The sequence below is a fragment of the Microbacterium trichothecenolyticum genome (assembly GCF_000956465.1).
In the GTDB taxonomy this organism is placed as follows: domain Bacteria; phylum Actinomycetota; class Actinomycetes; order Actinomycetales; family Microbacteriaceae; genus Microbacterium; species Microbacterium trichothecenolyticum.
In genome coordinates this window covers 1-57,671 of record NZ_JYJA01000025.1, presented here as the reverse complement: position 1 = coordinate 57,671, position 57,671 = coordinate 1, and the positions used below count along the sequence as shown (strand labels likewise).

The 57,671-nt window shown below is 71.6% G+C and carries 45 protein-coding genes and 1 pseudogene (1 of these 46 running past the window's edge); 33 read left to right on the top strand and 13 right to left on the bottom strand.

Annotated elements, in window-relative coordinates:
* From RS82_RS03700 to RS82_RS03650, 11 genes are all read left to right on the top strand, one after another.
* Positions 1–998, top strand: partial view of a dihydrodipicolinate synthase family protein gene (locus RS82_RS03700; protein ID WP_045296997.1) — the 3' portion only. It extends 220 nt beyond the left edge of the window; 998 of the gene's 1,218 nt are visible here — the last part of the coding sequence; the start codon falls outside the window, past its left edge; its stop codon occupies positions 996–998.
* An 88-nt stretch (positions 999–1,086) separates the two neighbouring features.
* A complete protein-coding gene (locus RS82_RS03695; RefSeq protein ID WP_045296995.1) occupies positions 1,087–1,968 on the top strand; it encodes a sugar phosphate isomerase/epimerase family protein in 882 nt (293 codons plus the stop codon).
* Between the two features lie 222 nt (positions 1,969–2,190).
* A complete protein-coding gene (locus RS82_RS03690) occupies positions 2,191–3,225 on the top strand; it encodes a LacI family DNA-binding transcriptional regulator (protein ID WP_045296994.1) in 1,035 nt (344 codons plus the stop codon).
* A 93-nt stretch (positions 3,226–3,318) separates the two neighbouring features.
* Positions 3,319–4,332, top strand: coding sequence for a LacI family DNA-binding transcriptional regulator (locus tag RS82_RS03685; protein WP_045296993.1), 1,014 nt, complete (start codon positions 3,319–3,321; stop codon positions 4,330–4,332).
* Positions 4,333–4,395: 63 nt separating this feature from the next.
* Entirely contained in the window at positions 4,396–6,135 is a 1,740-nt protein-coding gene (locus RS82_RS20585; RefSeq protein ID WP_052676676.1) for a CHAT domain-containing protein, read from the top strand.
* A gap of 11 nt (positions 6,136–6,146) precedes the next feature.
* On the top strand, positions 6,147–6,494 hold the full coding sequence (locus RS82_RS03675; RefSeq protein ID WP_045296992.1) for a CU044_2847 family protein: 348 nt from the start codon (positions 6,147–6,149) through the stop codon (positions 6,492–6,494).
* An 89-nt stretch (positions 6,495–6,583) separates the two neighbouring features.
* On the top strand, positions 6,584–7,939 hold the full coding sequence (locus RS82_RS03670) for a Gfo/Idh/MocA family protein (protein ID WP_045296991.1): 1,356 nt from the start codon (positions 6,584–6,586) through the stop codon (positions 7,937–7,939).
* A complete protein-coding gene (locus RS82_RS03665) occupies positions 7,936–8,928 on the top strand; it encodes an NAD-dependent epimerase/dehydratase family protein (protein ID WP_045296989.1) in 993 nt (330 codons plus the stop codon). The genes RS82_RS03670 and RS82_RS03665 overlap by 4 nt, the downstream gene beginning before the upstream one ends.
* Positions 8,925–9,824, top strand: coding sequence for a 5-dehydro-4-deoxyglucarate dehydratase (locus RS82_RS03660; protein WP_045296987.1), 900 nt, complete (start codon positions 8,925–8,927; stop codon positions 9,822–9,824). Before RS82_RS03665 ends, RS82_RS03660 begins: the two co-directional genes overlap by 4 nt.
* Positions 9,821–10,942 carry a mandelate racemase/muconate lactonizing enzyme family protein gene (locus tag RS82_RS03655; RefSeq protein ID WP_084695439.1) on the top strand — a complete coding sequence of 374 codons (1,122 nt, stop codon included), beginning with the start codon at positions 9,821–9,823 and terminating at the stop codon, positions 10,940–10,942. Before RS82_RS03660 ends, RS82_RS03655 begins: the two co-directional genes overlap by 4 nt.
* A 41-nt stretch (positions 10,943–10,983) precedes the next feature.
* The gene (locus RS82_RS03650) at positions 10,984–12,432 is read left to right on the top strand and encodes an aldehyde dehydrogenase (NADP(+)) (RefSeq protein WP_045296985.1); all 1,449 of its coding nucleotides are present in this window, start codon (positions 10,984–10,986) and stop codon (positions 12,430–12,432) included.
* A 153-nt stretch (positions 12,433–12,585) separates the two neighbouring features.
* On the opposite strand, the gene RS82_RS03645 is transcribed toward RS82_RS03650, so the two are convergent.
* A complete protein-coding gene (locus tag RS82_RS03645; protein ID WP_045296983.1) occupies positions 12,586–13,713 on the bottom strand; it encodes a glycerate kinase in 1,128 nt (375 codons plus the stop codon).
* Positions 13,714–13,801: 88 nt separating this feature from the next.
* On the opposite strand from RS82_RS03645, the gene RS82_RS03640 reads away from it, so the two are divergent.
* Both RS82_RS03640 and galE read left to right on the top strand, forming a co-directional pair.
* Positions 13,802–14,494, top strand: a complete 693-nt coding sequence (locus RS82_RS03640; RefSeq protein WP_045296982.1) for a ThuA domain-containing protein — start codon at positions 13,802–13,804, stop codon at positions 14,492–14,494.
* Between the two features lie 202 nt (positions 14,495–14,696).
* Positions 14,697–15,683: a UDP-glucose 4-epimerase GalE gene (gene galE / locus RS82_RS03635; protein ID WP_045296980.1), complete on the top strand. Its 987-nt coding sequence runs from the start codon at positions 14,697–14,699 to the stop codon at positions 15,681–15,683.
* Between the two features lie 134 nt (positions 15,684–15,817).
* Here the strand turns inward: galE and RS82_RS03630 are convergent, their stop codons facing one another.
* Complete coding sequence (locus tag RS82_RS03630) at positions 15,818–16,795, bottom strand: LacI family DNA-binding transcriptional regulator (RefSeq protein ID WP_157005351.1); 978 nt, start codon at positions 16,793–16,795, stop codon at positions 15,818–15,820.
* A gap of 119 nt (positions 16,796–16,914) precedes the next feature.
* Here RS82_RS03630 and galT point away from each other — a divergent pair, with 119 nt between their 5' ends.
* From galT to RS82_RS20975, 3 genes and pseudogenes are all read left to right on the top strand, one after another.
* Positions 16,915–18,111 (top strand): galactose-1-phosphate uridylyltransferase, encoded by a 1,197-nt coding sequence (gene galT / locus RS82_RS03625; protein ID WP_045297041.1) that lies wholly within the window; start codon positions 16,915–16,917, stop codon positions 18,109–18,111.
* Positions 18,108–19,304 carry a galactokinase gene (galK, locus tag RS82_RS03620; RefSeq protein WP_045296976.1) on the top strand — a complete coding sequence of 399 codons (1,197 nt, stop codon included), beginning with the start codon at positions 18,108–18,110 and terminating at the stop codon, positions 19,302–19,304. Before galT ends, galK begins: the two co-directional genes overlap by 4 nt.
* A 206-nt stretch (positions 19,305–19,510) precedes the next feature.
* Positions 19,511–20,344: pseudogene (locus tag RS82_RS20975) on the top strand (alpha/beta fold hydrolase); the annotation flags it as partial.
* A 27-nt stretch (positions 20,345–20,371) separates the two neighbouring features.
* Here RS82_RS20975 and RS82_RS03615 read toward each other — a convergent pair.
* Positions 20,372–22,654, bottom strand: coding sequence for a glycoside hydrolase family 3 C-terminal domain-containing protein (locus RS82_RS03615; protein WP_045296974.1), 2,283 nt, complete (start codon positions 22,652–22,654; stop codon positions 20,372–20,374).
* 111 nt (positions 22,655–22,765) lie between these two features.
* Between RS82_RS03615 and RS82_RS21495 the strand changes: the two genes are divergently transcribed.
* Positions 22,766–23,404, top strand: a complete 639-nt coding sequence (locus tag RS82_RS21495; RefSeq protein WP_045296972.1) for a TetR/AcrR family transcriptional regulator — start codon at positions 22,766–22,768, stop codon at positions 23,402–23,404.
* Positions 23,401–24,891 carry a carboxylesterase/lipase family protein gene (locus RS82_RS03605; RefSeq protein ID WP_045296970.1) on the top strand — a complete coding sequence of 497 codons (1,491 nt, stop codon included), beginning with the start codon at positions 23,401–23,403 and terminating at the stop codon, positions 24,889–24,891. The genes RS82_RS21495 and RS82_RS03605 overlap by 4 nt, the downstream gene beginning before the upstream one ends.
* Positions 24,892–25,031: 140 nt before the next feature.
* On the opposite strand, the gene RS82_RS03600 is transcribed toward RS82_RS03605, so the two are convergent.
* The 4 genes from RS82_RS03600 to RS82_RS03585 are packed head-to-tail and all read right to left on the bottom strand — an operon-like array spanning position 25,032 to position 29,042.
* Positions 25,032–26,018: an LLM class F420-dependent oxidoreductase gene (locus RS82_RS03600; RefSeq protein WP_045296968.1), complete on the bottom strand. Its 987-nt coding sequence runs from the start codon at positions 26,016–26,018 to the stop codon at positions 25,032–25,034.
* 9 nt (positions 26,019–26,027) lie between these two features.
* Entirely contained in the window at positions 26,028–27,086 is a 1,059-nt protein-coding gene (locus RS82_RS03595; protein WP_425411874.1) for a DNA-methyltransferase, read from the bottom strand.
* Complete coding sequence (gene lplAB / locus RS82_RS03590) at positions 27,083–28,132, bottom strand: lipoate-protein ligase LplAB (protein WP_045296966.1); 1,050 nt, start codon at positions 28,130–28,132, stop codon at positions 27,083–27,085. Before lplAB ends, RS82_RS03595 begins: the two co-directional genes overlap by 4 nt.
* 58 nt (positions 28,133–28,190) lie before the next feature.
* Positions 28,191–29,042: an alpha/beta fold hydrolase gene (locus tag RS82_RS03585; protein WP_045296965.1), complete on the bottom strand. Its 852-nt coding sequence runs from the start codon at positions 29,040–29,042 to the stop codon at positions 28,191–28,193.
* Between the two features lie 111 nt (positions 29,043–29,153).
* Between RS82_RS03585 and RS82_RS03580 the strand changes: the two genes are divergently transcribed.
* Both RS82_RS03580 and RS82_RS03575 read left to right on the top strand, forming a co-directional pair.
* A complete protein-coding gene (locus tag RS82_RS03580) occupies positions 29,154–29,627 on the top strand; it encodes a MarR family winged helix-turn-helix transcriptional regulator (protein ID WP_045296964.1) in 474 nt (157 codons plus the stop codon).
* Positions 29,624–30,985, top strand: a complete 1,362-nt coding sequence (locus tag RS82_RS03575) for an MFS transporter (protein WP_045296963.1) — start codon at positions 29,624–29,626, stop codon at positions 30,983–30,985. The genes RS82_RS03580 and RS82_RS03575 overlap by 4 nt, the downstream gene beginning before the upstream one ends.
* Before the next feature lie 91 nt (positions 30,986–31,076).
* Here RS82_RS03575 and RS82_RS03570 read toward each other — a convergent pair whose 3' ends face one another.
* Positions 31,077–33,500 (bottom strand): glycoside hydrolase family 2 TIM barrel-domain containing protein, encoded by a 2,424-nt coding sequence (locus RS82_RS03570; RefSeq protein ID WP_045296962.1) that lies wholly within the window; start codon positions 33,498–33,500, stop codon positions 31,077–31,079.
* Positions 33,497–34,234 carry a TetR/AcrR family transcriptional regulator gene (locus tag RS82_RS03565; RefSeq protein WP_045297038.1) on the bottom strand — a complete coding sequence of 246 codons (738 nt, stop codon included), beginning with the start codon at positions 34,232–34,234 and terminating at the stop codon, positions 33,497–33,499. The genes RS82_RS03570 and RS82_RS03565 overlap by 4 nt, the downstream gene beginning before the upstream one ends.
* A 196-nt stretch (positions 34,235–34,430) precedes the next feature.
* Here RS82_RS03565 and RS82_RS03560 point away from each other — a divergent pair, with 196 nt between their 5' ends.
* The 7 genes from RS82_RS03560 to RS82_RS03530 all read left to right on the top strand — a co-directional run bounded on the left by RS82_RS03560 (position 34,431) and on the right by RS82_RS03530 (position 45,046).
* Entirely contained in the window at positions 34,431–35,963 is a 1,533-nt protein-coding gene (locus RS82_RS03560; protein ID WP_045296961.1) for an ABC transporter substrate-binding protein, read from the top strand.
* A gap of 64 nt (positions 35,964–36,027) precedes the next feature.
* Complete coding sequence (locus RS82_RS03555; RefSeq protein WP_045296960.1) at positions 36,028–36,969, top strand: ABC transporter permease; 942 nt, start codon at positions 36,028–36,030, stop codon at positions 36,967–36,969.
* Positions 36,966–38,828 (top strand): dipeptide/oligopeptide/nickel ABC transporter permease/ATP-binding protein, encoded by a 1,863-nt coding sequence (locus RS82_RS03550; RefSeq protein WP_045296959.1) that lies wholly within the window; start codon positions 36,966–36,968, stop codon positions 38,826–38,828. The genes RS82_RS03555 and RS82_RS03550 overlap by 4 nt, the downstream gene beginning before the upstream one ends.
* Positions 38,825–39,673 (top strand): ATP-binding cassette domain-containing protein, encoded by an 849-nt coding sequence (locus RS82_RS03545; protein WP_045296958.1) that lies wholly within the window; start codon positions 38,825–38,827, stop codon positions 39,671–39,673. Before RS82_RS03550 ends, RS82_RS03545 begins: the two co-directional genes overlap by 4 nt.
* 140 nt (positions 39,674–39,813) lie before the next feature.
* Positions 39,814–42,246, top strand: a complete 2,433-nt coding sequence (locus RS82_RS03540) for a beta-glucosidase (RefSeq protein ID WP_045296957.1) — start codon at positions 39,814–39,816, stop codon at positions 42,244–42,246.
* A gap of 133 nt (positions 42,247–42,379) precedes the next feature.
* Positions 42,380–43,510 carry an EstA family serine hydrolase gene (locus RS82_RS03535; protein ID WP_045296956.1) on the top strand — a complete coding sequence of 377 codons (1,131 nt, stop codon included), beginning with the start codon at positions 42,380–42,382 and terminating at the stop codon, positions 43,508–43,510.
* Between the two features lie 18 nt (positions 43,511–43,528).
* A complete protein-coding gene (locus RS82_RS03530) occupies positions 43,529–45,046 on the top strand; it encodes a glycoside hydrolase family 43 protein (protein ID WP_045296955.1) in 1,518 nt (505 codons plus the stop codon).
* Between the two features lie 50 nt (positions 45,047–45,096).
* Here RS82_RS03530 and RS82_RS03525 read toward each other — a convergent pair whose 3' ends face one another.
* The 4 genes from RS82_RS03525 to RS82_RS03510 all read right to left on the bottom strand — a co-directional run bounded on the left by RS82_RS03525 (position 45,097) and on the right by RS82_RS03510 (position 49,761).
* On the bottom strand, positions 45,097–46,593 hold the full coding sequence (locus RS82_RS03525; protein ID WP_245619502.1) for a DUF1593 domain-containing protein: 1,497 nt from the start codon (positions 46,591–46,593) through the stop codon (positions 45,097–45,099).
* Positions 46,590–47,636, bottom strand: a complete 1,047-nt coding sequence (locus RS82_RS03520) for a nucleoside hydrolase (protein WP_084695442.1) — start codon at positions 47,634–47,636, stop codon at positions 46,590–46,592. Before RS82_RS03520 ends, RS82_RS03525 begins: the two co-directional genes overlap by 4 nt.
* Before the next feature lie 112 nt (positions 47,637–47,748).
* Entirely contained in the window at positions 47,749–48,999 is a 1,251-nt protein-coding gene (locus tag RS82_RS03515; RefSeq protein ID WP_045296953.1) for a D-arabinono-1,4-lactone oxidase, read from the bottom strand.
* A gap of 24 nt (positions 49,000–49,023) precedes the next feature.
* A complete protein-coding gene (locus tag RS82_RS03510; protein WP_045296951.1) occupies positions 49,024–49,761 on the bottom strand; it encodes a FadR/GntR family transcriptional regulator in 738 nt (245 codons plus the stop codon).
* A gap of 146 nt (positions 49,762–49,907) precedes the next feature.
* On the opposite strand from RS82_RS03510, the gene RS82_RS03505 reads away from it, so the two are divergent.
* The 6 genes from RS82_RS03505 to RS82_RS03480 form a co-directional block, all read left to right on the top strand.
* Positions 49,908–51,221: an ABC transporter substrate-binding protein gene (locus RS82_RS03505; RefSeq protein WP_045297035.1), complete on the top strand. Its 1,314-nt coding sequence runs from the start codon at positions 49,908–49,910 to the stop codon at positions 51,219–51,221.
* A 76-nt stretch (positions 51,222–51,297) separates the two neighbouring features.
* The gene (locus RS82_RS03500; protein WP_045296950.1) at positions 51,298–52,980 is read left to right on the top strand and encodes a hypothetical protein; all 1,683 of its coding nucleotides are present in this window, start codon (positions 51,298–51,300) and stop codon (positions 52,978–52,980) included.
* A 153-nt stretch (positions 52,981–53,133) separates the two neighbouring features.
* Positions 53,134–54,549 (top strand): MFS transporter, encoded by a 1,416-nt coding sequence (locus tag RS82_RS03495; protein WP_045296949.1) that lies wholly within the window; start codon positions 53,134–53,136, stop codon positions 54,547–54,549.
* Positions 54,546–56,324 (top strand): dihydroxyacetone kinase family protein, encoded by a 1,779-nt coding sequence (locus RS82_RS03490; protein ID WP_045296947.1) that lies wholly within the window; start codon positions 54,546–54,548, stop codon positions 56,322–56,324. The genes RS82_RS03495 and RS82_RS03490 overlap by 4 nt, the downstream gene beginning before the upstream one ends.
* On the top strand, positions 56,317–56,802 hold the full coding sequence (locus RS82_RS03485) for a ribose-5-phosphate isomerase (protein ID WP_045296946.1): 486 nt from the start codon (positions 56,317–56,319) through the stop codon (positions 56,800–56,802). Before RS82_RS03490 ends, RS82_RS03485 begins: the two co-directional genes overlap by 8 nt.
* A partial coding sequence (locus RS82_RS03480; RefSeq protein ID WP_045296945.1) for a triose-phosphate isomerase family protein occupies positions 56,802–57,671 on the top strand: 870 nt, incomplete at its 3' end. The genes RS82_RS03485 and RS82_RS03480, both read left to right, overlap by 1 nt.

Sequence of the window (57,671 nt, the reverse complement as noted above, 5' to 3'; positions counted from 1 at the left end):
GCCTCGGCGTCGCTGACGCCATGGACACCGCCCAGCGCAACATGGGCCTGGACGCCGCCGCGACGCGCGACCTCATCGCGCGGTCGGCCGAGGTCGCCCGCGAGGAGGGCGGCTCGGTCGTGGTCGGGGTCAACACCGATCACGTCGAGGCCGAGCGCATCTCCCTGCAGGAGGTCATCGACGCCTACAAGGAGCAGCTCCACTTCACCGAGGAGCAGGGCGCCGGCCCCGTCCTCATGGCGTCGCGCCACCTGGCGCGCGTCGCGGAGTCGGCCGACGACTACCGCCGCGTCTACCGCGAGGTGCTGCAGTCGGCGACCGTGCCGGTCGTCCTCCACTGGCTGGGCACGGCGTTCGACCCGGTGCTGGAGGGCTACTTCGGCTCGCCCGCATGGCGCGAGGCGTCGGCGGTCCTCCTCGAGATCATCGGGGAGAACGTCGACAAGGTCGCGGGCGTCAAGATGAGCCTGCTCGACGCCGCATCCGAGGTGTCGGTGCGCGAGCGTCTGCCCGAGGGCGTGCGCATGTTCACCGGCGACGACTTCAACTACGTCGGCCTCATCGGCGGCCAGGACGTACCCGACGCGACGCAGCCGGAGCGCAACCCCGAGAGCCCGCGTCAGCACTCCGACGCCCTCCTCGGCGCGTTCGCGGCGATCACGCCGGTCGCGTCCGCCGCGATCCAGGCGCTCGACGCCGGCGACCCCGCGCGGTACCTCGAGATCCTCGGCCCTACCGAGGAGCTCAGCCGCCAGGTGTTCGCCGCGCCGACGTTCTACTACAAGACCGGCGTCGCCTTCCTGTCGTGGCTGAACGGCCACCAGCCGGCGTTCCAGATGGTCGGCGGACTGCATTCGGCGCGGAGCCTTCCGCACCTGTCGCGCATCGTCGAGCTCGCGAACTCGTCGCTCGCTCTCGAGCGTCCCGAGCTCGCGGCGATCCGCTGGCACGGCATGCTCCGCCACAACGGCATCGATGTCCCCGGGGTGATCGCGTGACCGCGGGCACCTCCTCCGCCTTCCGAGTGTGGTCGCCTGCTGGCGCGTCGGCGGCCACGCTCGGAGCACGCCTGAAGGAGGGCCGCGCATGAACGCCCCCGACCCCCGCCTGTCGATCAACCAGGCCACCATCAAGCACGCCGACCTCGCGACCGCGCTGCGCGTGACCGCCGAGGCGGGCGTGCGGGCGATCGGCCTGTGGCGCGAGCCCGTGCAGGAGGTCGGCCTCCGGACCGCGGCCTCGATGCTCACCGATTCGGGCCTGCGCTTCACGACGCACTGCCGCTCGGGGTTCTTCACGATGCCCGAGGGTCCCGCGCGCCGCGCGTCGGTCGACGACAACCGCGTCGCGATCGAAGAGGCGGCCACTCTGGCAGCCGCGGGCGCTGAGGGGTCGACCGCCATCCTCGTGCTCGTCGCCGGGGGGCTGCCGGAGGGCTCGCGCGACCTCGTGGGCGCGCGCGAGCGGGTGCGCGACGCCATCGGCGAGCTGGCACCGGATGCTGCGGCCGCGGGCGTCACGCTCGCCCTCGAGCCGCTGCATCCGATGTACGCCTCCGACCGCTGCGTCGTCTCGACGCTCGGACAGGCGCTCGACATCGCCGCGGACTTCGACGCCGCCGTCGTCGGCGCCACCGTCGACACCTTCCACATCTGGTGGGACCCGGACGTGCTGTCGTCGATCGAGCGCGCGGGCCGCGAGGGCCGCATCGCGACGTACCAGGTGTGCGACTGGAAGACGCCGCTCGCGGCGGACCCGCTGCTCAGCCGCCACTACCCGGGCGACGGCGTCATCGACTTCGCGTCGCTGACCGATGCCGTCGAGGCGACCGGCTACGACCGCGACATCGAGGTCGAGATCTTCAACGAGGAGATCTGGGCCACCGACCCGCTCATCGCCGTGCAGCGCACGGCCGCCGGGTTCGCAGCATCCGTCTCACCTCACCTGCGCACCCGCGTCGCGAGCTGACGACCGCCGCCGCAAGCTCAGAAGCGCTCGCGGGGCACGCCGATCCACCGGCGTCCCCGCGGGCGCTTCGTCGTTGCGCGCCCGGCGAGACGCGCATCGGCGGGGGCGGCGGACTGCTGCGGGGCGGGGCGGAGCATGTCGCGCCTCAACTGGGGAAAAAGCTGAGGGAAATCGCTTGCCAATCTATCGCCGCAACCGGACACAGGCTCTAGACTCTGGCCTGTGAGCGACATCATCGCGCCTACCCGAGGCGCCGCCACCCTTCACGATGTCGCGCGCGAGGCCGGGGTCTCGCTCGCGACCGCGTCACGGGTGCTCAACGGCTCGACGCGAAAGGTGGCCGAGAGCTACCGCGAACGCGTCGAGACCGCCGCCGAGAAGCTCGGCTACACGGCCAATCTCTCCGCCCAGGCCACCGCGCGAGGCACCTCCGCCATCGTCGCGCTGCTGGTCGCCGACATCGCCGACCCCTACTTCGGCCAACTCGCCTCCGGCGTCGCGCGCGGCGCCGACGAGGCCGGCCTCGTCGTCACGATCGCGATCACCGAGCGCGATCCGCAGCGCGAGGTCAAACTCGTGCGGGCCCTCCGCGGACAACGACCGCGCGGCCTGATCCTCGCGGCCTCCCGCGTCGAAGGTCCCGATGCCGCCGGGCTTCAGGGCGAGCTCGAGGCGTTCGCGAGCATGGGCGGCCGCGTCGTCGTCGTCGGTCCCGGCGGCGGTACGGCCCGTTCGGTCGCGGTCGACAACCGTGGCGGCTCCGCGGCACTGGGCACCGAGCTCGCGAAGCTGGGCTATCGCGAGGCGATCGTGGTCGCGGCATCCGAGGGCATCCGCACGTCCGATGACCGCCTCGAAGGCTTCACCGAGGGCTTCACGGCCGCGGGCGGGAGCGTCCGCGAGGTGCGGCGCACGGGGTTCACGCGCGACGCCGGCTACGCCGCCACGTCGGAGCTGCTCGAAGGCGACGTGCCCGCGGGCACCCTGATCTTCGGCATCAGCGACGTCGTCGCGATCGGCATCATGTCGGCCGTGCGCGACGCCGGACGCCAGGTCGGCACGGACATCGCCGTCGCCGGCTTCGACGACATCGCCACGGGCCGCGACATCCGTCCGGGCCTGACAACGGTGCGCGTGCCCCTGGAGGATCTGGGCTACCGCGCCCTGCATGCCGCCACCGACCCGGAATGGGATGCGGCCGAGCCGCAGCTCCCGCTCGAGGTGATCGTGCGCGGCAGCACGCCGCCGCGCACCTGACACGCGGGGAGGTCACCGCCGGGCGGCCATATATGGCCGGGTGAGGAAACGTTTCCGGGTAGGCTGAGCGCGCCGAGACCCAGGGAGACACGGATGCCTCGACCGCCCCGCGCCGATCGCTCGACGCGCGTCACCATCGCCGACGTCGCCGCCCGCGCGGGGGTGTCGCTGTCGACGGTGTCCCGCGCCCTCAACGGCAACCCCACCGTGGATCCGGCGCTGGCCGAACGGGTGAAGGCTGCCGCCGCGGAGCTCGACTACACCGCGAGCCCCGTCGCGCGCAGCCTCGTACTGGGGCGCACGCAGACCGTCGCGGTGGTCGTGCCGGACCTCGGCAACCCGACGTTCCAGGCCATCCTGCGGGGGCTCAGCCACGCCGCCGCGGCCGACGACTACCACGTGCTCGTCGCCGATTCGGCGGAGTCGGTCGAAGCGGAGCGGGTGCTGGCCGGCGCGACCCGGCGGCGCACCGACGGCGTCATCCTGTGCGCGCCGCGCCTGCCGCAGGACGAGCTCGACAGGCTCGTGGGCGGGCTGCGGCCGGTGGTGCTCATCAATCGCGCCGCGGGCGACGTTCCCCACGTGCGCGCGGACTACCGCACCGCCCTCGCGGCCGAGCTCACGCACCTCCACGGGCTCGGGCATCGGCGCATCGTCTTCCTCGCCGGCGCGCCGGGCAGCGTCGCCAACACCGCGCGGCTCGAGGCGATCGCGTCGTTCGTCGCCGAGCACCCCGACACCCAGGTCACCGAGATCCCCTGCGGCGTCGACTTCGAGGCGGGTGCAGCCGCGAGCGCCGCGGTACTGGAGTCCGAGGCCACCGCCGCCCTCGCCTTCAACGACCTCGTCGCGATGGGCCTTCTGAGCGCCGTGCAGGAGAACGGATGCCGCGTGCCCGAGGACCTCTCGATCGTGGGGTTCGACGACATCCCGTTCGCCCGGTACACGACTCCCCCGCTGACGACGGCGGCCGTGCCCGCGACGGAGATCGGCGGGCAGGCCTGGGCGCGCATGCGCGAGCTGCTCGAGGGCGCCGAGCCGGGGCATCCGCTGACCGTCCTTCCCGAGCTGACCGTCCGCGGCACGACCGGACCCGCCCGCGGCTGATCGCACCCGGTGGCGTCCCCGACCACTGTCGCGCGTGCAGGAGCAGCGGGACAATGTTCGCAAATGGACCCCGCCGTCATGGAGCTGGAGATCGGGCCCGGACCCGAGCCGGGCTCGTACGTCACGCGCGTGCTGCGCTCGGTCGGCGGGGGCGAGCCGAGCGAACCCTTCCGCCTCGACCTCGACGAGCTCGTGGATCGCCGGCCGCTGCTCGAGGCGAGCGTCCTGGCGTCGGCGGTGTCGGCCCGCCGGGTGATGTCGGACGCCGAGGCGGTGCTTCAGGACGTCGGACGGCGGCTGTTCGAATCGGCCTTCACGGGAAGCGTGGGCACCGCCTACCGGACCAGCATCGCCGTCGCGTCGGAGCGCGGCCTGAGCGTGCAGGTCGCACTGCGGCTGACCGCGCCGGGATTGGCCGCGCTGCCGTGGGAGGCGCTCTATGACGCCGACACCGAGCGCTATCTGTGTCGCAAAGAGCCGCTCGTTCGGAACGTGCCCGCCGCGCACACCCCGGTCCTTCGGATCACACCGCCTCTGCGAGTGCTGGGCATGATCTCGTCGCCGCGCGGCCTCCCGATGCTGGATGTGGAGCTGGAGCGCGCGCGGCTCGAGGAGGCACTCGGACCGCACACCGCCGACGGGCGCGTCGAGCTCAGCTGGCTGGACGACCTCACGTGGGACGGGCTGCACGCGAAGCTGCTCGCGGGAGTGTGGCACGTGCTGCACTTCATCGGCCATGGCGCGTACGACACCGCGACCGACGAGGGGGTGCTCGCCTTCGTGGGTCGCGACGGGCGGGCGGACCACGTCACGGCATCGGCGCTCGCGGATCTGCTGGATGAGGCCGAGCCGACGCCGCGCCTGGTGGTGCTGAACTCGTGCCAGTCAGGCGCGGGCGGACCCACCGATCTGTTCTCGGGCACCGCCGCCGCGCTCGCGCACAGCGGCATCCACGCCGTCGCCGCGATGCAGTTCTCGATCAGCGACACCGCCGCGCTCGCCTTCTCGCGGGGCTTCTACACGGCACTGGCCCACAACCGCGGGATCGACGAGGCCGTGCGCAGCGGCCGGATCGGCATCCTCGGCGCGGGCCGCGGCACTCTCGAGTGGGTCACGCCGGTGCTCTATCTGCGTGGCGATGCCCACCTGTTCGACCTGGAGCCGGTGCCGGCGGACCAGGCCGCGCAGCCCCGCGTGCCCGCGGGGGGCGACACGACCGATCAGCGGCTGCTCGCCGCACCCGAGCGGACCGCGGCGGAGGCCACGGCCGAGCCCGCCGACGGGGAGGCCGGCGCCGGGGCACGTTCTGCGCGCTCGAAGAGGCGGAGGAGATGGGCGATCGCGGGGGCGGTGGCCGTGCTCGCGATCGGGGCGGCGGCGGCCGCGGCCGCGCTCGGGCTCGATCTTTTCGGCGCCGACCGCGGCGGGTCCGGCGACCAGGGAAGCACCGCCGAGCTCGCGGTCCCCCTCGACGTGGACTGGGTGGACGTCGGCCTGTACTGCACGCTCGGCGACGAATTCGTGATCGAGGTGAGCGGACGCGGATGGCTCGACGAGACGGCCGATTCGCAGATCGGCCCGGAAGGCCTTCCCGGCGACGAGCGGCCCGAGACGCGGGTCCTCGCCGACGCCGGCACGGGGTCGGTCATCGGAAAGCTGGACACGACGCCGGAGATCTTCGCCGTCGGGGCCGGAACGACCTATCCGTGCCCGGCCCAGGGCGGCCTGCTGCTCGGCATCAACGACACCGACCTGGCGAACAACAGCGGCGAGTTCGGGGCCTTCGTCACTCTGAATCAGTAGGGAGGGCAGGCATGGGCACGAACCTGGTGGAGTTCCCGCTCGGCGACGGCGGGTCGGTGGTCATCGCTGCGGGCGGACCGGACAGCGGCCGGGACGCTGACGGGCCGGTCTTGCGCGGCCGCGTCTCGGAGGCGGTGGTCACCCAGGCGACCGAGTCGTTCGAAACCGTGGTGCAGCGGGTGCAGCCTGCCGCGACGGCCGTCCTCGAGGCGATCCGCTCGGGTCCGCACCCGCCGAGCGAAGTCACCGTCGAGTTCGGAATCGAGATGTCGGCGGACCTCGGCGCGGTGATCGCCTCCACGGCGGTGCAGGCGAACTTCAAGGTGTGCATCACCTGGCAGCGCGAGGCATCCCACTGACGCCGCTTCCGCTTGCGGCCCAGCGGCGCTGACGGACGCCGACCGGATGTCGCATGCTATTCTGAGAAAACGTTTCCTGAAGGAGTGAGATGAGCCACCGCCGGTATGCCCTCGTCGGCGCGGGACACCGCGCCCAGATGTACGTCGACGCGATCATCGGACGCTACGCCGACGATGCCGCACTGGTCGCGATCTGCGAGCCGAACCCGGTGCGCGCGCAGTTCTACGTCGACCGGGTCGTCGAGGCCGGCTTCGCCGCTCCCGCCGTCTACGGGCCGGACGACCTCGAGACGATGGTCCGCGAGCAGCGGGTGGACCGCGTGGTGATCTGCGCCCGCGACGACCTGCACGCCCCGCTCATCGTGCGGGCGCTCGATGCCGGCGCCGACGTCGTCGTCGAGAAGCCGCTCACCATCGACGGACCGTCGGCTGCGGCGATCGAGGACGCCATCGACCGCACCGGCCGCGAAGTCGTCATCACGTTCAACTACCGCTACTCGCCGCGCAACTCCGCCCTTCGTCAGGTGATCCAGGACGGCACCATCGGCGAGGTCACCTCGGTCGACTTCTCCTGGGTGCTCGACACCAAGCACGGCGCGGACTACTTCCGCCGCTGGCACCGCGAGAAGGAGCACTCCGGCGGGCTGCTGGTGCACAAGGCCAGCCACCACTTCGACCTCGTGAACTGGTGGATCCGCTCCGTCCCGCGGCGCGTGTACGCGTCCGGGGGGCTGCGGTTCTACGGCGCCGACAACGCCGCCGCCCGCGGCCTCGGCGACCGCCCTGCCCGCGGGACGCACGACGGTGGCGATGCCTTCGAGCTCGACCTCCGCGACGACGAGCGCCTCAAGGCGCTGTACCTCGACGCCGAGCAGCACGACGGATACCTGCGCGACCGCGACGTGTTCGGCGAGGGCATCACCATCGAGGACAACCTCGCCCTCGTGGTCGACTACGCCTCCGGCGCGACGCTGAGCTATTCCCTGAACGCCCACTCGCCGTGGGAGGGGTACCGGGTCGCCGTCAACGGCACCCTGGGCCGGGCCGAGCTCGAGGTCGTCGAACGCGGCGCCGTGCTCGCCGACGAGGGGCTGCACCCGGTGCTCGACCCCTCCGCCAGCGACGCCGGCTCCACCGGATCCCTCCGCCCCGAGGGCGAGCGCCTCATCGTGCAGCGCCACTGGGAGGCCGCCTACGAGGTGCCGCTCGCGGGCAACAGCGACGGCCACGGCGGCGGCGACGCCCTGCTGCTGGCCGACGTGTTCGAGGGCCCCGGCGACGACCCGCTCGCCCGCCCCGCCGACTGGCGCGACGGCGTCCGCTCCATCGCGGTCGGCATCGCCGGCAACCGCTCCCTCGAGACGGGCCTCCCGGTGCAGGTCGCCGATCTCGGCATCCGCTTCCTCGCCGGCGACGCGGCGAGCGCCGAGGCCGTCCGGTCATGACGCGCATCGCCGTCACCGGCGGCGCCGGGCGCCTCGGCCGCAGCCTCGTTGCGGGACTCGCCGCGGCCGGGCACGAACTGGTGTCGCTCGACCGCGCGGTGTCCGAAGCGGGTGAGCTGCAGGGCCTCCAGCAGATCGCCGTGGATCTGACGGACACGGATGCCGCCACCCGTGCGATCGCCGACACCCGGGCCGACGCCCTCATCCATCTCGCCGCGATCGCGGTGCCGTTCAGCGCACCCGAGGACGTCATCCTCCGCACGAACGCGACGATGGCCCTCAACGTGATGTCGGCCGGCGTGGCCGCGGGCATCCCGAAGATCGTGACGGCGTCGAGCCCGACCGTCCTCGGGTACAACTGCCCCACGGGCTGGCTCCCCGATCGGTTCCCCCTCGACGAGGAGACGACGCCGAAGCCGTGGAACGCGTACGCGCTGTCGAAGCACCTCGCCGAGCAGACGGTCGCGATGCTGGCGCGCCAGACCGGCGATGCCACCCGCTTCGCGGCGTTCCGGCCGTGCTACGTCATCGCCCCCGAGGAGTGGCAGGGCGCATTGACGCAGCAGGGCCACACCGTGCGCGAGCGCCTCGCCGACCCCGCGCTGTCGGCGCCCGCGCTCTTCAACTACGTCGACGCGCGCGACGTCGCGACCTTCGTCGAAACCCTGCTGGTCGCGCTCCCCGAGATCCCGAACGCCGAGGTGTTCTTCGTCGGCGCCGACGACGCGCTCGCGCGCCGTCCGCTGGCCGAGCTGCTGCCGCAGTTCGTCCCCGGCACCGACGACCTCGCGGCGGAGCTCACCGGCACGGCGCCCGCGTTCTCGAACGCGAAGGCCCGGCGCGTGCTGGGCTGGCGCCCGGCCCACACCTGGCGCGGCGAGCTCGGCGAGCCCCTCACCGACGCCGGCCCCGCGAACGCGAAGGGCTCCGACTCCACCCCCGACTCCGCCCCCACCCCCGACTCCGCCCGAAAGGACGTGCTGGCGTGAACTTCGACGGCATCCTCTTCTTTCCCGTCACCCCGTTCGATGCCGACGGCCGTATCGACGAGGGCCTGCTGCGGCAGCACCTCGAGACGACCCTCGCGCACTCCCCCGGCGGCGTGTTCCCGGCGTGCGGCACGGGCGAGTTTCACGCCCTGTCGACCGACGAGGCGACGCGCGTCGTGCAGATCGCGGCCGAGACCGTCGCGGGCCGCGTGCCCGTCGTCGCCGGCACGGGAGGTCCTCTCGGCCACGCGACGACGCTCGCGCGTGCCGCCGCCGACGCCGGAGCCGACGCGCTGCTCGTGCTGCCGCCGTACCTCGTCGGCGGCCCGCAGTCAGGGCTCGTGGCCTACGTCGAGGCGGTTGCGGCAGCATCCGATCTTCCCGTCGTCATCTACCACCGCGGCACCGCGCAGTACTCGGTCGACTCGGTGCGCCGCCTGGCGCAGAACCCCAAGGTGGTCGGTTTCAAGGACGGCGTCGGCGACGTCGGCCTCGCGCAGCAGATCGTGCGCGCGGTCCGTGCCGCGGGGCGCGACGACTTCGCGTTCTTCAACGGACTGCTCACCGCCGAGCTCACGCAGGGCGCCTACCGCGGCATCGGCATTCCGCTGTACTCGTCGGCGGCGTTCGCGATGATCCCCGAGGTCGCGAACGCGTACTACCGCGCGTACGTCGACGGCGACGAGGCGCGTCGCGCCGACCTGCTCGACGGCTTCTACTCGCCGCTCGTCGCGCTGCGCGACGAGACCCCGGGATTCGGCGTCTCGCTCATCAAGACCGGCCTGCGCCTGGGCGGTCTGCCGGTCGGGTCGGTGCGAGCACCCCTCGTCGACCCGACCCCGGCGCAGGAGGCGCGCCTGGCCGAGATCCTCGAGGCGGGACGAGCGCTGCTGTGACCCCCGCTCCGGCTTCGGCGGGCCCGCCCCGCACCACGATCGCCTCGTTCGACGCGCGACTCGTGCGCGTGCCGCTGACGCGGCCGTGGGCGGCCGACGTGACGTCGGTCGGCGTGGTGGCCACGCATGTCGTGCGCTCGGACGGCGCCGAGGGCTGGGGCTTCTCGTGGACGCCGCAGATCGGCGCCGAAGCTGTGCATGCGCTGCTCGCACATGACATCGCGGCGTGGGCGATCGGCCGTTCAGCCGAGCCCGGCGAGGAGTGGCTGCCGCTGTGGCAGCACCTGCACGAGGCGGGTGGCGGCGGGATCACCACGATCGCGATGGCCGGGCTCGACCTCGCGTTGTGGGATGCCGCCGCCCGCGCCGACGACCGGTCGGTGGTGCAGTGGCTCGGGCCGCAGCGCGAAAGCGTGCGCGCATACGGGTCCGGTGTGAACCTGCACTACTCGCTCGACGAACTGGTGGCTCAGGTGCGGCGCTGGGTCGATTCGGGCTTCGACGCCGTGAAGGTGAAGGTCGGCAAGCCCGACGTCGCCGAGGACCTCGACCGCATGCAGGCTGTGCGTGACGTTCTCGGGCCCGACCGGCAGCTCATGATCGACGCGAACCAGCGATGGGACCTCGACCGCGCGACGAGTTCGCTCGAGGTGCTCGCTGCGGTCTCGCCCGCCTGGATCGAGGAGCCGCTGCGCGCCGACGACCTGTACGGCCACTATGAGCTGTCCAAGCGCCTGAGCGCGTCGAGCGCCATCCCGATCGCGGTCGGCGAGAACCTGCACAACGTGTACCGGTTCGACGACTTCCTGCGCACCGGCGCCGCGCAGATCGTGCAGCCGAACATCGTCCGCGTCGGCGGCATCACCCCGTTCCTCGGGATCGCGGCCATCGCGGGCGTCTACGGAGCCGCCGTGCACCCGCACCTGCTGCCCGAACTGTCGGGCCAGCTCGCCCTGTGCCTGCGCTCGGTGCCCGGCGTTCCCGAGCCGATGGCGGAGGATGTGGAGGACGCCGGCTTCGGCGCCCTCGGCGCCCTCCGCGACCCGTCGCCCGTGCGCATCGCCGACGGCACCCTCACCGAGGTCCCCCACGTCGGCCTCGGTCTCCGCTTCTCCTGAGGATTCACCCGCACGTCCACCCGGTACGAAAGGACTCCGACATGACCACCAGCCCTGCAGAACTCGACGCCCTCGCGCAGGCCGCTGCCGCCGCCGCTCCCGTCTGGCGGGCGACGGATGCTGCGACCCGGGCGTCGTGGCTGCGCGCCGCCGCCGACGCCCTCGACGCGAACATCGACGAGCTCGTCGAGATCGCCGACCAGGAGACCCGCCTGGGCGAGACGCGCCTGCGCGGCGAGGTCGGACGCACCACCGGGCAGCTGCGCCTGTTCGCGACCGTCGTCGAGGAGGGCTCGTACCTGGAGCTGACGATCGACGACGCCGACCCGTCGTCGACCCCGCCCCGCCCCGAGCTGCGCCGCATGCTCACCGGCGTCGGCCCCGTCGCGGTCTTCTCGGCGTCGAACTTCCCGTTCGCGTTCTCGGTCGCCGGCGGCGACACCGCGTCGGCCCTCGCGGCCGGCAACCCCGTCATCGTGAAGGCGCACTCGGGCCACCCCCGCCTGTCGGAGCGCACGGCCGCCATCGTCGCCGGGGCGCTCGTCGAGGCCGGCGCCCCCGTGGGCTCCCTCGCGCTCGTCGAAGGCCGTGAAGCGGGCAACGCGCTGGTGCAGCATCCGTCCATCCAGGCCGCGGGCTTCACGGGCTCGCTCGGCGGTGGGCGAGCCCTGTTCGATCTGGCGTCGGGGCGTCCCGACCCGATCCCGTTCTACGGCGAGCTCGGCTCGGTGAACCCGGTGGTCATCACGCCGGCCGCCGTCGCGGCACGCGGCGAGGCGCTCGCGCAGGGCCTCGCCGGATCCTTCACACTCGGCGTCGGTCAGTTCTGCACCAAGCCCGGAGTCGTGTTCGTGCCTGAGGGCGCCGGCTTCGAAGACTTCGTCGCCGGCTTCGCGACCGGTGCCGCGGGCGGCCCCCTGCTCACCGAACGCATCACGGCGGCCTTCCCCTCGGGCATCGAGCACCTCGAGGCCGACCCGTCGGTGTCGGTGGTCGCCGAAGGGCTTCCGGCGGAGCCGGGGTCGGCGCGGCCGGTCGTGCTGTCGACGGATGCCGCGGCCGTCGCCGCGCGCCCCGAGACGCTGCTCGAGGAATGCTTCGGCCCCGTGACACTGCTGGTGCGCTACTCCTCGGACGAGGAGCTGCACGCCGCGCTCGAGGCGGTCCCCGGGTCGCTCACCGCGACGCTGCACTCCGAGTCGGGCGACGACGTCACGGCGGTGCTCGAGGTGCTCACCCGCAAGGCCGGGCGCGTGCTCTTCGCGGGCTGGCCGACCGGCGTCGCGGTCACCTGGTCGCAGCACCACGGCGGCCCGTGGCCCGCGACGACGTCGCTGCACACCTCGGTCGGTGCCACCGCGATCCGCCGGTTCCTCCGGCCTGTCGTGTTCCAGGACGCCCCCGCGACGCTCCTTCCCGAGGTGCTGCGCGACGAGTCGCTGGCTCTCCTGCCGCATCGGCGCAACGGCGTGCTCCACACCGGCCGCTGACGCGGTTGCGGGTCACGGGTCGTGCGCCAGGTTCGGGGCGTTTCGACTCGCTCGCTCGACGACCGGGACCTTGCCCACCCGGTCGTTGAGCGGAGGGCGCTCTGGCGCCCGAGGTCCAAAGCCTGAGCCCTGCGAGAGCGTCGTGCCCTCGCTTCAGCGGAGATCGAGGTCGCGGGCGAGCTGCGCGCCGGCCTCCTCGAGCCACCACGCGGTCTCGGCCATCGCCGCATCACCCGAGCCGGCCAGCTCGGTGAGCGAGGCCGTCGCGGCGAACGCCGAGGTGTCGGCTTCGGCCGCGATGCGGCCCCCCACCAGGGCGACCGGCACGCCCGCCGCCGCGGCGACCGCGCCCACGTGGGCGGGCACCTTGCCCGCCGCGGACTGACCGTCGTACGATCCTTCGCCCGTGACGACGACGGATGCTTCGGCCACCGCTGCGTCGAGTCCCACCAGCTCCGCGACCGCGGCCGAACCGGGCACGAGGCTCGCGCCCCACACGAGCAGGCCGAACCCGGTGCCGCCCGCGGCGCCGGCGCCGGGAGTCTCGGGGTCGGCGTCGACCAGCCGGGCGAGTCGCGCGAGCCCGGCGTCGAGCACGGCGATGTCGCCGGGGAGAGCGCCCTTCTGCGGGCCGAACACCGCCGCAGCCCCGCGGGGTCCGAGCAGCGGGTTGGTCACATCGCTGAGCACCGTCACACCGCCCGGCGGCAGCGGCGCCAGCCCCGAGAGGTCCGCCGCCGCCACGGAGCCGAGCCCGCGTGCGCCGGCGGTGACGGGCCGGGCCGCAGCATCCGTGAATCGCGCTCCGAGCGCCGTGAGCATCCCGGTGCCGCCATCCGTCGACGAGCTCGAGCCGATGCCGAGCACGAGTCGCGAGACGCCGTGCGCGAGGGCGTCGGCGATCGCCTCGCCGAAGCCGCGCGTGTGCGAATCGAAGGCGCGCAGGCGCGGCGGAGTGCCGAGCAGCTCGATGCCGCTCGTGTTCGCGAGTTCGACCACCGCGGTGCCCTGCGGTGCGTCCGGGGTCGGCGGCAGCAGGACCCACGACGCCGCGACCGGCTCATCCTCGGGGCCTGTCACGGTCACCGGCATGCGCTGCGCGCCCAGGACCGCAGCCGCGAAGGCGTCGACGGTGCCCTCGCCGCCGTCGGCCATCGGCATCAGCCGGAGGTCGCTGTCGGGGCTCTCGCGGCGCCACCCCGCGGCGAGGGCGTCGGCGGCGGCCGCCGCGCCGATCGTGCCCTTGAACGAATCGGGGGCGATCACGACGGTGTGGGCCATGGCGTCATTCTCCTCGGGCATGCGCGGTCTTGTCGTTTTCCGACCCGAGGCCGCGCGGGAAAGCGTTATCCTGCAGATCATGGTAACCATGGACCGACCGGAAGCCGAGCCCAGCCCCCGCCGTGCGGTGATCGCCACCGGAACCGGCCGCTACGCCGACCCGTGGCATCCGTTCCCCGCCACCTCCGCCCGCATCGCCGATGCGCTGCGCGCGGACGGCTGGGAGGTCACGGTCGACGACGATGTCGACCACGCGCTCTCGAACCTCGACGGGCTCGATCTGCTCGTCGTCAATGCCGGCGACCCGTGGCGCGAGGGTGCGGCCGAGCTCGGACATCGCGCCGACCCCGCCGCCGATGCCGGCCTGCGTGCCGCGATCGCCCGCGGTATCGGGCTGGTCGCCGTGCACGCCGCGCTCTCGAGCCTGCGCGACCACCCCGCCTGGCGCGAGGCCATCGGCGGCGAATGGCAGCCCGGAGTCTCGTGGCATCCCCCGATCGGCGACGCCCGGGTGCGGGTCGTCGACGGCGATCACCCGGTGACCGGACCGATGCCGCACCTCGACGTCTTCGACGAGCGCTACAGCGACCTCGTGGTCGACGACGGCGCGCGCGTGCTCGCGGTGCACGACGTCGACGGCGCCGAGCACCCCGCGGTGTGGGTGCAGGAGGAGCCGACGCGCGCCGTCGTGTGCTCGCTCGGACACGACGAGCGCGCGTACGACTCCCCCGCGCACGTGGCCCTGCTGCAACGCGCTGCGCGCTGGGCGGCGCAGGTCTGAGGGCTTCGGCGGGGTGCACGCAATCGGAGCTCTCGTGCGACACGCCGGGAGACGGATGCCGCCACCCGGCGTGTCGGCCGAAACCTCCGACGCCGTGCACGCCGACCGCCCGGCCGACAGCGGATTCGAGGCATCCGTGCGACCGGGCAGAATGGAGGCGACGCCGCTCGGCGTCTCCGCCTCCACCTGAATCCGGAGTGACATGTCCTGGCTCGTGACCGGAGGCGCCGGCTACATCGGCGCCCACATCGTCCGTGCGCTCGCAGATGCGGGCCTGAACTCCGTCGTGATCGACGACCTCTCGAGCGGGCACGCGTCGTTCGTGCCCGATGGCGTGCCGTTCGTGCAGGGCTCCATCCTCGACGGAGAGCTCGTCGAGCGCACGCTCCGCGAGCACGAGGTCGTGGGCGTCATCCACCTCGCCGGCTTCAAGTACGCCGGGGTCTCGGTGCAGCGTCCGCTGCATACCTACGCGCAGAACGTCGAGGGCACCCGCGTGCTGCTGGCGGCGATGCAGGCGGCGGAGGTCGCCAACCTCGTGTTCTCATCGTCGGCCGCCGTGTACGGCACCCCCGACGTCCCGCTCGTCACCGAGGACCTGCCCAAGCGTCCCGCCTCGCCGTACGGCGAGTCCAAGCTCATCGGCGAGTGGATCATCCGCGACCAGGCGATCGCGACGGCGGCCTCCGCGCACGCGCTCCGCTACACCGCGCTGCGGTACTTCAACGTCGTCGGCTCGGGCGACCCGTCGGTCTACGACAGCAGCCCGCACAACCTCTTCCCGCTCGTGTTCGAGGCGCTGCTCGCCGGCAACACGCCCCGCATCAACGGCGACGACTACGACACCCCCGACGGCACGAACGTGCGCGACTACGTGCACGTCGCCGACATCGCGGCGGCCCACGTCGCGGCCGCGCAGCGCCTCCTCGCGAACCGGCCGATCGAGCCCGCGTACAACCTCGGCTCGCAGAACGGCCTGAGCGTCCGCGAGATCATGAACGCGATGGCCCGCGTCACCGGGATCGACTTCACCCCCGACATCGCACCCCGCCGCCCCGGTGACCCCGACCGCATCGTCGCCACCGGCGAGCTCGCGGCCCGCGACCTGGACTGGAAGAACCGCTACACCGTCGACGAGATGGTGCGCACCGGCTGGGAGGCCCGCCGGGCCGCAACCCCCGGTCGCTGAGCGGAGGGCGCTCTCGCGCACGACGACGAAACGCCTCGGACCCGCGGACTGCGCCGGGTTCGAGGCGTTTCGTCTCGGTTCGCTCGCTCGACGACCGGAGGTCGGCGCGGGCGCAGCGCTCTCGCTTCGCTCGCTCAACGACCCGAGGTCGGCGCGGGCGCGGTGCTCTCTCGCACGACGAGCCGCGTCGGCACGGTCACGAACGCCGCCGGCGCGCCGGCCTCGATCCCGTCGACGAGGGCTGCCACCGCGCGCGAGCCGAGGGCGTCGAAGTCCTGCCGCACGGTGGTGAGAGGCGGACGGTAGTCGGCGGCATCCGCCACGTCGTCGAAGCCGACCACGCTCACGTCGCCCGGCACGGCGCGCCCCGACTCGGTGACGGCACGCAGCACACCCAGTGCCATCTGGTCGTTGGCGGCGAAGACGGCGGTCGCGGAGTCGAGAAGAACGGATGCCGCGGCGAAGCCCGATGCGGACGTCCAGTCGCCCCGCACGACGGGCGGCACAGCGGCGCCGGTCGCCGCGAGCGCCTCTCGCCAACCGCGTTCACGCTCCGCCGCGGCGAACGAGCCTTCGGGTCCGGCCACGTGGTGGACGGTCGGGTGCCCGAGCGCGAGCAGGTGCTCGACGGCCGACCTCGCACCGCCGGCGTGGTCGGTCTCGACCACGCCGAACCGGTCGTCGCGCGGCGAGTCGACCACCACGAGCCGGAGCCCCGTGGCGCCGACATCGGCTCCACGGACGCGAGCCGTGGCCTCGTTCAGCACGATCGCCCCGTCCACGCCCTGCTCGGCGAGCCGTTCGAAGGCCGCAGCGACGCCGTCGGCGCCGAGCGTCACCACCGTGAGCGCGTAGCCGCGGGTGGCTGCGGCATCCGCCACCGCCTGCAGCATGCGGGAGTTGCCCACCGAGGCGAGCGTCGAGACCACGAGCCCGATGGTCTGCGTGCGGCCGGTGCGGAGGGCCCGCGCGGCGCGATGCGGACGGTAGCCGAGCGCGGTCATCGCCGCTTCGACCCGTGCGCGGGTCTCGGGGTCGACGCGGGGGCTCGCGTTCACCACGCGCGACACGGTCTGACCCGAGACGCCCGCGCGCTCCGCGACATCTGCCATCGACACGCGCCTCGCCGTCATACCCACCCCGATCCGCGGGGATGCCGGCGTCCCGAGGCCGGGATCCGGCATCCGTGTTGACGATAACATAGCCGAGTTGCTACCGTGTTGACGTGAACATGCCTCAGGACGACACCGTCGTGTCCGCCCAGGACCTTCCGGCCGAGACCCTCGGCGCGGGCGTGGTGAAGCGCACGACCCGCCTTGCCGACGGTCGCGAGCTGATCTACTTCGACGACCCCGACACGGCCCTCGGCCCCGACCGCGCGGTCGACGCGCGCGACCTCGCGCCGCGACCCGAGACCGCGACGATGCGCCGCGACGTGCTGACCGGCGATTGGGTGTCGGTGGCCGCAGCACGCCAGAACCGGGCGTTCCTGCCCCCGGCCCACCTCGACCCGCTCGCCCCGCAGACGCCGACCAACCCGTCCGAGATCCCGTCGCTGTACGACGTGGCCGTGTTCGAGAACAAGTCGCCGTCGTTCGGACCCGCGCTCGCGATCGCCACGGGCGACGCGCCCTCCGGGATCGATGCACCGCGCGACCTCGACGACCTCACCGCTCCCGGTCTCGGCCGCACCCGCACGAGCGTGGGCCGCTGCGAGGTCGTGTGCTTCAGCCCCGAGCACTCCGGCTCGTTCGGATCGCTCTCGGCGACGCGCGCCCGAACCGTGATCGAGGCGTGGGCAGACCGCACGGCCGCGCTGTCGGCGCTGCCGGGGATCGAGCAGGTCTTCCCGTTCGAGAACCGCGGCGAGGCGATCGGCGTCACGCTCCCCCACCCCCACGGACAGATCTACGCCTACCCGTACATCACCCCGCGCACGACGAGCCTGCTCGCGTCGATCGATCGCGAGGGACCCGACCTGTTCTCGCGCATCCTCGAGTTCGAGCGGGCCGGCGAGCGCGTGATCCTCGAGGGCGAGCACTGGACGGCGTTCGTGCCCTTCGCGGCGCGCTGGCCGATCGAGATCCACCTGGTCCCGCACCGCCACGTCGCGGACTTCGCCGAGGCGACCGATGCCGAGCGCGACGAGCTCGCTCCGCTCTACCTGCGCCTGCTCCGCGGCGTCGACGCGCTGTACGACTCCCCCACGCCCTACATCGCCGCCTGGCACCAGGCGCCGGTGCACCGCGGCCGAGATACGGCGCGCCTGCACCTGCAGCTGACGTCGCCGCGCCGCGCGGTCGACAAGCTCAAGTTCCTCGCCGGATCCGAGGCCGCCATGGGCGCCTGGATCGGCGACGTCCCGCCCGAGACGGCAGCGGCGAAGCTGCGCGACGCCGTCGCATCCATCCCCGAGGAGACCCTGTGACCGCCACCGACATCCGCACCGCCGCCATCGCGCGTGCCCTTTTCGCTGCCCGCTTCGGTGCCGACCCGGTGGGCACGTGGTCCGCACCCGGACGGGTGAACCTCATCGGCGAGCACACCGACTACAACGACGGCTTCGTGCTGCCGTTCGCGATCCAACACCGCACCCACGTCGCCCTCGCGCCGCGCGCCGACGGCGTCTTCCGCGTGCGCGTCGCCTCGACGTTCGATGATGCGACCGTCGAGGTCGCCCTCGGCGAGCTCGACGCGCTCTTCCCCGAGCAGCGCGACGACGTCCCGGAGTGGGCGCGCTACCCGCTGGGCGTCGCATGGGCGCTGCTCGCGGCATCCGGAACCGACCCCTCGACCGTGCCCGGCGTCGACCTCGCCTTCGCGTCGGACGTGCCGGTGGGCGCCGGACTCTCGTCGTCCGCCGCGATCGAGGGTGCGACCGCCGTCGCCCTCGCCGACACGTGGGGCATCGACCTCGACCGCGTCGCGCTCGCGAAGGTCGGCCGTCGCGCCGAGAACGAGGCCGTCGGCGCGCCCACGGGCATCATGGACCAGATGGCGTCGCTGCTCGGCCGCGCCGACGCAGCGATCTTCCTGGACTGCCGCTCCCTCGACGCGCAGGTGATCGACCTCGGCTTCGCGGACGCGGCCCTGGAGCTCGTCGTCATCGACACCGGAGTGAAGCACTCCCACGCGACGGGCGGCTACGGCGAGCGCCGCGCCGCATGCGAGCGCGGTGCGGCGGCCCTCGGCGTACCTGCGCTGCGCGACGTGAGCGTCGGCGACCTCCCGCGCCTCGCGGAGCTCGTCGACGACGTCACCTTCCGACGCGTCCGCCATGTCGTCACCGAGAACCAGCGCGTGCTCGACACCGTGCGCATCCTGCGCGAGCAGGGCCCGACCGTGATCGGCGATCTCCTCGTCGCGTCGCACGCCTCGATGCGCGACGACTTCGAGATCTCGGTCCCCGAGCTCGACACGGCGGTCGAGGCCGCCCTCGCCGCGGGCGCCGTCGGGGCTCGCATGACCGGCGGCGGCTTCGGCGGCGCCGCGATCGCACTCGTCGCCCACGACAAGGTGCAGGCGGTGACGGATGCCGCCACCGCCGCGTTCGCGGCCGCCGGCTTCGCCGCTCCCACGATCTTCACCGTGACGCCGTCTGCGGGGGCCGCGCACGACTGACGGTCTGGCGCCCGGGCTTGCTCGAAGGCCCGACGCGCTTCGTCTCGCTCGTTCCTCGCTCGCTCAACGACCGAGGGCTCCGCTCCCGCTGAACGCCGTGTGAACGCTCGTGACGTGCCAGGGCAAGACACTGGCGAGGACGGATGCCGCGGCCTAGCGTCGAACGCAGGGTCGCGGCATCCGTTCGCGGTCCGGAAGGAGCGATCGTGGCGTACATCACCGTCGGGACCGAGAACTCGGTGGACATCGACCTCTACTACACCGACCAGGGCCCGTCCGATGCCCAGCCCGTCGTGCTGATCCACGGCTTCCCGCTGAACGGCGAGTCGTGGGGCAGGCAGCAGACGGCGCTGCTGGACGCCGGGTACCGCGTGATCGCGTACGACCGCCGCGGGTTCGGGCAGTCGAGCAAGGTCGGCTCGGGGTTCGACTACGACACGTTCGCCGGTGACCTGCACGCGCTGATCGAGGACCTCGACCTGCACGACGCCGTGCTCGTGGGCTTCTCGATGGGAACGGGCGAGATCGCTCGCTACCTGTCGCGCTACGGCAGCGGCCGCGTCGCCAAGGCGGCGTTCCTCGGCTCGCTCGAGCCGTTCCTGCTGATCACCGACGACAACCCCGACGGGGAGGGCCCGCAGGAGTTCTTCGACGGCATCGCGCAGTCGGTGCGCGAGGACCGCTACGCCTTCATCGCCGGGTTCTACAAGGACTTCTACAACCTGGACGACACGCTCGGTTCGCGCATCTCGCAGGAGGCGCTCGACGCGAGCATCCAGGTCGCGACCTACGCCGGCAACACCGCGATCGCCGCCGCGCCGCTGACCTGGCCCACGGACTTCCGCGCCGACATCCCCTCCGTCGACGTGCCCGCGCTCATCCTGCACGGCACCGCAGACAACATCCTGCCGATCGACAAGACGGCCCGGCGCTTCAAGGACCTCCTCCCCGACGCGACCTACATCGAGATCGAGGGCGCCCCGCACGGCCTCCTCTGGACTCACGGCGCCGAGGTCAACGAAGCGCTGCTCGCCTTCCTCAACAGCCGAGGCATCCGTTCTTGCGGATCAGTCCTGCTGCGGGGCGTTCGCCATCGCGAGGAGGCCGTCGACCATCTCGGGGCCGGCGGCGGCGCCGTCACCGGCGAGCGCGCCCATCATGCCGATGCGGCCGATCGGGAACGACTCCATCATCTTCGACATGTCGACGCCCTCGGGCATGATCGACGCCGCGCCGTCGCCGAGCCCCCCCATCATCTGGGCGATCGCGGCCTGGACCACCGGACCCGCGACGGGGTGGCTCAGCACCTCGCCCATCGACGACGTGCGCGACAGCGGCAGCGTGAGCTCATCGCCCGCAACCGCCACCAGGACGGACGAACGGATGTCCCGGCTCGACGCCGCGACATCGACGGTGTAGTCGCCGCCCTCGACGACCCAGCGGTCGGCACGGATGTCCCAGTAGGCGAGGTCCTTGCGACGCACGGTCAGCGTCACGACCTGGGTCTCGCCTGGTTCGAGGGCGACCGATGCGAACGCCTTCAGCTCACGCGGCGCGCGCTGCACCGACGATCCCGTCAGCGACGTGTAGATCTGGACGACCTCGCGGCCCGCCCGGTCGCCGGTGTTGGTGACGGCCACGGTCACCTCGATGTCGCCGTCCGCGTCGACCTGAGCCGCGGCATCCGCGTACGAGAACGTCGTGTACGACAGGCCGTGGCCGAACGGGAACGCGACCTCGAGCCGGCGCGCGTCGTACCAGCGGTAGCCGACGAACAGGCCCTCGCCGTAACGGGTGTGGGAGAACTCGCCGGGGAAGTCGAGGAAGGCGGGGGTGTCCTCCAGGCGCACCGGGATCGTCTCGGTGAGCTTGGCCGACGGGTTCACATCGCCGAAGAGCACGTCGGCGGTCGCCCCGCCGCCGGCCTGGCCGAGCAGCCAGCCCTCGAGGATCGCCGGCACCCTATCGGCGAACGGCAGCGCGACGACGCCGCCGTTCGACAGGACCACGACGGTGTGCGGGTTCGCCGCGAGCACCGCGTCGACGAGCTGAAGCTGAGCCGCGGGCAGGTCGATGTCGTCGCGGTCGTAGCCCTCCGACTCGAGGCGGGCGGGCAGGCCGAGGAACAGCACGGCGACGTCGGCGACGGATGCCGCGGCCACGGCCTCGTCGCGGAGGGCCGACGTCTCGTCGGCCGAGACCACGAGCGCGTTGCTGAAGCCCTGCGCGTATGCGACCTCTCCGGCGGCGAGCGCGCGGATCTCGTCGAGCGCGGTGTCGAGGCGCGTCGGGTTGATCATCGACGAGCCGGCGCCCTGGTACCGCGGCTTCCCGGCGAACTCGCCGATGACCGCGAGCTTCGCGTCCTTCTTCAGCGGCAGGACGCCGCCGTCGTTCTTCAGCAGCACGATCGAGCGGCCTGCGGCCTCGCGGGCGAGGGCGTGGTGCGCGTCGACGTCGAGCGGACCCACGGCGGCGCCGGCACCCTCGGTCGCCTTGCGCACGAGGTCGAGCACACGGCCGGCCGCGACGTCCACCACCGACTCGTCGAGCGAGCCGTCGTGCACCGCGGCGACGATCTGCGCGTCGGTCACGCCGTTCGACGACGGCATCTCGAGGTCCATTCCCGCGGCGAGGCCCGGCACACGCTCGTTGACGGCGCCCCAGTCCGAGACCACGAGGCCTTCGAAGCCCCACTCGTCGCGCAGCACCTGGGTCAAGAGCCACGGGTCCTCCGACGCGTACACGCCGTTGATCCTGTTGTACGAGCACATCACGGTCCACGGCTGGGCGTCCTCGACGACGCGCTGGAACCCGCGCAGGTAGATCTCGCGGAGCGGGCGCGGGTCGACGTCGGACGACGACCGCATGCGGTCGTTCTCCTGGTTGTTGGCGGCGAAGTGCTTGAGCGAGGTGCCCACGCCCTTCGACTGGATGCCCTGGACGATCGCGGCGCCGAGGACGCCCGAGACGATCGGGTCCTCCGAGAGGTACTCGAAGTTGCGGCCGCACAGGGGCGAGCGCTTGATGTTGATGCCGGGTCCGAGCAGCACCGCGACGTCCTCGATCGAGGTCTCGGTGCCGAGCGCCTCGCCGACGCGGTGGACGAGGTCGACGTCCCACGACGAGCCGAGGCCGACGGCCGGCGGGAAGCAGGTGGCGGGCACGCTGTCGCCGATCCCGAGGTGATCGCCGCCCTCGCGCTGCTTGCGCAGACCGTGCGGGCCGTCGGTCACCATGATCGCGGGCACGCCCAGGCGCTCGACCGGCTTCGTGTACCAGAAGCTCGCGCCGCTGGTGAGCGACGCCTTCTCTTCGAGGGTGAGTTCCGTGACATCGGGGATGCTCATGGAGGTCCTTACATGCTGAGGGATGGCGAGCGCTCGGCGGTGAGCTCGCTCGCGAAAACCTTACGTTATTTGGTTTTGAGAAATCAAGCGATGTTCGGGTTTACTTTTCTCATGACAGAGAGCGGGCCGGGGCGACGGGGCTCCTATGCGAAGGGCGTCGCGAAGCGCGAGGAGATCCTCACGCGCGCACTGGACGTCATCGCCCGCGAGGGCTACCGCGGCGCATCGGTGAAGGAGCTGGCGGATGCCGTCGGCCTCAGCCAGGCCGGACTCCTCCACTACTTCGACAGCAAGGAGCAACTCTTCACCGAGATCCTCCGCAAACGCGACGAGCTCGACTCCGTCGGCCAGGGACTCGGGGGCGACCTCCAGCAGGGACTGATCGCAGCCCGGACCGGCGAGCCGCTCGACATCCGCTCCGGCTACCTCGACATCATCCGTCACAACGCCGACGTCCCCGGGCTCGTGCACCTGTTCGCCCGGCTGTCCGTCGACGCGGCCGATCCGGAGCATCCGGCCCACCAGTTCTTCGTCACCCGCGGCGAGAGCCTGCGCGGATTCTTCGCCGAGGCGGTCGCTGCGAAGCAGGCCGCCGGCGAGATCACCGACCGGGTCGACTCCGAGACGATCGCGCGCCTGTTCCAGGCCGTCGCCGATGGCATGCAGCTGCAGTGGATGCTGGAGCCCGACGTCGACATGGCCGCCACCGTGGGCGCGCTGTTCGAGCTGCTCGCTCCGGGGAAGCAATGACGACCCCCACGCTCTATGCCGAGGCCGAGACGACCGCAGGACGCGTGCGCGGCTTCTGGCGAGGCGAACCGGGAGCCGGAGGATCCGCCGCGTTCCTCGGCATCCCGTTCGCCGAGTCACCGGTGGGCGAGCTGCGGTTCGCGGCTCCCGTGCCGGTCGCCCCTTGGGACGGCGTCCGCGACGCGCTCGAGTACGGGGCGACAGCGCAGCGCGGAGACACCGGGATCACGCTGATACCCGAGCCGTCCGTCCCCGGGGATGCGACGCTCAACGTGAATGTCTTCACGCCCGCACCCGGCGCGCCCGGCGCCCTGCGCCCCGTGCTGGTCTGGATCCACGGCGGCGGCTACGTCTCGGGTTCGCCGGCCAGCCCCTGGTACGACGGGCGGACGTTCAACCGCGACGGCGTCGTCACCGTCACGATCTCGTACCGGCTCGGCTTCGACGGCTTCGGCCACATCGACGGCGCACCCGCCAACCGCGGAGTGAGGGACTGGCTCGCCGCCCTCGAATGGGTGCAGGCGAACATCGCCGCGTTCGGCGGCGACCCCTCCCGTGTCACGATCGCCGGGCAGTCCGCGGGAGGCGGCGCCGTGCTGCGCCTGCTGGCGATGCCCACCGCCCAGCACCTGTTCCACTCGGCCTGGGCACTGTCCGCAGCACTCGCGGACGTCTCGGTCGAGCGATCCCACGCACTCTCCGGGCGCCTCGCGCAGCTGCTCGGGGTCGAGCCGACACGGACGGGCTTCGCTTCGGCACCTGAGGAGGCGATCCGCGACCTGCAGCGCAAGGCAGCGGCGCCGGAGTCCCGCGACCGGCTCGCCGGCGTGCGCGCGGTGCTGGGTGACGGGCTCTCGCTGGGTCCGGCGATCGACGGCGACCTGATCACCCAGCCCACGATCGCCGCGCTCCGCGACGGCGTGGGCGCGGACAAGCCGCTCATGCTCGGCTCCACCGACGACGAGTTCACGATGGTGACGGACTCCGCGCGCGGCGTGCTGCGGTTCGTGCCTGCGGGCTTCGCACTGGCACGCCTTCATGTGCCCCGCGAGCGCCGGCGTGCCTGGCTCGCCGACAACCGCGCGCAGCGCCGGCTCGGCACTGCGGCGGTGCTCGGGCGATTCGCGACGGACACGGTGTTCCGTTCCACCGTGGTCAGGGTCGCCGAGGCGCGCGGCGCAGCGCCGACCTGGGTGTATCGGTTCTCATGGCCCTCGCCGACTCGGCGGTGGTCGCTGCACTGCCTCGACGTGCCGTTCTGGTTCGATGGGCTCGACGAGCCGCACGTCGCCGCGATCGCGGGCGATGCGCCACCGAAGGGCCTCGCGGCCGCCATGCACGGCGCCGCCGTCGCGTTCGCGCGGGCCGACGATCCCGGCTGGCGGCGGTGGGGGGACTCCCCCGGCATCACACGCGTGTTCGGGGGCGCGGCATCCGTCCCCGACATCGACGCCGACGGCTACCGCAGCGTCCGCGCCCTGCTCTGACACCGCGGGGAACTCGGGAAGAGCCCGGGCTGGATCACCGAGAGGCCCCGCACGCAGGGCGCCTGGTGCGGGCGGCGCTCGCCGGTCTGCGGAACAGTCGGCACGTCTCAGCGGCGATCCGGCCCGGAGTCTTCACTGCGTCAGGACAGCGCGGCGACGACCTCGCGCTCGAACAGCTCAACGCCCGAGAGGTCGTAGGCGGCCTCGGGGAAGTAGTGGATCGCGTAGGCGATGCCGTGGCGCTCGCGCTCGGCGAGGCGCTCGGCGACCTGCTCCGGCGTGCCGAAGGCGGGCGAGGTCAGGTAGTCGTGCTCGATGTGGTCGGCGCGCTCCTGACCGACGTGCGGCAGCAGGCGCGCCTTGACGGCTGCGAGCCGATCGCGCGCGTCGGCCTCGGTGGCGCCGACGATCGTGTTGAAGTTCGACGTGCGCGTGATCTCGGAGAAGTCCCGGCCGAGCGCGTCGCAGTGGCCCCGGAGGATCGCGCTCTTGCGGTCGATGTCTTCGAGCGAGCCGGCGTAGTTCGTGTACGACGCGTACTTCGCCGCGATCTTGAGCGTGACCTTCTCGCCGCCGCCGGCGACCCAGATGGGGATGCCGCCGTCCTGAAGCGGCAGCGGCTGCACGATCGCGCCGTCCACCTGGTAGTGGGCACCGGCGAGCGTGGCACGCCCGGTCGTCCAGGCCTGCTGCATGATGTCGACGCCCTCGCGCAGCATCCGGAGCCGCTCCGGCACGGGCGGGAATCCGTAGCCGTATGCCTCCCACTCGTGCTCGTACCACCCGCCGCCGATGCCCATCTCGGTGCGTCCGCCGGAGACGACGTCGACGGTGGCGGCGACCTTGGCGAGGTACGCGGGGTTGCGGTAGCCCATGCAGGTGCACATCTGGCCGAGACGGATGCGGTCGGTCGATGCCGCGAAGGCCGCCATGAGCGTCCACGCCTCGTGCGTCGCCTCCTCGCTGGGCACCGGCGTGGTGTGGAAGTGGTCGTAGACCCAGAGAGACTCCCACGCCCCGGCATCGGCGCGCTGCGCCAGTCCTTTCATCACCTCCCAGTGCTCTGAAGGATCGATGCCGACGAGATCGAATCGCCAGCCCTGGGGGATGAAGGTTCCGAAGCGCATGGCCCCAGCCTAGGGAAGCGTTTGCTCGCCGACCACGCCGAACACCCGGGCGTGCGGCATCCGTTCGCGCATCACCGCGATCGCGGCGGGGTTGTGGTCCACGAGCACGGCGTCGCGGCCCAGCGTCGAGGCGACCGCCCCGGTGGTGCCGCTGCCGGCGAAGAAGTCGAGCACGCGATCGCCCGGGCGCGACGAGGCCTGCACGATGCGCCGGAGGATCCCCTCGGGCTTCTGCGTGGGATACCCGGTCTTCTCGCGGCCGGTGGTCGGCACGATGGTGTGCCACCAGACGTCGGTGGGGAGCTTTCCGCGCTCCGCCTTCTCGGGCGTGACGAGGCCGGGGGCCATGTAGGGCTCGCGGTCGACGGCGTCCGAGTCGAACCAGTACGCCTTCGGATCCTTGACGTACACCAGGATCGTGTCGTGCTTCGTCGGCCAGCGCTTGCGGGTCTTCGCGCCGTAGTCGTAGGCCCAGATGAGCTCGTTGAGGAAGCGCTCGCGCCCCACGAGCGCGTCCATCAGCACCTTTGCATAGTGCGCCTCGCGGTAGTCGAGGTGGAGGTACAGCGTGCCGTCGTCGGCGAGCAGCCGCCACGCCTCGAGCAGTCGCGGCTCGAGGAAGCCCCAGTAGTCGTCGAAGGTGTCGTCGTACGCCCGCAGGTCTCCACGGATGCGCTCGTACTCGCGCCCGTGGAACCCGCGCCGCACGACTCCCGACGGCGTACTCGCCGCCGCACCGCGCTGAGACCTCGGTTCTGCGTCGAAACCGTCGGTTGCCGCAGGGGTTTCGGCGGGCGAGCGGGGTTTCGGCGAAGACTCGGCGACGGAGGGCGACGGATGCCGCGACCTCGCGGTCTCGATCGAGCGCTCCTGCGGCCGGCCGGTGTTGAACGGAGGGTCGAGGTAGATCAGCGTGAACGATGCGTCGGGCAGGCGCCGGATCACCTCGAGGTTGTCGCCGTGATGGATCTCGACCGACCCCGCGGCGGGCGCGGGAACCGGTGCGGCGGGGTCAGCCGTCGGCGCAGGCGCGACGCCCGGAGCCGACGCAGGCGGCGGCTCGCTCACGGAACCCGGCGCAGCCACGCGTCGGTGGCGAACTTCGACGCCACGAGCGCCTCGGCCTCGGCGTACTCGTCGTCCGTGATGTGCCCGGGGACCGCGCCGTAGAGGTTCGCGAACGTCTCCTCGAGCTTGGCGATGATGGCCTCGCGCGGCAGCCCTGTCTGGCGGCGCAGGGGGTCGACGCGCTTGGCCGCCGACGTCGTGCCCTTGTCGCTGAGCTTCTCGCGACCGATGCGGAGCACCTCGGTCATGACCTCGCCGTCCATGTCGTAACTCAGGGTCGCGTGATGCAGCACGCCGCCGTTGGCGAGGCGCTTCTGCGCGGCGCCGCCGATCTTGCCCTGCGGCGAGGCGATGTCGTTGAGCGGCTGATAGGTGGCCTCGATGCCGAGAGACCGCAGCGCCTGCAGCACCCAGTCGTCGAGGAACGCGTACGAGTCCGCGAAGGTGAGGCCGGCGACGAGGGATGCCGGCACGTACAGCGAGTAGGTGACGATCGAGTTGGCCCCCATGAGCATGGCGCCGCCACCGGAGATGCGGCGGACGACGTCGTATCCGTGCGCGGCAGCCCCGTCGGGGTCGACCTCGTTGCGGAGCGACTGGAACGAGCCGATGACCACGGCATTCTCGTCCCACTCCCAGATGCGCAGCGTGGGACGCCGGCGGCCGTCGCCGACCCGGCCGGTGAGCACTTCGTCGAGGGCGAGGTTCATGCGGGGTGATACCGGCTTCTCGTGCACGATCTCCCAGTCGAAGTCGCGCCAGCCCGGCGCGGTCACGAGCGCGCGGCGGACCGCCGTGCCGACCGCCTCGGGCGTGAAGCCGAGAAGCTGGGCCCCGTCGGGCAGAGCCGAGCGCACGGCGGCGGCGATGGCCGCGACATCCGCCTCGATCGGGAGCCCGTTCACGGCGGCGTCGATGTCGGCGAGCGCATCGTCGGGTTCCAGGAAGAAGTCCCCCGCGAGGTGGAAGTCCGCGATGCGGCCGTCGCGCTCCTCGAGGTCGACCACCACGAGCTTCCCGCCGGGCACCTTGTATTCGCCGTGCATGGGCTTCAGCCTATTCGCGCGGCGAGCACGGGCGCCGAACGGTCGGGCGCCTCCGCGCTCAGGCGCGGTCCGCGATGTGCTTGTCGAGCCAGGCGAGCAGGTCGGCGCGGACCTCGGCCTGCATGACCTCGTTGAAGATCTCGTGGCGGGCCCCGGGGTACACGAGCGTCGTCACATCGGTGAAGCCCGAGCGTGTGCGGTACGCATCGGCCAGCCGGTGGACGCTGCGCGGGCCGCCTACGGTGTCGTCGCGGCCGATCATGAGGAGGGTGGGGATGTCGACGCCGAGGTTCTTGCGTGGCCTGCCGTACATGCGCAGGGAGTCGATCACGCCGATGAGCTTGATCGGATCCTCGCTGGTGGTGAGCGGATCGTCGAGGAACGCCCGCCCCACCGACAGGTCGCTCGACAGCCACTCGGTGCCCATGGCGCCTGGACCGTTCCAGGGCTTGTTGAGGCCGCTGGTATGGATCGACCCCGGCATGCGCAGCGCCGTGCCGGTGAGCACGAGTTCGTCGTACGCATCGGGGTGCTCGTTCACGAGCATCTGGGCGAGCACCGAGCCGCCCGAGTGACCCAGCAGCACCAGCGGCAGCCCCGGGTTCTCGGCGCGGATCTGCTGAGTGAACTGCCACATCGTGGCCAGAGCCCCCCGCAGGCCGCCGGGACCCAGGTGGCCGAGGCGGGAGACGTCACCGCCGTGCTGCGTCATCCCCGTGCGGCCGTGGCCTCGGTGATCGGCGGCGTAGACGATGTACCCGGCCCCGGTGAGAGCGGCGATCAGCTCGCCGTACCGTCCGGCATGCTCGCCGACGCCGTGCAGCAACTGCACGATCGCCCGCGGCTCCACCTGCGCCGGATGGACGTCGTAGTAGATCGTGATGTCGTGCGCATCGATGAACTCGGGCATGCCGAGAAGTCTAGGGGGACGCTTCCCACGCCCCGGCGTTGCCCCGGCTCGCGGCATCCGTCCCGTGCAAACTTTCTTTAGCAAGACTAATGAGCTATGCTAACTAATCGGATGAGCAGCAACGAGACTTCAGAAACCGATCCCGGCCCCGACGCCGGGAACCCCGCAGACCTCTCCCCCGCGGCCTCGCAGCTTCGCATCGCGACGTTCCGTCTCGCTCGGCGCATGCGCACGCAGCGCGCCGTCGACTCGATGAGCGACGGGCAGTTCGCGGTGCTCGCCGCCCTCAAGGTGCACGGCCCCCACACCCTCGGCGAGCTCGCCGAGCGCGAGCGCGTCTCGGCCCCGTCGATGAACCGCACCGTCAACTGCCTGCAGGACTCGGGCTACATCGTGCGCGGTGCCGACGAGCGCGACGGCCGCAAGGTCGTCATCTCGCTCACGCCCGAGGGCGTGGCGGTCGTCGAAGAGACCGCCCGTCGCCGCGACGCGTGGGTCGAGTCCTCTCTCGCCGAGCTCACGCCGGCCGAGCGCGAGACGCTCGCCGCTGCGGCCGAGATCATGGAGCGGATGGTGGCCCGATGAGCGCCATGTTCCGGTCCTTCTCCGCCTTCAACTACCGCGTGTGGTTCATCGGCGCGCTGGTGTCGAACATCGGCGCGTGGATGCAGTCCACCGCGATCAGCTGGGTGGTCCTCACCGAACTGACCGACAACGACGCCGCCGCGATGGGCGTCACGATGGCGCTGCAGTTCGCTCCGCCGCTGCTTCTCGTCGGCGTGACCGGCCTCGTCGCCGACCGCTTCGACCGGCGCAAGCTGCTCCTCATCACTCAGAGCCTGCTGCTCCTGCTCGGCGTCGCGATCGGCGTGCTCATCTTCGCCGGCGCGATGACCCTGCCGATCATGTACGGGTTCGCGCTCGCACTGGGCGTCGTCGCCGCGTTCGACAACCCGGCGCGCCAGGCCTTCGTGTCCGATCTCGTGGCCCGCGAGAACGCCTCGAATGCTGTCGCACTCAATGCCGCGTCGTTCAACGGCGCCCGCATGATCGGGCCCGCGGTCGCGGGCATCGTGATCGTCGCGATCGGCACCGGCTGGGTGTTCGTCGCGAACGCGGTGACCTTCCTCGCGATGCTCGCAGCGCTCATGCTGATCCGCACCCACGAACTCGTGCCGCGCGTGAAGGCGCCGCAGTCCTCGCGCCTCGCCGACGGGTTCCGCTATGTCGCCGGCCGCCCCGACCTCATCGTCACCTGCGCGATGGTGTTCCTCATCGGCGCGTTCGGCATGAACTTCCCCATCCTCGCGTCCACGATGGCGGTCGAGTTCGGCAAGGAGGCCGACGGGTTCGGCCTGCTCAGCTCGATCCTCGCGATCGGCTCGGTCGCGGGTGCCCTCCTGGCGGCCCGCCGGGACCGCGCGCGGCTGCGGGTCCTCATCATCGGCACCGCGATGTTCGGCATCGCCGCCGTCGTCTCGGCGTTCATGCCGACGTACTGGCTCTACGCCGTCACCCTCATGTTCACCGGATTCTCGGTCGTCACGATGATGACGACGGCGAACGGCTACGTGCAGACCACCACCGACCCGGTGCTGCGCGGTCGCGTGCTCGCCCTGTACATGGCGATCCTCATGGGCGGCACACCCATCGGCGCGCCGATCGTGGGATGGGTCGCAGCCGAGTACGGCCCGCGCATGGCGATCCTCGTGGGCGCTGTCGCCGCCTTCGTCGCCTTCGCGATCGGCGCCACCTGGCTGCTGTGGTCGGGACGCCTCCACCGTCACGAGCAGAAGCGGTTCCGCCTCACGCTCGACGAGACGCGCCCGCTCACGATCGTCGCACCCGAGGAGTTCAGCGACGAGGTCGCCGGCACCACGCCCATCCGCGTGCTTCCGAGCGACGAGGAGGACAAGCTCCGCGCCCGCGCCCGCGCGAGCTGACGGATCTCCGGCCGGGATCGCGAAAAGGGGAGATCCTCGCACATGTCATGTGTGCCGAGATCTCCCCTTCGCGTTTCCCGCGGGCCGGGCGTCAGGAGACGGTGAGCGAGACGGATGCTGCGGCCAGGCCGTCGGTCGTCACCGTCACCGTTGCCGATCCCGGGCCGGTGGGCCGGACGATGGCGAGGGCGCGCCCGTTGTACGTCGTGACCGAAGGGCCCGCGAAGGACTCCTCGGTGCGGATGCGGCCGGTGCCGAGCCCGACGAGCTCGGCGTCGCCGTCGACCCTCACCGTCACGAGCCGGTCGGCGTCGACCGCGACGACGCCATCCGCGTCAGCCAGCGAGATCGCGACGAACCCGAGACCGTCTGCGGAGATCTCGGCCTCCTCGACGGATGCCGCGAGCCCGACGTCGCCGGCCGTGCGCAGCGCCGAGCGCCCCACCTCGACTCCGCCGCTGCGGGCGATCGCAACCAGTTCACCGGGGCGGTACTCGGTCTCGAACCGCGCGCGGAAGGCCTTGTCCGCACCGACCGCGGTGACCCCGAGCGAGACGCCGTCGAGCTGCAGCTCGACCTCGTCGGCGGGCGCGTACACGTCGACCGTGACCGGCGCGCCGGGTTCGGCACCCCACGTCCACGACGACACCGAGTCGTCCCACGACCACGGCGTCGTCGCGGTGGGCCGGCCGTGGTGCCGGGGCGGATGCACCGCGAGGTAGGGGTCTGTGCGCAGTCCGAACACGATCTCGCGGTAGTACGAGACCGGGCGACGGAACCCCGTGATGTCGATGTCGCCGCAGCCGGCGAGCAGGTGCGGGTAAGGGCCCGCGGTACCGGTCGGCGCGTAGCCCGGCTCGTCGGTGTAGTCGACCCGCCCGATGCCGGCCTCGCCGAGGTAGTCCCAGCCGGTCCACGTGAAGTCGCCGACGACGTGGTCGAGCCGCTCGACGAGCTCCCACATCTTCTCGATGCGCGACGGAAAGGTCTCGGATCCCACGATCACGCGGTTCGGGAACAGCTCACGGTCGAGCTCGTACCGCGACTCGGCGTAGTTGAAACCGACGACGTCGAGCACCGATGCGGATTCCTCGGTCGACGCGGTGACGAGCTCCGACGCGTTGGCGCGCGCCATCACGTCGCCCATCGTCGCCATCATCGTGTTCGGATCGGCCGCTCCGGTCTCGCCGGAGTCCTCGGGGCGGCCCATCTTGTCCAGGTTCGCGATGATCCCGTTGATCCCGTTCGTGACGAACCGCGTGTCGTCGGCCTCGCGAATGGCCTCGGCCAGGCGCCGGCTCCAGGCGGAGCCCGCCGGCGTCGCGAGCTCGAGGATCTCATTCCCGATGGAGTACATGATGACGCTGGGGTGGTTGACGTCCTTGGCGACGAGTGCCTCGACGTCGTGGCGCCACCGGCCGGGGAAGCTGGCAGCGGCGTCGAACGCGACCTTCGAGCGGGTCCAGGTATCGGTGAGCTCGTCCATCACGAGCACGCCGTACCGGTCGCACGCGTTCAGCATGGCTCGACTCATCGGGTTGTGCGAGCTCCGGAGCGCGTTGAAGCCCGCGGCCTTCAGCAGGCGCACCCGCCGGTCCTCGGCCGCGGCGAACGTCGCGGCGCCGAGTGGTCCGCTGTCGTGGTGCACGCACGCGCCGCGAAGCTTCACGGTCTCGCCGTTGATACGGAGGCCTCGGGCCGCATCGACCTGCAGGCGACGGATGCCGAAGGCCGCGGCATCCGTGTCGATCACATCGCCGTCCTCGCCGGCGAGGGCGGTTCGCACGCGGTAGAGCGCGGGCGCGTCGACGCTCCACAGCGACGGCGTCTCGACCGCGAGGCGCACGCGCGCCACGGCGCCGGAGTGGGGAAGGACCGTCACCGGCGCCGTTCCCGTCGCGACGTCGGAGCCATCGGGCGTTTCCACGGTCCAGGTGAGACGCAGAGTGCGGGTGTGGCGCGTGGTGTTGCGCACCGTCGTCGCGATCTGCACGACGGCGCGGTCAGCGTCGACGTCCGGTGTCGTGATGCGGGTTCCGTCGAGCGGGATGTGCACGGGATCGGCGACCACGAGGTGTACCGGACGATAGATGCCCGCACCGGAATACCACCGGCTGTCGCGGTGCGCACGGGCCTCCACCGTCACGCGGTTGGGCTCGCCGTGCCGCAGGTACGGGTCGAGCACGGCCTCGAAGGCGTTGTAGCCGTTCGGCTCGTGCACCACCGCGTCGCCGTTGACGAACACCACGGCATCGCGGTAGACGCCCTCGAACTCCAGCCGCACGGTCTTGTCACGCCAGTCGTCGGGAACATCGAACGTCTTCGCGTACTCGAAGACACCGCCGGGGACGTAGCCGGTGTGCACGCCCTGATCGCTGTCGGCCGAGCGCTGCAGGTCGCGCACAGCATCGTGCGGCAGTCGCACAGGTCGGGGGGCGGACTCCGGCGTGGGCGCCTCGAAGGCGCCGAGCTTCGGTCCCGCGGTCCAGCCCTCGAGGAACGGCTCGCGGATCATGCAGGCTCCTCCGTCCGCCTCGGCGCGGACTCGCCGTCGGGCGTCGCCTCCGCGTCGAGCACGTCGAGGGCGTTCTCGATCCCGACGAGGTCATAGCCGCGGATGAGGCTTCGGAAGACCTCGTGCAGCGCCTCGGCCATGTCGGTCGACTCCGGATCGAGAAGCCACTGCACCTGCAGGCCGTCCATCAGGGCGATCGTGGCGACGGCAGCCCGTCCCGGATCCACGCCATCAGCCAGGCGCCCGGCGGCGGCCGCGCGTTCGAACGAGCCGGTCACGCTCGTGCGGACGTAGTGGTAGCGGTTGACGAAGTAGTCGTGGGCGGGGTGCGACGGCGCCGTCGCCTCCGCCGACAGCGTGGTGTACAGCTCGACGATGCCGGGCTGCGCCGCGTTGAAGCGCGCCAACTCGGCGAGCGCCCGCAGCGCCTCGACGCCGTCGGGGAGGTCGAAGTCGACGCGGGCGCGCGAGAGGTCGTCGCGATGGTCCAGAAGCGCCAGCAGCAGTGCGCTCTTGCTGCGGAAGTGGTGCAGCAGTCCCGCCTCGCTCATGCCGACACGCTCTGCGACCTCGCGGAGCGAGCCGGCGCGATACCCGGACTGGGAGAACACCTCCAGGGCCGCGTCGAGGATCGCCGTGCGCGTCTCCTTCGACTTCGCGTACTCGCCCCGCGGCTTGCGGGTCCGCGTGGGAGCGGTCCCCGCCTCTGTCGGAGCGGGAGTCGTCTCGGTCATCGTCACACCGTATCCCCGCATCAGCCGGGGCACCTCCATCGGCGCCTGTCGGGGTCCTCTCCCTCCGTTCTATAACGAATTCCTAATGCTCGCTAGTTTTTTGGACCAAAAACCTAGCGGCCACTAGAAATTGCTGTTAGCGTCTCCCGGCAGTAGGCGATCCGCAGGGGCATCGCCACCTAGGAAGGGACCAAGGATGTTCCGTTGGAAGGCCACAGCAGCCACCATCGCGATCGCCGCTCTCGCCCTCACCGGCTGCGCCGGTGCCGGGGACGAGGGTTCGGGCGGAAGCGACTCCGGCCGAGCAGACCGGCTCACGCTCACTGCGATCATCGGGCCCACGAGCTACGACATCGGACAGGGAGCGGAGTACGGCAACCGCAGTCCGTTCTTCCAGGCGGTGTTCGACACGCTGCTGCAGAAGAACTCCGACGGTGAGATCGAGCCCTGGCTCGCCACGAAGTGGGAGTACAACGAAGACAACACCGTGCTGACGCTGACGCTGCGCGACGACGTCGAGTTCACCGACGGCACCAAGCTCGACGCCGATGCCGTCGTCGCGAGCCTCGAGCGCTTCCGCGACGGGACCTCGCCGCAGGCCGCGACGCTCGCCGGCAAGGAGTTCGCCGCCGTCGACGCCACCACCGTCACCATCACGCAGGACGCGCCCGACCCGTCCCTGGTCAACATGCTCTCGATCGCCCCGGGCCTCATCCAGGCGCCGTCCACCTTCGACGACCCGGACTCCGCCACCGAGCCGATCGGCTCCGGCCCGTACGTGCTCGACACCGCGTCGACCGTCACCGGCACGACGTACGTCTACACGGCCAACCCGGACTACTGGAACCCGGACGCCGTCAAGTACGACAACCTCACGATCAACGTCATCGAGGACCCCACCGCGACGCTCAACGCCCTCAAGGCCGGCGAGGCCAACGGCGCGAAGATCGTGAACAACGACACGATCCCCGAGATCGAGGCATCCGGCTGGACGATCGAGTCCAACGAGCTCGACTTCCAGGGCCTGCTGCTGTTCGACCGCGCCGGCACGATGGCGCCCGAGCTCGCCGACGTCAAGGTGCGCCAGGCGATCAACATGGCGTTCGACCGCGAGGCGCTCCTGAAGGCGCTGCAGGCCGGTTACGGCACGGTCACCGAGCAGGTGTTCCCCGCGACCTCGGTCGGCTACGACGAGGCCCTGGACAGCACCTACGAGTACGACCCCGAGGGCGCCAAGAAGCTCCTCGCCGAGGCCGGCTACCCCGACGGGTTCTCGATCGACATGATGTCGACCCCGGCGTTCCAGACCACGTTCGACCTCGTCGCGCAGCAGCTCGCCGACATCGGGATCACGGTGAACTACACCGACCCCGGCACCGGCAACTTCATCACCGACATGCTCGCCCCGAAGTACCCGGCGACGTGGATGGCGCTCGAGCAGAACCCGGACTGGCAGCTGATCAACTTCATGATCGCTCCCGAGGCCACGTTCAACCCGTTCCACTCGCAGGACCCGAAGGTCGACGAGTACATCTCGACGATCCAGCTGGGCACGAAGGACGAGGCCGACCAGGCCACGAAGGACCTCAACGCCTATCTGGTCGAGCAGGCCTGGTTCGCGCCGTTCTTCCGGGTCCAGGGCACGTACGCGACCGACGCGAACACGAACCTCGAGTTCTGGCCCACCAACGCCTACCCGTCGATCTTCGACTTCTCGCCGAAGAACTGAAATCTCTCCCCGTCCGCCCGCACGCCGCGGGCGGGCGGGGAGACACCACCCACGGGAAAGCGACATGATCTCATTCATCCTCCGGCGCGTGCTGTCGGGCGTCATCCTCATCGCGGTGATCTCGTTCCTCGCGTTCGTCCTCCTGTACGCCGCGGGCGGCGACATCGCCCGCCGCATCCTCGGCGAGAACGCCACCGCCGAGACCGTCGCCAAGAAGACCGAACAGCTCGGGCTGGACCAGCCGCTGCTGCAGCAGTACTGGAACTGGGTCACCGGCGCCCTCACGGGCAATCTCGGTCGCAGCTGGTTCACCGGCGAGCTCGTCTCGACGAGCGTCAGCAACCGCCTCGCCGTCACCCTCGCGATCGTGATCGGCGCGACCCTCGTCTCGGCGATCGTCGCGGTGGTCCTCGGCATCCTTGCCGCCCGCCGCGGCGGCTGGGTCGACGGCAGCGTCCAGGTGATCGCGCTCATCGGCTTCGCCATCCCCGGCTTCCTCATCGCGCTGGGCCTCGTGCTCGTGTTCGCGATCAACCTGGGCTGGTTCAAGGCGACCGGATACGTGCCCCTGACCACCTCCGTGTCGGGCTGGCTCTCGTCCGTGACCCTGCCCATCGTGGCGCTGTCGATCGGCGCGATCGCGGCGGTGTCGCAGCAGATCCGCGGCTCGGTCATCGACGCGATGTCGCGGGACTACGTCCGCACGCTCCGCTCCCGCGGCCTCAGCACGAACTCGGTCGTGTACCGCCACGTGCTCCGCAACGCCGGCGGCCCCGCACTGGCGGTCCTCGCCGTGCAGTTCATCGGCCTCCTCGGCGGGGCCGTGATCGTCGAGCAGGTCTTCGCCATCCCCGGCATGGGCCAGCTCACCGTCCGCGCCACCACCCTGGGCGACATCCCCGTCGTCATGGGCGTCGTGATCGCCTTCGCGATCATCGTCGTCATCGTGAACCTCCTCATCGACCTCGCCCAGGCGGCGCTGAACCCGAAGGTGCGACTCTCATGACCGCCATCGACGTCCCCCTCGACGTGCCGGTCGCACCGGTACGCGTCTCGCTCTGGCGCCGGCTGCTGCGCCGGCCGATCGGCCTCGCATCGCTGGTCTTCCTCGCGTTCCTCGGCCTGATCGCAATCATCGGCCCGTGGATCGCCCCGCAGGACCCGAACTACGCCGACATCCGCAACGTCCTCGCCCCGCCCAGCGCCGCGCATCTCCTCGGCACCGACGGCAGCGGCCGCGACGTGTTCTCGCGCCTGCTGGTGGCGACCCAGACGACTGTCGCGGCGGCGCTCCTCGCGCTGGTCGTGGCGCTCGTCCTCGGTGTGATCAGCGGTCTCATCGCCGGCTACTACCAGGGCTGGTTCAACAGCGCAGCCACGTGGGTCACCGAGCTCAACATGGCCCTGCCCGGCATCGTGGTGCTGCTCGCAGCACGTGCCGTCCTCGGCCCGTCGGTGTGGATCTCGATGTTCATCTTCGGCATCCTGCTCGCACCGGCGTTCTACCGGCTGGTGTATGCCTCCGTGACCGCCGTGCGCACCGAGCTCTACGTCGACGCGGCCCGCGTATCGGGCCTCAGCGACACGCGCATCATCGGCCGACACGTGCTCTCGGTGGTGCGGGCTCCGATCATCATCCAGTCGGCGATCATCGCCGGCATCGCCATCGCGATCCAGTCCGGCCTCGAGTTCCTGGGCCTCGGAGACATCGCCGTTCCCACGTGGGGCCAGATGCTCAACGACGGCTTCAAGAACATCTACAAGGAGCCGCTCCTGATGCTCTGGCCGTCGCTCGCGATCGCCCTGACCTGCATCGCGTTGACGCTCCTGGCCAACGTGATGCGTGACGAGCTCGAGCGCACCGTCTCGGTGCGGCGCAAGCGTCGTCGTGCGGTCGCGACCGCGACCGGTTCGGTGGCCGCTGTGACGACGTCGGTGGGACTGAGCGGAGGAGATGTCGTCGACCTCGACGAGCCGCCCGTCTTCGAGACCGACGGCGTCATCGTCCACAAGGGCGACGCGCGCACCAAGGCGACCGAGAAGGTGCTGGACGTCCGCGACCTGCATGTCGGCTACGACCAGCCCGACGGCTCGCACATCGAGGTCGTCCACGGCGTCTCGCTCGACATCCGCAAGGGCGAGGTGCACGGTCTCATCGGCGAGTCCGGCTCGGGGAAGACGCAGACCGCGTTCGCCGTGCTGGGCCTGCTCCCCCGCGGCGGCCACGTCACCGGCGGCTCGATCCTGTACGAGGGCACCGAGATCGCCGACGGCGACGACCGCACCTATGCCGGCCTGCGTGGCAAGCGCATCGGGTACATCCCGCAGGAGCCGATGTCGAACCTCGACCCGTCGTTCACGATCGGCAGCCAGCTGGTCGAGCCGCTGCGCAAGAATCTCGGGCTCTCGAAGAAGGCGGCCACCGACCGCTCGCTGGAGCTCCTCGCCCGGGTCGGCATCCCCAACCCGAAGCGGACCTTCGACGCATACCCGTTCGAGGTCTCGGGCGGCATGGCGCAGCGCGTGCTCATCGCGGGCGCCGTGTCGACCGACCCCGACCTCATCATCGCCGACGAGCCGACCACGGCCCTCGATGTCACGGTGCAGGCCGAGGTGCTGGAGCTCCTGCGCGACCTGCAGGCCGAACGTCACATGGCGATGCTCCTGGTGACCCACAACTTCGGCGTCGTCGCCGACCTGTGCGACCGGGTGACCGTCATGCAGAGCGGCCGGTTCGTGGAGCAGGGGCCGGTGCGCGCGATCTTCAACGACGCGCAGCACCCGTACACGCAGGCACTGCTGGACGCGATCCTCGATGAGGGTCCCGCCCGCGGTCCGCTCGTCACGAAGGGAGCACGAGCATGAGCGCTCCGCTGCTGGACATCAAGGACCTCGTCGTCGAGTACCCGGGCAAGGGCTTGCGCGCCCAGCCGTTCCGGGCCCTCAAGGGCGTCTCGCTCGACATCCTGCCGGGTGAGACCGTGGGTCTCGTCGGCGAGTCGGGGTCGGGCAAGACCACGCTGGGTCGAGCCGCGCTCGGTCTCGCGCCGGTCACCGAGGGCTCGATCGTCTACGACGGCAAGGACATCTCCCACCTCAAGCGCCAGGAGCGCCGCGCGCTCAGCTCCGAGATCCAGGTCGTGTTCCAGGACCCTTACTCTTCGCTGAACCCGTCGATGACGATCGAGCAGATCCTCACCGAGCCGCTCACCGCGGCGGGCGTCTCATCGAGCGAGGCGAAGTCGCGGGTGCGCGACCTCCTCGATCAGGTGGGCCTGCCCGCGGACGCCCGCGGTCGCCTCCCCCGCGAGTTCTCGGGCGGCCAGCGTCAGCGCGTCGCGATCGCGCGGGCCCTCGCGCTGCAGCCGCGGCTCATCGTGTGCGACGAGCCCGTGTCGGCACTCGATCTGTCGACCCAGGCCCGAGTGCTGGACCTCTTCATCGACATCCAGAACCGCACCGGCGTCGCCTACCTCTTCGTCACGCACGACCTCGCGGTGGTGCGCCACATCAGCCACCGCGTGGCCGTGATGTACCGCGGCGAGATCGTCGAGACGGGCGACGGCGACCGGGTGACCTCCGCGCCCGAGCACCCGTACACGCAGCGGCTCTTCATGGCCGCACCCGTGCCCGACCCCGACAAGCAGGAGGAGCGCCGCATCGCGCGGCGCGCGCTCCTCGACGCCGAGGCGGCCGCAGGCGTCATCTGACGACACGGATGCTGCGGCCCGGCGTGTGAGCGCCGGGTCGCAGCTGGGCCCCGCCCCCAGAGGCTTCACCCGCGAGCAGCGCGTGGAGTGGGAGCGGGGACCGCTCCTCTGACCCTCCTTCCGAGAACGGAAACTCCCCGATGACCGAGACCGCCACCTCCACGCACACCGACTCGGTGCAGCACCTCGTGCCGCTGCTCGATCGCCTCACCCTCGAGCAGAAGGCGGCCCTCGTCCAGGGCGCCGACTTCTGGACCACCGTGCCGCTCCCCGAGATCGGGCTCCGGGCGATGACCCTGTCGGACGGCCCCGCCGGCGTCCGCGGTCCTCGCTGGGACGAGCGCGAGCCGTCGCTGAACCTGCCCTCGGGGTCGGCCCTCGCCGCGTCGTGGGACGTGGACCTGGCGTACCGGTACGGGGCTGCCGCGGCATCCGAGGCCCGTCGCAAGGGTGTCGACGTCGTTCTCGGGCCGACCATCAACCTGCACCGCTCGCCGCTCGGCGGCCGGCACTTCGAGTGCTTCAGCGAGGACCCGGAGCTGACCGCCGAGCTCGCCGCGGCGTACGTTCGCGGCCTCCAGGACAACGACGTCGCGGCGTGCCCCAAGCACTACGTCGCGAACGACTCCGAGACCGACCGCTTCACCGTCGACGTGCGCGTGGACGAGCGCGCCCTGCGCGAGAACTACCTCGCGCCCTTCGAGCGCGCGGTGGACGCCGGCGCCTGGACCATCATGAGCGCCTACAACGCCGTCGACGGCGTCACCATGACCGAGAACGACCTCCTCGAGACGCCGCTGAACTCCGAGTGGGGCTTCGACGGCGTCGTCATCAGCGACTGGACCGCAGTGCGTTCGCTGGATTCCGTGCCCGCCGCGCAGGACCTTGCGATGCCGGGCCCCGCCCCCGCGTGGGCGGACCTCGTCGCCGCGATCCGCGACGGGCGCCTGAACGAGGCCGACCTCGACCGCAAGGTGCTGCGCGTGCTGCTGCTCGCCCAGCGCGTCGGCGCCCTGGGAGAGCGTGAGCCCCGCGAGCCCGCTCCGCTCGACGGGCCCGCGTTCGCCCGCGAAGCCGCCATCGAGGGAACCGTGCTGCTGCGCAACGAGGGCGTTCTCCCGCTGGATGCCTCGTCCCTCGGCCGTGTCGCCGTCATCGGCCAGAATGCGCGCGAGGCGCGCACGCAGGGCGGCGGCAGCGCCACCGTGATCCCCGAGTCCGTGGTCTCCCCGCTCGACGCGATCCGCGCCGCGGTCCCGGGCGCCGACGTCGGCTTCGAGATCGGCGCAGTCGTGCAGGAGGGGGTCGCCGAGATCCCGCTCGCGCATCTGACCAACCCCGCGACAGGGGAAGCCGGTATCCGTGTCGCGTTCTTCGACGCCGACGGCACCGAGCTGTTCGCCGAGAACCGCCGCTCGACCGCGCTCGTATGGTTCGGGGGCGACGCCCCCATCGCGGCGAGTGCCACCGTCGTGTTCGAGACCCTCTACACGCCCGCCGAGACCGGCGACATCGAGCTCGGCTTCGCCGGCGCGAACCCCGGAAAGCTGTACGTCGACGGGCAGCTCGTGCTCGATGACTCGCCCGTCATCGAAGGCACCGACCTCGGTGCGGCGTTCCTCAATCCGCCGTCGATCACGGCGACGGTCGCCGTCGAGGCGGGACGCGAGACCGCGGTCCGCGTCGAGTTCTCACGCGAGAGCCACGGCGCCCTGTCGGGAGCCCTGAGCGCGACGCTCGGCATCGCCCCCGAGCGCACCGACGCCGACGAGCTCATCGCGCGCGCGGTCGCGGAGGCCGCGGCATCCGATCTCGCCATCGTCGTGGTGGGCACCAACTCGAAGGTGGAGTCCGAGGGCTACGACCGCACCAGCCTGGATCTGCCCGGCCGCCAGGACGACCTGGTTCGCGCGGTCGCGGCCACCGGGACACCGACGGTCGTCGTGGTCAACGCGGGCTCGCCGGTCGTGCTGCCGTGGGCGGAGGACGTCGCGGCCGTGGTGCAGGGCTACTTCGGCGGACAGGAGTTCGGGCACGCGATCGCCGACGTCCTCACCGGCGCCGCCGAGCCCGGCGGGCGCCTGCCCACGACGTGGCCGGCGGCGCTGGCCGACGTGCCGGTGACCGAGGTCGTCCCCACCGACGGCCGCCTCGAGTACCGCGAAGGCCTGCACATCGGCTACCGCGCGTGGCTGAAGGCGGATGCCGTGCCCGCGTTCGCGTTCGGCCACGGTCTCGGGTACACGACGTGGTCCTGGGGCGCCGCGCAGCGCACGGGCGACACCGTCGAGGTGACGCTTGCCAACACCGGCCATCGCCGCGGCAAGCAGGTCGTGCAGGTCTACGCCGAGCGCCCCGAGTCCGCCGTGGAGCGCCCCGAGCGCTGGCTCGTCGGCTTCGCGACCGTGCACGCGGCCCCCGGCGAGACGGTCACGGCGACCATCCCGGTGCCGGCGCGCCGCCTCGCCCACTGGGCGGGCGAGTGGACCGTCGAGTCCGGAGCGTACACGCTCCGCGCCGGCGCCTCGGTGGCGGATCTGCCGCTCTCGCTCGAGTGGCGCATCGCGTCCTGACACCCCGCAGGGCAGAACTCCTCAGACTTCGCCCGACGGGCGCCGCAAGGGTGTCCGTCGGGGCGGGTGAGCCCCGAATCTGCGGAGTTCTGCACATCGCGACATCGCCCACCCCACCGCCGAGAGGAACCCGATGCAGCACCTGACCACCACGCGCCTCCGAGGGCACGCCGATACCCGCCTCGAAGAGGTCGCCGGGCGCCTGGACGGCCTGCTCGCCGCCGACCCCGACCTGTCGTTCCAGGTCGCGGCATTCCACGAGGGCCGGCCCGTGCTCGACGCTTGGGGCGGACCGCATCTGGCGGAGGACTCGGTGATCGTGCCCTACTCGGTCACGAAGAACGCCATCGGGCTCTCGATCGGCCTGCTGATCGAACGCGGCGAGCTCGATCTCGACGAGCGCGTCGCGACCTACTGGCCGGAGTTCGCCGCCAAGGGCAAGCAGTTCGTCACCGTGCGGCAGCTGCTGTCGCACCAGGCAGGTCTGCCGCAGGCCTCACCCGCTCTCACGTGGGACGAGCTGCTCGACCACCACGCCGCAGCCGGACGCCTCGCGGCGAGCCGGCCGTTCTGGCACCCGGGCAGCGCCTTCGGCTACCACGCCATCACGATCGGGAACCTGGGCGACGAGCTCGTCTTCCGGGTGACGGGGCGGACGCTCCACGAGTTCTACGAGCAGGAGATCCGCGTCCCGCACGGCATCGACTTCTTCCTCGGCCTGCCGGCCGACCTCGAGGACCGCCGCGCCGACGTGCTTCCGATGATCAGACCCGTCTCCGACACCTCCGCGCCGACCTTCTCGGCGCTCGGCCCGGTCGTCTTCGGCTCGATGGGCGGCGACGTGGACCTCGGCAACTCGCGGCGCAGCTGGGAGTACGGCCACCCGGCAGGCTCCGGCACCGGCACCGCCCGGGGTCTCGCCCGCCTGTTCGCGGCGGCCGTCACCGGCGTCGACGGCGCCGACCCCTTCCTGAGCGCCGACACCGTCGCAGAGATCGGCCAGCAGCAGATCCGCGGCTACGACGAGGTGCTGCACCAGCAGGACCGCGCCCACGCGATCGTGTTCCAGAAGCCGTCGCAGCAGCTCGCGTTCGGCGGCCCGCGCTCGTTCGGCCACGACGGCGCCGCCGGCGCGCTCGCCTGCGTCGACCCCGACACCGGCCTGGCCTTCGCGTGGACGGTCGCGCGCGGCCCATGGCCGGGCGGTGCGGATCCTCGTGCCGTCGCGCTCGCGCGGGAGCTCGGCATCCTGCTCTCGTCCTGAACACCCCGGAGGACCCTCGTGACCACGCTCTACAACCCCCTGATCAACGGCTTCCACCCCGACCCCAGCGTCGTGGCGGTCGACGGCGTCTACTACCTCGCGACCTCGACGTTCGAGTACCTGCCGGGCATCCCGATCCACCGCTCCACGGACTTCGAGACGTGGGAGCTCATCGGCCACGTCGCGACCAGGCCCGGCCAGCTCGGCGTCGAGGAGGTGCCCACCGCCGGAGGCGCCTGGGCGCCGACGATCCGTCACCGCGACGGCGTGTTCCACCTCGTCATCACCGACGCGATGGGCCGCGGCATGCTGCACTTCACGGCGACGGATGCCGCGGGCCCGTGGAGCGACGGCGACCTCATCCTGAAGGCGGACGGGTCGGAGTCCGTGGACGGCATCGACCCCGACATCGCGTGGGACTCCGACGGCAACGTGTACATCACGTTCTCGGGCCTCATCCTCGGCGGCGAGAACGTCGGGCAGCACCTGGGCATCCAGCAGGTGAAGGTCGACCTCGATCGTCACCTCGCCCTCGAGGAGCCCCGCTCGCTGTGGTCGGGCACGGGCGGCCAGTTCCCCGAGGCGCCGCACCTCTACGACGTCGACGGCCGCTGGTACCTGATGATCGCCGAGGGCGGCACCGAGCGTGGGCACGGCATCTCGATCGCGCGCGGCGACTCGCCCGAGGGCCCGTTCGAGACGGCGCCGCACAACCCGCTGGTCTCGGCCCGCTCGACGATCCGCCCGGTCCAGAACACCGGACACGGCGACCTGGTGATCGGTCCGGACGGCGACTGGCTGTGCGTGCTGCTGGGGGTGCGGCCGCGCAGCATGACCAGGGCGTTCTCTGCGCTCGGGCGCGAGACCTTCGTCACGCCCGTGCGCTGGGAGGACGACGGCTGGCCCGCGATCGATCCGGTGCTGCTCAACCCTCGACCCGGCACGCGCGTCGAGGTGGACTTCGCCCCCGACCGCGCGCTCGACGGAGAGTGGATCGCCGTCCGCTCGCTGCCCGCCGACCACGCCGATCTCTCGGCGCGGCCGGGCTGGCTCACGCTGCGCGCGGAGGGCTCGACCCTCGACGATGCGCACCCGGTCTTCGTGGGACGCCGCCAGGAGCACCTCACCAGCGCCGTGACGGTGACCGTGGATGCCTCCGCCGGCGTCGGCGGCCTGGCCGTGCGCTACGACGAGCGCTTCCACGTCGAGGTCGAGGCGGGCGGCGGCGAGGTCGTCGGTCGCGCCGTCCTCGGCGGCCTCGTGCAGGAGTGGCGTGCGCCCTACGGCGGCGGCGTGCTCGATCTGCATCTCGAGTCGCGGGGGCCCGAGCCGACGCCAGGCTTCCCGCGCACGAGCGATGTCTTCCACCTGGGCTTCACGCCGGCCGGAGGCGAGCGTGTCGAGCTCGCGGAGGTCGACGGCCGCTTCCTGTCGTCCGAGACGACGGAGTCGTTCACCGGTCGCGTCCTCGGTGTGTACGCCGCGGACGGCGAGCTGGCCGTTCGGCGCTGGATCGCCGAGGGCGACGACGACTGACGGCGCGGCGAGACAGGGGATCGGCGAACCTGGCACCCGGACCGGGGGCGCTACCCGGCGGCGACAGTGAGGATCACTCGCTGGTAGGCGTGGAGCGGCAGCGGTGTGCGGGGGTCGGATGCCTCGGCCACCACGTGGATCGTGTCGCCGGGGCGCGCATCGCCGGGAACCCGGACGGTGACCTCCGAACCCTCGGCGGGCTCGAGCACGACGTCGGCCGTGCACGTGCCCGCTTCGCGGTGGATCCACCAGCGCACCTGCGCATGCGCGCCGCCCGGTCCGCCGACCACGACCGAGAGCCGGGTCTCGGAGCCCGCCGCCACCTCCAGGTCGACGCCGTGGTCGACCGTCAGCGTGGGGTGGTGGTCGGCATCCTCGAACCGCGGGGTCACGCTCCACCGGAGGCGGGCGGCGAAGTCGGCCTGTGCGTGGGCGAACCACCGCACCACCGATCCCTCGTCGCCCGCGGGGGCGCCGTCCGCCCACTCGGCTCCGCCGGGCCGGAACGCGGCATCCGCGAGACCCCACGTGTCGGCGCCCTCGTCGGTCCGGACGTAGCGGCCGCCCCAGCCGCCGTACGACGGATGCTCGTGGGCGCGCAGCCCCGGCGCGAGAAGGTTCAGCATGTTCGTGGTGTCTCCCTCGGAGATCCACTCGCCAGCCGGCTGCGGGTCCATCCACACCTGGTAGCCCCGCGCCCGCAGTTCGTCGGCCGAGAGGCCGGAGAGGTGGAAATAGTCGGTGAGGTCGCCGGGCACCATCTGCCGCCCGTCGCCCCACACGCGGTAGAGCGCGCCGAGAGGACCGACGCTCGTGACGTTGTCGCGCATCCACTCGGCGCCGAGCAGGTGCTGATCGTGCGCCGCGATCGTCTTGCGCGCCATGTACCCCCAGGCGAGAGTGGCCACTTCGATCACCCGGATGCCGGGCCACGTCGGCGCGATGTACTCGTCGTAGGTGGCGTCCTGAGAGGCGAACTTGGTGATGACGGCCTTCGCCGACACCTCTTCGCGGATCCGCTCCCAGTCCGCCGTGCCCGCGAAGCGCTGCTCGATCGACAGGAGGGCGCGCGCGACGGTACTGGGCCCGGCCCACAGCTGCAGGTGGAGCGGCCCGGGACGATCGTCGAGGAGCGCGTCGGCGATGAGCCGTGAGCCCGGCGACTCCGACGAGATGTCGCCCTCGAAGTCGACGTTGCCCTCACGGATGAGCGAGCGCAGGTGGGACGGATCCGGATACCGCGGATCGTGCACGACGAGGTTGTCGTACACCTCCGCGTAGGCGTCTACGGCGTCGTCGATGAAGCGCTCCCCCGGCGCCCAGCGCCACGAGGTCTGTGGCGCGTCGTACTCGCGATCGGGCAGGAAGAACTCCGTGCCGGCGCCGTCGCCGCGCCAATGGAACCTGCTGCTCGCGTAGACGAGGCCCTCGATCTCGACCTCGTTGCTGAACAGCAGGAGCCGGATCATGGAGTTGAGGTCGTCGAGCTCGGGGTCGGCGGTGACGATGGTCCGGGGCCGCGAGACGGCGTTCTCCGGGGCACTCACGAGCCCGCCGCCTGCCATCGGCCGAACTCGGCCAGCTTGACGTAGAAGTCCTCGAACATGAGTCGCGTGTCGACCCACGTGTAGACCCTCATCGGTCTGGCACCGGGGACGTCGACGTACCCTCCGTCGTCGCTCAGGGCAGGGGTCGGGCGCTCGACGTACCGACTCGAGGACGGGTCGGCCTCGAACACCGACTGCAGCGCCGTGAGCAGCACGAGCGGCGAGTCGCCGAGGGCGTAGGTCTCTGCTCCGCCGCCGACGTGGGTCGCGACCATCCGCATGACGAAGGCCACCTCGTCGTACAGGTAGCGCCCGAGCGGACCCGTCTCGGCGACGCGCACGCGCAGCTCGGCATCCGAGACGAGGCACTGGCGGTACACGTCGCGCGGCACCTGCCACAGCGGGATCGGCGAGTCGCCGAAGACGACCTGCCCGGCGACCGGGTCGATGAGCAGGTTGTACTCGATCGGCATGGCGCTCGGCGGCGGCACCGCGAGCCCCTCGTGCTCCTCGCCGCCGATCCACACGAGCGTCAGCCGCTCGGCGACGCGCGGCTCGACGAGGTAGGCCGAGGCGATGTCGGTCAGCCCGCCGCCGGCGACGTAGAACAGCGGGGTGGACACGTCGTCGCGCAACGCCTCGGCGACGATCGCGTCGACGGCAGGCGACGGGCGCGGCGTGCTCCGGTCCGCCAGCGGCTCGTCGGAGCCGACCACGATCACCTCGGTGGAGGTCAGGCCCATGCGGGCGAAGACGTCCTTCGCGATCACGGCGGCGTTCTGCGCACTCCGGCCGGAGGGGTCGAAGCCGTCATCGGCACGAAGGTGCGAGGCGACGACGAGGCGCACCTCGACGCTGGGCGACAGCAGGTGGTGCACGAGCTGGTAGAGGTCGTCGGGATCGCCCGAGAAGTCGTTGTCGATGATGATCCTCGCGCGCGGAGCGCCCAGCGGGGGCAGCCTCTGCCACGGCGTGGTTCCGAGGCTCCAGCTGCGCGCGGCGCGGTCGGTCGGGCGGGTGTCCCCGCTCGGAATCTGCGTCATCTTCGACTTTCCCTTTCGCCGCGGCGTCACGAACGATCTCCCGGTCACTGTAACACCGGTTGACCAATTCAGGATCGACTCCTGCCATCTGTGACGCGCCCGGCCGCGCGGGTCAGCGGGGGGCGCGGACGCCCAGGCGCTCGAGGTGGGCATTCGAGAAGCGGCCCTCGGGGTCGAGGCGCTCGAACACGGCACGGGCGTCGGCCAGGCGCGGGTGCACGCGCTCGATCGCGGCGCGGTCGAACCCGTGGAGCTTGCCCCAGTGCGGGCGCGCGTCGAACGGCTCGAGCGCGGCCTCGACACGTGCGACGGCGGCGGCGACCTCGTCGGGGTGGTTGTGCCAGGTGAAGTGGATGATCACGACGTCACGGCGGTAGGCCGGGCTCAGCCACAGTTCGTCGCGAGCGGCGGTGCGCAGCTCGGTCCAGATGAGATGCGGACGGATGCTGTCGCCGAGCGTCCGCACCGCCTCCAGCGCCGCCCGGGCATCCTCGCGGGCGACGAAGTACTCGCTCTGGATCTCGTCGCCGAACGACGGCTCCGCGTCGAGGCGGAAGTGCGGCAGCCGCAGCATCCACGGCCCGGGCACACCGGCGATCTCGGTGATGTTGTCCTCCACGCCGAGGGGCGAGTCGCTCCCTGTCGCGCGGACGCCGTCGAGGATCGTGTCGGGCACCGGGTCGTCGTCCGCGTCCAGGCGCGTCTTCAGCCACACGTAGCCGACCGACGGCTCCTCCCAGCGCGAGAAGACAGAGACGCTGTACCCGGCGGAGGTGAGGGCGTCGTAGTCGGCGAGCGCGGCCTCCCACGTGACGCCGGTGTAGATGTCCTGGCGGACACGGAATGCGGGCACGACGTCGAGGGTCAGCGACACCACGATGCCGTAGGCGCCCAGGCCCACGACGAGTGCGTCGAAGTCGGGCTCGCCGCGGCGCACCTCATGCACCTCGGCGTCGGCTCCGACGTAGCGGAGCGCCCGGACGGATCCCGAGAGCACCGGATTCGCGTCGCCCGAGCCGTGGGTGCCCGTCGCCGTCGCGCCGCCGACGTTGATGTGCGGCAGCGACCCCATGTTGCGAAGCGCCCACCCGCGGTCGTCGAGCCACACGGCGAGCACGCCATAGCGGATGCCGGCGGGAACGGTGACGGTCTCCGCGGCCTCGTCGAGCTCGAACTCGGCCGCGAACCCGGTCACGTCGACGAGGGTGCCGGCGGTGTCGGGGAGGTCGGTGAACGAGTGACGCGTGCCGAGCGCGCGCACGCGTCCCGGCTCACGCAGCACCCGCTGGACGTCGTCGACCGACGTCGCCTCGACGATCCGGGGCGCTGCGTACTCGTAGGTTCCAGCCCAATTGCGCGGCATCGCGCCTCCTTCGGACGATGCGGTTCAGGGTGCGGCTTCGGCCGCCAGGCGCTGCGAGGCGGTCGCCATGTGGAGGGCCATCGCCGAGGCGGCGGCATCCTCGTCCTCCGCCTCGATCGCTTGGAAGACGGCGTCGTGCTCGTCGATGGCGATGCGGGCCTCGGCCTCGTCGTGGACGGCCCGGTCGGCGTACACCTGCAGCAGCGACCGCACCACGTGCAGCAGGTCGATCAGCGTGTCGTTTCCCGCGGCCGCGGCGAGCGCGTTGTGGAAGTCGAGGTCCGCGCGCGCGAAGGCCCTGAGGTCGCCCACGCCGCTTCGCATGCGCTCGAGCGATCCTGCGATCGCACGGAGATCGGATGCTTCGGCCCGGCCCGCGGCGAGTCGTGCGACGTAGATCTCGAGTCCCGAGCGCAGCTCGAGCAGTTCGGCCGTGTTCTTCTGGCCGATGAGGAGGCCCCAGCGCAGCGTCTGCGGCAGCAGCTCGCTCGCGGTGCCGCGGAGGTACGTGCCCGAGCCGGGACGGACGTCGACGATGCCGAGGATCTCGAGCGCGGCGAGTGCCTCTCGCACCGCGGACCTCCCGACGCCGAGCGTCGCCGCCAGCTGTCGCTCCGGGGGCAGGCGGGTGCCCGCGTCGAGGTCGCCGCTGGTGAAGAGGTCCATCAGGCGGCGCGCGACCTCCGAGACCGGCGTGCCGGCCGGAAGCGCGCCCAGCGCCGCCGTGATCTCGGCCGAGCGGTCGTCGGGGTAGGCGGGCATGCGAACAACTTACGGCAGTCGTGGCGATTCCGGGATTGCTTTCGGTCAACCGGTTTGTCAGACTGTGGAAAGGCGACGTCAGTCGCCTTTCTCACGGCCAACCGAGAAAACGTTTCCTGATGCTCGAAGACGAGAGGTCGATCACAATGAAGTTCCGAAACAGGGGAGTCATCGCGGGAGTGGCAGGGGTGGCGCTGATCGCCCTCGTCGGACTCACGGGCTGCGCGTCCGCCGCCCCCGCGAGCAGCCAGCCGACCCTCGACCCCGACGAGGAAGCCTCGATCACCTTCACGTTCTGGGGCAACGACGTGCGCGCCGAGCTCTACAACGAGGCGATCGCCGCGTTCGAGGAGCAGCACCCCAACATCGATGTCTCCGTGCTGTTCCTCTCCCCCAACGACTATTGGGAGAAGCGCCAGATCGAGGCCAGCGGCGGCGGCCTGCCCGACGTCGTCACGATGGATCTCGCCTACATCCGCCAGTACTCGCAGAGCGGCTCGCTGCTCGACCTGGAGCCGTACCTCGGCAGCATCATCCAGACCGACCCGATCGAGCCGTCGGTGCTCGGCGCCGGCGTGGTCGACGGGGTCACCACGGCCGTGCCGATCTCCACGAACGCGTGGTCGATGTTCATGAACACGACGATCCTCGACGAGATCGGCGTCGAGCCCTTCGCCGGCGGCACGTGGGACGACTACTACGAGTGGGTCGCCGAGGCGACCGACGCCGCGCAGGCCGCCGGGGTGCAGGACGTCTGGGGCGGCGTCGACCCGTCTTCGCGCTTCGTGAACTTCGAGATGCAGCTGCGCGCCGAGGGCAAGGACCTCTTCGATGACGAGGGCAAACCCGGCTTCGACGAGGAGCGCCTCACGGAGTACTGGGAAGAGGGTGCCGACGCGCGCGCGGGCGGCGCCTTCGTGCCGCAGCAGCGGGTCGCCGAGGTACAGCCGCTGACGGCGTTCGATGCCGGGCTCGGCGCGAGCGACACGCAGACCGACAACTTCCTCGCGGGCTACCTCGCGAACCTCGGCGAAGGCAACGAGGTCACGCTCCAGGCTCCGCCGCTGTCGGTGGACGGCGCGAAGGACCTCTACCTCAAGGCGTCGCAGATGTACTCCATCGCGGCGAACTCGGAGCACCCCGCCGCAGCCGCCACGCTCATCGACTTCCTCATCAACTCGCCGGAGTCGGGCGAGATCTTCGGCACCAACCGCGGCCTGCCGGCCTCGGAGACGGCACGCGAGGCCGCCGACCTCGACCCGGTGAGCCAGGACATCGTGGACTACGAGGCGTCGATCGCCGACCGGCTGGGCGAAGCGCCGCCGGCGCCGATCGTCGGCTACGGCTCGCTGCACGAGAAGTTCCGCGAACTCACCGAGGAGCTGAACTTCGGCACTCTCACGATCGACCAGGCCGTCGAGCAGTTCTTCGCCGAGATGGACGTGGTGCTGAACCAGTAGCCCGTTCCGTGCGGCGGCCGACTCCACGCGACGTCGGCCGCCGCACCTCCCGTTTCGCCCTCCGAGGAGTCTCCCCGTGCCCGTCGACGAATCCGCCGCCCCCTCACCCGTCCCCACCCCGCCCCGTCCGTCGCTCGGCATCCAGGGGCCGGTCGTCGCGTTCCAGGATCCCTGGGCGGGAGCCGCCTCGGACGAGATCATGCGCACGGGAACCGGCATCCCCATCCCGTCGCAGGATCCGCCGCCGACGCCGCGCGAGTTCGTGGGCGCGCTGCGCGATCTCGGCGCCGACTTCTACGTGCACCACGTCATCCCGACCCACGCCGACCACGGCGCACTGCTGGGCGACCTCGCCGACGCCGGCATCGACCTCGTGCTGGGCAACGAGTACGGCAACATCAACGGCCCCTTCGTCGACGGCACGAACCGGTACGACCTCCCGGCCGGGCTGATCCGGGATGCTGCGGCCGCCGGCGTGCTCGCCGGCGTGCTGTACGACGAGCCCGAGCACCTCCAGATCCACGCCGATCAGTACCGGCACGACGCCCACCTGCCCCACTTCGGGCAGACCGAGGGCCTCGGGCCGGACGAGGCCGTCGCGGTGATCGACGACACCGTGCGCGGCATCGTGCGCGAGGTCGACGCCGCGACCTCCGCTGCGGGCTCCGCGTCCGTTCCGGTGCTCGCCGAACAGGTGTTCCCGGTGATGTTCCACACACTCGCCCGCGCCGGGATGACGCCGGCGCCCAAGGTGATGAAGGAGTCGTTCCAGCCGCTGCAGCTGGGCACCGCGCTCGGTGCGGCCGTCCAGTACGGGCGCGAACTGTGGATCTGCGCGGATCTGTGGGGCCCCGACATCGGGCCGTGGCTCACCCGCGCCCCGGGCTTTCCCGGGCACTCGCCCGCCGAGTTCGCCTCGGCGCTGCGCCTCGCCTACCTGTTCGCCCCGACGCGGCTGTTCGTCGAGAACGTCGACGTGCTCGTGCGCCACCGCGGTTCGGGAGCGTTCGAGCGCACCGCCCACGGCGAGGTCTGGCGGGAGTTCGTCAGCGACTTCGTGCCGCGGCATCCGCTTCGCTGGAGCCATCGCGATGCCCGCGCCGACATCGCCCTCGTCCATGCCGACGACAGCGACTTCGGTCGCGGCGCGCGGCCGTTCGGCAACCGGACGGCGACGGCGCCCGATACCTCCCGCAGCGTCTTCGAGGCCTGGCACGCCCTCAGCCACGGGCGGCTTCCCGACCACGGGAGCTGCCTCCACATCCCCGGCTACGACTTCCCCCGCCACGAGCTGAACGGCATCCCCCGGCCGCAGTTCCCGCTCGACGCGGGTGCAGCCGAGCAGACCGTCATGCACGGGCTGTTCCAACCGACCCGCAGCGTGCTCGTGTTCGACGAGCACGTGCGCGCCGATCAGCTCGCCGACGCGGGTCTCGTCGTCGTCGCGGGCAGCCGGCTCCCCCGCACGACCCTCGATGCGCTGCACGCTCGCGCTCGGGCCGGCGCGACCGTGCTGATCGCGGCGTGGCTGTGCGATCCCGCGCGTTCGCGGTCGGCGCGGGTCGAGCGCGGGAGCTGGGTCGTGTACGAGGCGCTCGACGACCCCGCCGCGCAGGACGCGATCGCCGCCCACTCGGGCGAACCCGACGTGTGGACGCAGCGCTTCGGCGACGTCGAGCTCCGCATCCGCGCGACGGCCCCCGGCGGCGAGACGCTAGAGTTCGAGATCGCGGATGCTGCGGCCCGCCGCGTCGCCTGAACCCGGACTTCCTCGCGCCCCGGAGGGCGGACACCTCGGGGCGTGACGCGTCGGTGCGGACGAGGCATCCCTTCTCACTTGCAATTGGTCAACCGGTTTGTCACAATGGTCGTCGGAAACCACCTCGATCACCGTCGATGAGCAGGAGTCACCGTGGACCAGAACCAGACCGCCGCAGAGGCGCCCCCCATCGCGCGATCCGCCATCCGCAAGGTGTCGATCCGTCTCGTGCCGTTCGTGGCGCTGATGTTCTTCATCAACTACCTCGACCGCACCGCGATCGGCTTCGCCGCCCCCAACGGCATGAACGAAGACCTCGCCCTGAGCGCCGCTCAGTTCGGCTTCGCCTCGGGCGTCTTCTTCATCGGCTACATCCTTCTCGAGGTGCCCTCGAACCTGGCGCTGCACAAGTTCGGCGCCCGCCGCTGGCTCTCGCGCATCATGGTGAGCTGGGGCATCGTCGCGCTGCTGTTCACCTGGGTGCAGAACTTCGAGCAGCTCGTCGTGCTCCGATTCCTCCTCGGCGTCGCCGAGGCCGGCTTCTTCCCCGGCGCCATCCTCTTCCTCAGCCTCTGGGTGCCCGCGCAGTACCGCGGTCGCATCCTCATGCTCTTCTACCTCGCGCAGCCCCTCACCACGGTCATCGGCGCTCCGCTGGCCGGCTGGCTCATCCAGCAGCACGAGGTGTTCTTCGGCCTCGAGGGCTGGCGCTTCATGTTCTTCGGCGTCGCGATCCCGGCGATCATCGTCGGTGTCATCGCGTGGTTCTACCTCAAGGACAAGCCGGCCGACGCCAAGTGGCTCACCCGTGACGAGCAGGTCTGGCTGACCGACGCGCTCGACCGCGAGAAGGCCGCGACGCAGAAGAAGGAGCACGGCCACGTGTCGGCGCGCTTCGCCTTCAAGAGCGGTCGCGTGTGGGTGCTCTCGTTCATCTACTTCGGCTTCATCTACGGCCTGTACGCGCTCGCGTTCTTCCTTCCCACGATCATCGAGGGCTTCCAGAGCCAGACCGGTCAAACCTTCGACACGCTGCAGAAGGGCCTCATCACCGCGATCCCGTACCTGCCGGCCGCCGTCGTCATGTACTTCTGGTCGCGAGACGCCTCCAAGCGCGGCCTCAAGACGTGGCACATCGCGGGTCCCGCGATCGCCGGTGCCGTCAGCATCCCGATCGCCCTCTTCACCGGTTCGCCTGCGGCCACCATCGCGGTCATCACGATCACCGCGTGCGCGATCTTCGCCGCCCTGCCGAACTTCTGGACGCTCCCGACGCGCTTCCTCACGGGAGCCGCGGCTGCCGCCGGTGTCGCACTGATCAACACGATCGGCAACCTGGCCGGCTTCTCGGCCCCGTTCGTCACGGGCTTCGTGCACGACTGGACCGGCGGCTACGAGGTGCCGATGTTCATCGTCGGCTTCGTCATGCTCGTCTCGGCGGTGCTGATGGTGCTGCTCGCCCGCAGCAACCGCATCAACCCGGTCGTCGTCGACCACGCGGATGCTGCGCCCACCCTGGACGCGGAGGCCCTGCGCGCCGCGGCCGACCCCAAGGGGGATGCGCGATGACGCGGCTGTGGAACGAGCCGGCGGACTTCGCCGACGAGATGATCGACGGGTTCGTCGCGGCGAACGAGCGGTACGTGCGGCGGGTTCCCGGCGGCGTGGTGCGGTCGACGGTGTCGCCGGCCGGTCAGGTCGCGGTCGTGGTCGGCGGCGGCTCGGGCCATTACCCCGCGTTCGGCGGGCTGGTGGGTCCGGGGCTCGCTCACGGCGCCGCGATGGGCAACCTGTTCGCGTCGCCCTCGACACAGCAGGTGTACAGCGTCGCGAAGGCCGCCGACAACGGCGGCGGAGTGTTCTTCTCGTACGGCAATTACGCCGGCGACGTGCTGAACTTCGACGCCGCGCAGGAGCGGCTGCGCGCCGAGGGCATCGCGTGCGAGACGGTCACGGTCACCGACGACATCGTCAGCGCCACGCCGGCGGACAAGCACAACCGCCGCGGCATCGCCGGCGACCTCACGGTGTTCCGCATCGCGGCCGCCGCGGCCGAGGCCGGCGCCGACCTTGCCGAGGTCAGCCGTCTCGCCCGCCTTGCGAACGAGCGCACCCGGTCGTTCGGGGTCGCCTTCACCGGCTGCACGCTGCCCGGTGCCGTCGAGCCGCTGTTCACGGTCCCGGAGGGACGGATGGCGATCGGTCTCGGCATCCACGGTGAGCCGGGCATCGACGAGACCGACATCCCCACCGCCGACGCGCTCGCCGAGCTGCTCGTCGAGAGGCTCCTCGCCGAGGTGCCCGACGGCGTCGAGGTCGCCGGCGCCCGCGTGGTGCCGATCCTCAACGGCCTCGGGTCTCTGAAGTACGAGGAGATGTTCGTCGTCTACCGGCGCATCGCCCAGCTGCTCACGGACGCCGGCCTCGAACTCGTCGACCCGCACGTCGGCGAGTACTGCACCAGCTTCGACATGGCCGGCACCTCGCTCACCCTGTTCTGGCTGGCCGGTGCTGGTGAGGAGAGTGAGCTCGCCCCGTTGTGGGACGCCCCCGTCGACACGCCCGCCTACCGCCGCGGCTCGGTCGCGCCGCAGCAGCGGGTACTGGTGACCGATGCCACGGCCGACCTGGTCGCGGAGATCCCCGACGCCGACGAGGCATCCCGTGCCGCCGCCCAGACCGTCCTCGCCGCGGTGCGCACCATCGTGGACACCGTCGACACCCACGTCGACGAGCTCGGACGCATCGACGCGATCGCCGGCGACGGCGACCACGGCATCGGCATGCAGCGCGGCTCGCACGCGGCCCTCGCCGCCGCGACGGCCGCCGTCGACGCCGGTGCCGGCGCGCGCACCACGCTCGCGCGCGCCGCCGATGCGTGGGCCGACAAGGCCGGCGGCACCTCGGGGGCGCTGTGGGGCGTCATCCTGAACGCGGTCGCCGCGAAGCTCGCCGACGAGGGCCGCCCCGACGCGGCCGCCGTCGCCGCGGGCGTCGCCGCCGGCTCACGCGGTGTCACGGACTACGGCAAGGCCGAGGTCGGCGACAAGACCCTCGTCGATGCGCTGGTGCCGTTCAGCACCACTCTCACCGGTGCGGTGGATTCGGGCGCGGGCCTCACCGACGCGTGGCGCGCGGCGGCGGATGCGGCGACCCGCGCGGCTGCCCGGACCGCAGAGCTCCTGCCCCGCATGGGCCGCGCGCGCACGCACGGCCAGAACAGCGTGGGCACCCCCGACCCGGGCGCGATCTCGCTCGCGCTCATCGTGACAGCCATCGCAGAGACACTCGCCGCCGAGACGCGCGCGACCGACGACAACGAGAAGGAGAGCGCGAATGCCTGAGCTCGAGACTGCCCAGCCGCTGCGAATCGTGATCGGCGCCGATGACGCCGGCTTCGACTACAAGGAGATCCTCAAGAAGGACCTCCTCGCCAACCCCGGCGTCGCCGAGGTCATCGACGTGGGCGTGGACGCCGACGGCCACACCCCGTACCCGAAGGTCGCCATCGAGGCGGCTCAGCAGGTCGCCGCCGGTGACGCCGACCGCGCGCTGCTGATCTGCGGCACGGGCCTGGGCGTCGCGATCGCGGCGAACAAGGTGCCCGGCATCCGCGCCGTCACCGCCCACGACTCGTTCTCGGTCGAGCGCGGCGTGCTGTCCAACAACGCGCAGGTGCTCACCATGGGCCAGCGCGTCGTCGGCATCGAGCTCGCCCGCCGCCTGGTGCGCGAGTGGCTCACGTACCGGTTCGACACCACCTCGGCGTCGGCCGACAAGGTCGCCGTCATCGACGAGTTCGAGACCACCGGGAGTTGCTGATGCCCTCCGAAGATCGGACAACCGCACCGGATTCGGAGGATCCCGCGCGGAACCTCCGAGGTTCACGCGAAACTCCGAACTTCGGATCGGCCCGCGTCACCGTCGGGGTCAGCCTGAAGACGTACTTCGGGCACGAGCGGGCGCGCGCGTGGTTCGCCGACGTCGCGCAGCGCGCGGCCGCGCACCCCGCCGTGGCCTCGGGCTCCGTGCGGCTGTTCGTCATCCCGACGTACCTGCAGATCCCCGCCGCCCTCGCCGCGTTCGCCGGCACCGGGGTGCTCGTCGGCGCGCAGGACGTCTCGGAGTACGAGCCCGGCGCCTACACCGGCGAGGTCACCGCAGCCGAACTGGCCGAGGTCGGCGTCGCGGTCGCCGAGATCGGCCACGCCGAGCGGCGCCGCCTGTTCGACGAGACCGACACCGTCACCGCCGCCAAGGCCGCCGCCGCCCTGACCCACGGCATCACGCCGGTGCTCTGCATCGGCGAGGCCGAGCACCTGGGCAGCCCCGCCGCGGCACTCGCGAACGTCGAGCAGCTCTCGGCCGACCTCGAGGGCGCGCCCGAGGGACCGGTCATCGTCGCCTACGAGCCGGTCTGGGCGATCGGCGCCGCCGAGCCCGCCCCCGACGCGCACATCGCCACGGTGACCCGCGCCCTCCGCGCGGCGATCGAGGCCGACCCGGACCGCGCCGGCAGCGTCGCCATCTACGGCGGATCCGCCGGCCCCGGCCTGCTGACCCGCCTCGGCGAAGCCGTCGACGGCCTCTTCCTCGGCCGCTTCGCGCACGACCCCGACGCGCTCGTCGCCGTGCTGGACGAGGCATCCGCCCTCGCCCTTCACCGCTCCCCCGCCCCCACTGCATCCGTC

What these genes read in the sequence shown, in the direction of transcription:
- RS82_RS03605 (WP_045296970.1), top strand. Translation starts at nt 23,401, where the DNA reads ATGACGACCCCCACGCTCTATGCCGAGGCCGAGACGACCGCAGGACGC.
- RS82_RS03565 (WP_045297038.1), bottom strand. Translation starts at nt 34,234, where the DNA reads ATGACCGAGACGACTCCCGCTCCGACAGAGGCGGGGACCGCTCCCACG.
- RS82_RS03505 (WP_045297035.1), top strand. Translation starts at nt 49,908, where the DNA reads ATGAAGTTCCGAAACAGGGGAGTCATCGCGGGAGTGGCAGGGGTGGCG.
- RS82_RS03515 (WP_045296953.1), bottom strand. Translation starts at nt 48,999, where the DNA reads ATGCCGCGCAATTGGGCTGGAACCTACGAGTACGCAGCGCCCCGGATC.
- RS82_RS03695 (WP_045296995.1), top strand. Translation starts at nt 1,087, where the DNA reads ATGAACGCCCCCGACCCCCGCCTGTCGATCAACCAGGCCACCATCAAG.
- RS82_RS03570 (WP_045296962.1), bottom strand. Translation starts at nt 33,500, where the DNA reads ATGATCCGCGAGCCGTTCCTCGAGGGCTGGACCGCGGGACCGAAGCTC.
- RS82_RS03580 (WP_045296964.1), top strand. Translation starts at nt 29,154, where the DNA reads ATGAGCAGCAACGAGACTTCAGAAACCGATCCCGGCCCCGACGCCGGG.
- RS82_RS03670 (WP_045296991.1), top strand. Translation starts at nt 6,584, where the DNA reads ATGAGCCACCGCCGGTATGCCCTCGTCGGCGCGGGACACCGCGCCCAG.
- RS82_RS03640 (WP_045296982.1), top strand. Translation starts at nt 13,802, where the DNA reads ATGGACCGACCGGAAGCCGAGCCCAGCCCCCGCCGTGCGGTGATCGCC.
- RS82_RS03550 (WP_045296959.1), top strand. Translation starts at nt 36,966, where the DNA reads ATGACCGCCATCGACGTCCCCCTCGACGTGCCGGTCGCACCGGTACGC.
- RS82_RS03630 (WP_157005351.1), bottom strand. Translation starts at nt 16,795, where the DNA reads ATGGCAGATGTCGCGGAGCGCGCGGGCGTCTCGGGTCAGACCGTGTCG.
- RS82_RS03675 (WP_045296992.1), top strand. Translation starts at nt 6,147, where the DNA reads ATGGGCACGAACCTGGTGGAGTTCCCGCTCGGCGACGGCGGGTCGGTG.
- RS82_RS03510 (WP_045296951.1), bottom strand. Translation starts at nt 49,761, where the DNA reads ATGCCCGCCTACCCCGACGACCGCTCGGCCGAGATCACGGCGGCGCTG.
- RS82_RS03575 (WP_045296963.1), top strand. Translation starts at nt 29,624, where the DNA reads ATGAGCGCCATGTTCCGGTCCTTCTCCGCCTTCAACTACCGCGTGTGG.
- RS82_RS03490 (WP_045296947.1), top strand. Translation starts at nt 54,546, where the DNA reads ATGACGCGGCTGTGGAACGAGCCGGCGGACTTCGCCGACGAGATGATC.
- RS82_RS03615 (WP_045296974.1), bottom strand. Translation starts at nt 22,654, where the DNA reads ATGAGCATCCCCGATGTCACGGAACTCACCCTCGAAGAGAAGGCGTCG.
- RS82_RS03685 (WP_045296993.1), top strand. Translation starts at nt 3,319, where the DNA reads ATGCCTCGACCGCCCCGCGCCGATCGCTCGACGCGCGTCACCATCGCC.
- RS82_RS03585 (WP_045296965.1), bottom strand. Translation starts at nt 29,042, where the DNA reads ATGCCCGAGTTCATCGATGCGCACGACATCACGATCTACTACGACGTC.
- RS82_RS20585 (WP_052676676.1), top strand. Translation starts at nt 4,396, where the DNA reads ATGGACCCCGCCGTCATGGAGCTGGAGATCGGGCCCGGACCCGAGCCG.
- galT (WP_045297041.1), top strand. Translation starts at nt 16,915, where the DNA reads ATGCCTCAGGACGACACCGTCGTGTCCGCCCAGGACCTTCCGGCCGAG.
- RS82_RS21495 (WP_045296972.1), top strand. Translation starts at nt 22,766, where the DNA reads ATGACAGAGAGCGGGCCGGGGCGACGGGGCTCCTATGCGAAGGGCGTC.
- RS82_RS03485 (WP_045296946.1), top strand. Translation starts at nt 56,317, where the DNA reads ATGCCTGAGCTCGAGACTGCCCAGCCGCTGCGAATCGTGATCGGCGCC.
- RS82_RS03560 (WP_045296961.1), top strand. Translation starts at nt 34,431, where the DNA reads ATGTTCCGTTGGAAGGCCACAGCAGCCACCATCGCGATCGCCGCTCTC.
- RS82_RS03555 (WP_045296960.1), top strand. Translation starts at nt 36,028, where the DNA reads ATGATCTCATTCATCCTCCGGCGCGTGCTGTCGGGCGTCATCCTCATC.
- RS82_RS03665 (WP_045296989.1), top strand. Translation starts at nt 7,936, where the DNA reads ATGACGCGCATCGCCGTCACCGGCGGCGCCGGGCGCCTCGGCCGCAGC.
- lplAB (WP_045296966.1), bottom strand. Translation starts at nt 28,132, where the DNA reads ATGCACGGCGAATACAAGGTGCCCGGCGGGAAGCTCGTGGTGGTCGAC.
- RS82_RS03540 (WP_045296957.1), top strand. Translation starts at nt 39,814, where the DNA reads ATGACCGAGACCGCCACCTCCACGCACACCGACTCGGTGCAGCACCTC.
- galE (WP_045296980.1), top strand. Translation starts at nt 14,697, where the DNA reads ATGTCCTGGCTCGTGACCGGAGGCGCCGGCTACATCGGCGCCCACATC.
- RS82_RS03545 (WP_045296958.1), top strand. Translation starts at nt 38,825, where the DNA reads ATGAGCGCTCCGCTGCTGGACATCAAGGACCTCGTCGTCGAGTACCCG.
- RS82_RS03650 (WP_045296985.1), top strand. Translation starts at nt 10,984, where the DNA reads ATGACCACCAGCCCTGCAGAACTCGACGCCCTCGCGCAGGCCGCTGCC.
- RS82_RS03520 (WP_084695442.1), bottom strand. Translation starts at nt 47,636, where the DNA reads ATGACGCAGATTCCGAGCGGGGACACCCGCCCGACCGACCGCGCCGCG.
- RS82_RS03645 (WP_045296983.1), bottom strand. Translation starts at nt 13,713, where the DNA reads ATGGCCCACACCGTCGTGATCGCCCCCGATTCGTTCAAGGGCACGATC.
- RS82_RS03600 (WP_045296968.1), bottom strand. Translation starts at nt 26,018, where the DNA reads ATGCGCTTCGGAACCTTCATCCCCCAGGGCTGGCGATTCGATCTCGTC.
- RS82_RS03535 (WP_045296956.1), top strand. Translation starts at nt 42,380, where the DNA reads ATGCAGCACCTGACCACCACGCGCCTCCGAGGGCACGCCGATACCCGC.